This is a genomic window from Amycolatopsis coloradensis (assembly GCF_001953865.1).
Classification (GTDB): domain Bacteria; phylum Actinomycetota; class Actinomycetes; order Mycobacteriales; family Pseudonocardiaceae; genus Amycolatopsis; species Amycolatopsis coloradensis.
Genome location: NZ_MQUQ01000001.1, coordinates 339,177 through 394,889, shown reverse-complemented (window position 1 = coordinate 394,889; position 55,713 = coordinate 339,177). Strand labels below are relative to the sequence as shown.

At 68.4% G+C, this 55,713-nt stretch carries 38 protein-coding genes and 3 pseudogenes; 22 read left to right on the top strand and 19 right to left on the bottom strand.

Annotated elements, in window-relative coordinates; genetic code table 11:
- Positions 1-133: 133 nt before the first annotated feature.
- Positions 134-1,129 carry a helix-turn-helix transcriptional regulator gene (locus tag BS329_RS01845; protein ID WP_076155067.1) on the bottom strand — a complete coding sequence of 332 codons (996 nt, stop codon included), beginning with the start codon at positions 1,127-1,129 and terminating at the stop codon, positions 134-136.
- Between the two features lie 63 nt (positions 1,130-1,192).
- Between BS329_RS01845 and BS329_RS01840 the strand changes: the two genes are divergently transcribed.
- Entirely contained in the window at positions 1,193-1,987 is a 795-nt protein-coding gene (locus BS329_RS01840; protein ID WP_143252804.1) for a nuclear transport factor 2 family protein, read from the top strand.
- A 266-nt stretch (positions 1,988-2,253) separates the two neighbouring features.
- Here BS329_RS01840 and BS329_RS01835 read toward each other — a convergent pair whose 3' ends face one another.
- Both BS329_RS01835 and BS329_RS01830 read right to left on the bottom strand, forming a co-directional pair.
- On the bottom strand, positions 2,254-2,607 hold the full coding sequence (locus BS329_RS01835; protein ID WP_076155063.1) for a hypothetical protein: 354 nt from the start codon (positions 2,605-2,607) through the stop codon (positions 2,254-2,256).
- Between the two features lie 517 nt (positions 2,608-3,124).
- Positions 3,125-3,537, bottom strand: a pseudogene (locus BS329_RS01830) (transposase); the annotation flags it as partial.
- A 180-nt stretch (positions 3,538-3,717) separates the two neighbouring features.
- On the opposite strand from BS329_RS01830, the gene BS329_RS42320 reads away from it, so the two are divergent.
- A complete protein-coding gene (locus BS329_RS42320; RefSeq protein WP_143252803.1) occupies positions 3,718-4,065 on the top strand; it encodes a hypothetical protein in 348 nt (115 codons plus the stop codon).
- A gap of 952 nt (positions 4,066-5,017) precedes the next feature.
- On the opposite strand, the gene BS329_RS01825 is transcribed toward BS329_RS42320, so the two are convergent.
- The 7 genes and pseudogenes from BS329_RS01825 to BS329_RS41720 all read right to left on the bottom strand — a co-directional run bounded on the left by BS329_RS01825 (position 5,018) and on the right by BS329_RS41720 (position 11,941).
- A complete protein-coding gene (locus tag BS329_RS01825; RefSeq protein WP_076155060.1) occupies positions 5,018-5,527 on the bottom strand; it encodes a hypothetical protein in 510 nt (169 codons plus the stop codon).
- A 105-nt stretch (positions 5,528-5,632) separates the two neighbouring features.
- Positions 5,633-5,788 (bottom strand): hypothetical protein, encoded by a 156-nt coding sequence (locus tag BS329_RS43755; protein ID WP_167479979.1) that lies wholly within the window; start codon positions 5,786-5,788, stop codon positions 5,633-5,635.
- Between the two features lie 1,223 nt (positions 5,789-7,011).
- A pseudogene (locus tag BS329_RS44325) lies at positions 7,012-7,134 on the bottom strand (IS5/IS1182 family transposase); the annotation flags it as partial.
- Between the two features lie 255 nt (positions 7,135-7,389).
- Complete coding sequence (locus tag BS329_RS01810) at positions 7,390-8,760, bottom strand: flavin monoamine oxidase family protein (RefSeq protein WP_143252801.1); 1,371 nt, start codon at positions 8,758-8,760, stop codon at positions 7,390-7,392.
- Positions 8,761-8,914: 154 nt separating this feature from the next.
- Positions 8,915-9,619, bottom strand: coding sequence for a phosphatidylserine decarboxylase (locus BS329_RS01805; RefSeq protein WP_208619127.1), 705 nt, complete (start codon positions 9,617-9,619; stop codon positions 8,915-8,917).
- Positions 9,619-9,831 carry a hypothetical protein gene (locus BS329_RS42310; protein WP_143252800.1) on the bottom strand — a complete coding sequence of 71 codons (213 nt, stop codon included), beginning with the start codon at positions 9,829-9,831 and terminating at the stop codon, positions 9,619-9,621. The genes BS329_RS01805 and BS329_RS42310 overlap by 1 nt, the downstream gene beginning before the upstream one ends.
- Complete coding sequence (locus BS329_RS41720; protein WP_158075744.1) at positions 9,824-11,941, bottom strand: SDR family oxidoreductase; 2,118 nt, start codon at positions 11,939-11,941, stop codon at positions 9,824-9,826. Before BS329_RS41720 ends, BS329_RS42310 begins: the two co-directional genes overlap by 8 nt.
- A gap of 157 nt (positions 11,942-12,098) precedes the next feature.
- On the opposite strand from BS329_RS41720, the pseudogene BS329_RS45465 reads away from it, so the two are divergent.
- The 7 genes and pseudogenes from BS329_RS45465 (at position 12,099) to BS329_RS01755 (ending at position 18,541) form a co-directional block, all read left to right on the top strand.
- Positions 12,099-13,253, top strand: a pseudogene (locus BS329_RS45465) (IS3 family transposase).
- 571 nt (positions 13,254-13,824) lie between these two features.
- Positions 13,825-14,358 (top strand): EF-hand domain-containing protein, encoded by a 534-nt coding sequence (locus BS329_RS01780; protein ID WP_076155053.1) that lies wholly within the window; start codon positions 13,825-13,827, stop codon positions 14,356-14,358.
- Between the two features lie 30 nt (positions 14,359-14,388).
- The gene (locus BS329_RS01775; protein WP_076155051.1) at positions 14,389-15,480 is read left to right on the top strand and encodes an isocitrate/isopropylmalate family dehydrogenase; all 1,092 of its coding nucleotides are present in this window, start codon (positions 14,389-14,391) and stop codon (positions 15,478-15,480) included.
- Positions 15,477-16,109, top strand: coding sequence for a cysteine hydrolase family protein (locus tag BS329_RS01770; RefSeq protein WP_244196993.1), 633 nt, complete (start codon positions 15,477-15,479; stop codon positions 16,107-16,109). Before BS329_RS01775 ends, BS329_RS01770 begins: the two co-directional genes overlap by 4 nt.
- Positions 16,076-17,008 (top strand): class I SAM-dependent methyltransferase, encoded by a 933-nt coding sequence (locus tag BS329_RS01765; protein ID WP_244196992.1) that lies wholly within the window; start codon positions 16,076-16,078, stop codon positions 17,006-17,008. The genes BS329_RS01770 and BS329_RS01765 overlap by 34 nt, the downstream gene beginning before the upstream one ends.
- Positions 17,009-17,298: 290 nt before the next feature.
- Complete coding sequence (locus BS329_RS01760; RefSeq protein WP_076155049.1) at positions 17,299-17,799, top strand: tetratricopeptide repeat protein; 501 nt, start codon at positions 17,299-17,301, stop codon at positions 17,797-17,799.
- Positions 17,800-17,983: 184 nt separating this feature from the next.
- The gene (locus BS329_RS01755; RefSeq protein WP_076155047.1) at positions 17,984-18,541 is read left to right on the top strand and encodes a hypothetical protein; all 558 of its coding nucleotides are present in this window, start codon (positions 17,984-17,986) and stop codon (positions 18,539-18,541) included.
- A 654-nt stretch (positions 18,542-19,195) separates the two neighbouring features.
- Here BS329_RS01755 and BS329_RS01750 read toward each other — a convergent pair.
- A complete protein-coding gene (locus BS329_RS01750; RefSeq protein WP_076155045.1) occupies positions 19,196-20,554 on the bottom strand; it encodes an NsdA family TPR-like regulatory protein in 1,359 nt (452 codons plus the stop codon).
- Positions 20,555-20,741: 187 nt separating this feature from the next.
- Here BS329_RS01750 and BS329_RS44075 point away from each other — a divergent pair, with 187 nt between their 5' ends.
- Positions 20,742-20,987, top strand: coding sequence for a hypothetical protein (locus BS329_RS44075; RefSeq protein ID WP_143252796.1), 246 nt, complete (start codon positions 20,742-20,744; stop codon positions 20,985-20,987).
- Positions 20,988-21,322: 335 nt separating this feature from the next.
- Here the strand turns inward: BS329_RS44075 and BS329_RS01745 are convergent, their stop codons facing one another.
- Positions 21,323-22,912, bottom strand: a complete 1,590-nt coding sequence (locus BS329_RS01745; protein WP_076155044.1) for a GMC oxidoreductase — start codon at positions 22,910-22,912, stop codon at positions 21,323-21,325.
- A 283-nt stretch (positions 22,913-23,195) separates the two neighbouring features.
- Here BS329_RS01745 and BS329_RS01740 point away from each other — a divergent pair, with 283 nt between their 5' ends.
- The 4 genes from BS329_RS01740 (at position 23,196) to BS329_RS01725 (ending at position 35,796) form a co-directional block, all read left to right on the top strand.
- Entirely contained in the window at positions 23,196-24,821 is a 1,626-nt protein-coding gene (locus BS329_RS01740; protein WP_244196991.1) for a PfaD family polyunsaturated fatty acid/polyketide biosynthesis protein, read from the top strand.
- 26 nt (positions 24,822-24,847) lie between these two features.
- Positions 24,848-30,775, top strand: coding sequence for a type I polyketide synthase (locus BS329_RS45105; protein WP_076155042.1), 5,928 nt, complete (start codon positions 24,848-24,850; stop codon positions 30,773-30,775).
- A 5-nt stretch (positions 30,776-30,780) separates the two neighbouring features.
- The gene (locus BS329_RS01730) at positions 30,781-35,205 is read left to right on the top strand and encodes an acyltransferase domain-containing protein (RefSeq protein ID WP_076155040.1); all 4,425 of its coding nucleotides are present in this window, start codon (positions 30,781-30,783) and stop codon (positions 35,203-35,205) included.
- A 234-nt stretch (positions 35,206-35,439) separates the two neighbouring features.
- The gene (locus BS329_RS01725) at positions 35,440-35,796 is read left to right on the top strand and encodes a response regulator transcription factor (RefSeq protein WP_076155039.1); all 357 of its coding nucleotides are present in this window, start codon (positions 35,440-35,442) and stop codon (positions 35,794-35,796) included.
- A gap of 11 nt (positions 35,797-35,807) precedes the next feature.
- Here the strand turns inward: BS329_RS01725 and BS329_RS01720 are convergent, their stop codons facing one another.
- From BS329_RS01720 to BS329_RS01710, 3 genes are read right to left on the bottom strand one after another with little or no spacing between them, the layout of a single operon-like run.
- Entirely contained in the window at positions 35,808-37,295 is a 1,488-nt protein-coding gene (locus BS329_RS01720) for an ABC1 kinase family protein (protein ID WP_158075741.1), read from the bottom strand.
- On the bottom strand, positions 37,288-37,656 hold the full coding sequence (locus tag BS329_RS01715; protein WP_076155037.1) for a hypothetical protein: 369 nt from the start codon (positions 37,654-37,656) through the stop codon (positions 37,288-37,290). The genes BS329_RS01720 and BS329_RS01715 overlap by 8 nt, the downstream gene beginning before the upstream one ends.
- Before the next feature lie 37 nt (positions 37,657-37,693).
- Complete coding sequence (locus BS329_RS01710; RefSeq protein ID WP_076155036.1) at positions 37,694-37,975, bottom strand: hypothetical protein; 282 nt, start codon at positions 37,973-37,975, stop codon at positions 37,694-37,696.
- A gap of 350 nt (positions 37,976-38,325) precedes the next feature.
- On the opposite strand from BS329_RS01710, the gene BS329_RS01705 reads away from it, so the two are divergent.
- The 5 genes from BS329_RS01705 to BS329_RS01685 all read left to right on the top strand — a co-directional run bounded on the left by BS329_RS01705 (position 38,326) and on the right by BS329_RS01685 (position 48,546).
- On the top strand, positions 38,326-39,870 hold the full coding sequence (locus BS329_RS01705) for a wax ester/triacylglycerol synthase domain-containing protein (RefSeq protein WP_076155034.1): 1,545 nt from the start codon (positions 38,326-38,328) through the stop codon (positions 39,868-39,870).
- 34 nt (positions 39,871-39,904) lie between these two features.
- On the top strand, positions 39,905-40,405 hold the full coding sequence (locus BS329_RS01700) for a LuxR C-terminal-related transcriptional regulator (protein ID WP_167479976.1): 501 nt from the start codon (positions 39,905-39,907) through the stop codon (positions 40,403-40,405).
- 112 nt (positions 40,406-40,517) lie between these two features.
- Positions 40,518-41,927 (top strand): acyltransferase domain-containing protein, encoded by a 1,410-nt coding sequence (locus BS329_RS01695; protein WP_076155031.1) that lies wholly within the window; start codon positions 40,518-40,520, stop codon positions 41,925-41,927.
- A 26-nt stretch (positions 41,928-41,953) separates the two neighbouring features.
- The gene (locus tag BS329_RS01690; protein ID WP_076155030.1) at positions 41,954-47,740 is read left to right on the top strand and encodes an SDR family oxidoreductase; all 5,787 of its coding nucleotides are present in this window, start codon (positions 41,954-41,956) and stop codon (positions 47,738-47,740) included.
- Positions 47,741-47,769: 29 nt separating this feature from the next.
- Positions 47,770-48,546 (top strand): SDR family NAD(P)-dependent oxidoreductase, encoded by a 777-nt coding sequence (locus tag BS329_RS01685; protein WP_076155028.1) that lies wholly within the window; start codon positions 47,770-47,772, stop codon positions 48,544-48,546.
- A gap of 59 nt (positions 48,547-48,605) precedes the next feature.
- On the opposite strand, the gene BS329_RS01680 is transcribed toward BS329_RS01685, so the two are convergent.
- The 3 genes from BS329_RS01680 to BS329_RS01670 are packed head-to-tail and all read right to left on the bottom strand — an operon-like array spanning position 48,606 to position 52,260.
- A complete protein-coding gene (locus tag BS329_RS01680; RefSeq protein WP_076155027.1) occupies positions 48,606-49,964 on the bottom strand; it encodes an acetyl-CoA carboxylase biotin carboxylase subunit in 1,359 nt (452 codons plus the stop codon).
- Entirely contained in the window at positions 49,951-50,466 is a 516-nt protein-coding gene (locus BS329_RS01675; RefSeq protein WP_143252793.1) for an acetyl-CoA carboxylase biotin carboxyl carrier protein, read from the bottom strand. The genes BS329_RS01680 and BS329_RS01675 overlap by 14 nt, the downstream gene beginning before the upstream one ends.
- 12 nt (positions 50,467-50,478) lie before the next feature.
- Complete coding sequence (locus tag BS329_RS01670; RefSeq protein WP_084749299.1) at positions 50,479-52,260, bottom strand: acetyl-CoA carboxylase carboxyltransferase subunit alpha/beta; 1,782 nt, start codon at positions 52,258-52,260, stop codon at positions 50,479-50,481.
- A gap of 515 nt (positions 52,261-52,775) precedes the next feature.
- On the opposite strand from BS329_RS01670, the gene BS329_RS01665 reads away from it, so the two are divergent.
- Both BS329_RS01665 and BS329_RS44070 read left to right on the top strand, forming a co-directional pair.
- Positions 52,776-53,309, top strand: a complete 534-nt coding sequence (locus BS329_RS01665) for a DUF6230 family protein (protein ID WP_208619125.1) — start codon at positions 52,776-52,778, stop codon at positions 53,307-53,309.
- A gap of 25 nt (positions 53,310-53,334) precedes the next feature.
- Positions 53,335-54,237, top strand: a complete 903-nt coding sequence (locus BS329_RS44070; RefSeq protein ID WP_208619124.1) for a DUF6114 domain-containing protein — start codon at positions 53,335-53,337, stop codon at positions 54,235-54,237.
- 167 nt (positions 54,238-54,404) lie between these two features.
- Here BS329_RS44070 and BS329_RS01655 read toward each other — a convergent pair whose 3' ends face one another.
- Positions 54,405-54,761, bottom strand: coding sequence for a hypothetical protein (locus BS329_RS01655; protein ID WP_143252791.1), 357 nt, complete (start codon positions 54,759-54,761; stop codon positions 54,405-54,407).
- A 312-nt stretch (positions 54,762-55,073) separates the two neighbouring features.
- Here BS329_RS01655 and BS329_RS01650 point away from each other — a divergent pair, with 312 nt between their 5' ends.
- On the top strand, positions 55,074-55,517 hold the full coding sequence (locus BS329_RS01650) for a hypothetical protein (protein WP_076155019.1): 444 nt from the start codon (positions 55,074-55,076) through the stop codon (positions 55,515-55,517).
- Positions 55,518-55,713: the final 196 nt, after the last annotated feature.

Below are 55,713 nucleotides of genomic sequence, written 5' to 3'. Positions count from 1 at the left end.
AAACGCCGACAACGAGCCCTGGGCAAACTCACCCCGGTCGAGTTTGAGACCATCTACACCGCCGCGTCAGCGGCCTGAAACACCACATCCCCGGTGTCAACCAAACTCGGGGCAGTCCCTCGATGGCGCGGCGTCAGGGCTGGTGGGGGCTCGTGCCCAGGGTGTAGACGTGATTCATTGCCCGGAGGGTATGGATGATGTGGGCGCGCAGGTTTTCGGGTGCGAGGACTTCGGCATCGGCGCCGAGTTTGAGCAGTTCGGGCAGAGCTGCTTCGACCGACTCGGTGGGGATGGTGATCTGGGTCCAGCCTTGCAGGTCCGGTTCCGTCGCGGTCTGCCGGGCGGCGTGGACCACGGCCGGTTCCAGCAGGTGGGGCAGCAGGTCAAGGCCGTGGGGGGAGACCCGCAGCGTCGCCTGGTGCTGGTGCCGGCGCTGGTCGAAGTGCTCGAGATAGCCACGCCAGTAGCTGGCGAGGGTGAAGTCTTCCACGCGGGCAAAGGATTCAGGGAGTGCGTGCGCGTCGAGGATGCGGGAGATCCGGTAGGTGCGGAACTGGCCCTGGTGGCTGGCCACGAGGTACCAGTGACCGGCTTTGAGGACGAGACCATACGGTTGGGTGATCCGGGTGATCTCGTGCGGTTTCGCCCAGCGCAGGTAGCGGATCTGCAGGGCGTGCTGGTTCCACACGGCGTCGGCGACCACAGCCAGGTGGGGGGTGCGGTCGTCCTCGTGGAACCACGAGGGCGCGTCGAGGTGGAACCGGTCGGCGACGCGGTCGGCGCGGTCACGCAACTCCTCGGGCAGCGCGGCGGCGAGTTTGAGCCGCGCGCCGGTCACCGCGGTCGTGAGGCCTAGCTGGGCGGCCGCCGCGGGCAATCCGGTCAGAAACAACGTCTGGGCTTCGGTGGCGGTCAGACCGGTCAACCGGGTTCGGTAGCCCTCCAGTAAGCGGTAACCACCCTCGTTGCCGGGTTCGCCGTAGATCGGTACGCCTGCCGCGTTCAGCGCTTCCACGTCCCGATAGATGGTCCGTATAGAAACCTCCAGGGTGTCGGCCAGCTGCTGGGCGGTCATCCGGTCCCGTGTCTGCAGCAGCAACAGCAGGGACACCAGGCGGCTGGCGCGCATGACTCGAATTGTGCCCCGCCCCACTGACAGAAGATGTCAGGGAGGCTGGTTAGCGTTTCGGCCATGACCAGCACCACTGACATCGAGCCGTTCGTCAACCGCTACGCCGCCATGTGGAACGAGCCCGACCCTGCTCGGCGCAGTGCGGCCATCGCCGCGCTGTGGGGCGAGGACGGGGTCGAGTTCATCGGTTCCGCCGGCTACCGGGGGCGTGACGCTATCCAGACCCGCGTCGCCGAGGCGCACGAGCAGTTCGTCGCGACCGGCGGATTCCGTTTCGTGGCGGCCCACGACGCCGTACATCACCACGATGCCGTCACCTTCACCGTGCACATGGTTCCCGCCGCCGGCGGTGAACCCGTGTGGGCCGGTGTCGTGTTCGCCCTGCTCGGGGAGGACGGGCGGATCCAGCGCGACTACCAGTTCACCGGCGCCGAGGCAGCCACCCGCGCCGTCGTGACTGGGTTCCTTGCCCGCCTGGCCGAGGGAAAGCCGGAGCAGATCGCCGAGTTGTTCGCCGAGACGGTCGACTGGCAGTTGGACTGGCCGGCCGAAGGACACCCAGCCGTGCCATGGATCAAGCCCCGCTCGACTCGCGCCGAGGTGGCCGACCACTTCCGTGCGCTCAACACATTCCACGTGCCCGACAAGCGTGGCGGAGGTGTGCCCAGGATCCTCGTTGACGGCCCAGACGTCGTGGTGCTCGGCGAGATCCGCCAGACCGTGAAGGCCACCGGCAAAGCCTACATCGCCCGCTGCGCGCTGCACCTCACCATCGACAACGGCCTGATCGCCCGCTACCACGTCTACGAGGACAGTCTCACCGTGGCACAGGCACTCTCCGGCAACGACCTGTAAACCACCGCCATCGCCGGGGCCCGTACCCGGCGATGGCCGAACGCCCGATATGAGCCCATTGAAAGAGCTCATTCACCGTTAAACATCCGCTCATGCCGCTGATCGATCGTTGGCGGTTCGAGCGGAGAGGTTCGGTCGCCGGATGCTCGGGGCCGAAGACCCGCTCGCGGAGGGCTCATGCGCTGGCTTGGGTTTCGTTGTCTCCGCAGGCAGTCGCGTGATCTGTGTCTCCGGGTGGAGAGCCCTCGGCGATCCCGGCGACGACATCACCGGCGGCCACCGCCCCATCGTCGAATTGACGCCTCCGGCATCTTCGCTCCGCTCGAGTCGACGTGCAAGAACAGTGAGATAAGGGCGTTCGCGGGTGTGGAGATCTCTGCGGTCTTGCCGGACGAGGTGATCAAGAAAGCGACCATGGCGTGGCTATGGCAGATGTCGTTGTCAGTCGCTGGTTCAGTGCCCCTGCTGGGAATGAGGCGCTGCAGGCGCGTGTTCGCGCTGACCTTCGCGCGAAGACTGTCCCGGTGATGCGGGGTCTCGCGCAATTCGTCCTGTACTTGCCGACCACAGACGATGATGCCGTCGCGCGACGCGCAGGTCTCAACGTCGGCGTGATCCACGAACTGGGCCAGGGGCGAGGGTCGGTGACACCAACATGGCCGATGATTGCCAAGATCATTGCCAGGTTCGGTCCCAATGAGCATCTTGACTTCTGGCGTCGCCGTTGGGATGCGTCGTTGAGCGAGGCGATGGCCGACGAAGAAATTCGGAAGGACTCTCCCGGGCCACAGCTGTGCCTTCGGCCTGGTCCGGCCGCTGAGAGGCCGGTGCATGCCCGACTGCGCACCACCTCCGACCGTGCCGATCGCGGTCGGGTACCCACTCGCGGCGGCCGGGCCGCTAACCACGGCCCGTCCGAGGTCGCGACCGCGGCACCACTTTTTTGCTCGGCGGCCACGGTCGATTTCGGCTCGGCGGCGACGCAGCGTCTCGCTCGGCGGTATCGGTCAACGCCGCGGGCCCGCTGGGGCGTCAGTGCATGGATTTCACCCGAATCAGCGCTCTTCAACTGCGGCTGCTGCACTGCGGAGTCCATGGCCACCTTTCGCAGCACGAGATCGCGCAGCCGTACTCGGTCAGCACGGCACAGATCGGCTCGACCCCGAACCGGTCTTTATGTTCCGTGATGAACGTTACGAGTGTGGCAGTCGAGGGTCGAGCTCCCTCGCGAAGAAAGCCGACGCGGCTTTCAAAATCTCATTGGCCCGACGTAATTCCGCGACCTCCCGGCGCAGCCGCTTCAACTCCTCGGACTCTTCGCTCGTCGCTCCCGGCCGGGCCCCGGCGTCGACCTCGACCTGTCGCACCCACTTGCGCAACGTCTCACTCGACACGTTCACCTTCGCTGCGACCGAGCAGATCGCCTCCCACTGCGACGAATACTGCTCTACCTGCTCCAACACCAACGCGACAGCGCGTTCCCGCACCTCAGCGGATACCTGGGCCTCCGGGTCATGATCCACATCCTCACTCACACGAGGAGCCTCCATCAAACCCGGGGCGGTTCAGAGACGTCGTTGTGCAGCACGTTGGCGGTTCGGGTGACGGGCGGGCGTTCATAGACCATGAGTCCCACGGGGGCGGGCAAGTCCTCGGGGTGAAGGCGGTAGTCGGCCACAAGAACAACTACCATGTTCGGCACTAGTGACCAGGCGGTGTGGGAGAGCACGATGACTGACAGCGAAGACCGTTTCGACGGGCGAATCGCTGAAGTATTTCGGGACGGTCGACTCGAAGGATATCTTCAAGTTGTCGTCCCAGAAATGAAAAAGCCGCCTTGGTATAGGCGGGGACCCGTTATTCAGCATGTCGAAGTCCTCTTTGCTCGCCCCGATAAATCCGAGCCGAACGGCTGGCGCTATGAAGATCGAGTCGACACTGGACCCGACGCCGCAGCAGGGGAAGAACTGAATTCAGGAGAGCTGGAGTGGTATGGCGAAGATTTTGACCTGATCGAGTTAGGTGGCGAGAAAGCAGAGCGGATCCAGCGAGATATATTCGGGGATCGAAAAGCCTGACTGTCGTCAGAACATGGATCCATATGATGCCACCCGGCGATTCGTGGTGGCGACCTAGTGCAACGTTCGAGGATTTCGTGCGTTCTGACGGTCGGTTCGATCCTGCTTAATCCGGAATGTCCAGAAGAGTACAGGTTGTAGGTGTGTCTTGTCGGCGTGTCGCCGCCGAAGGATTCACCAGCTTGGTACTTCTTGCGTACGGCTTTGCGCTCCCTGCCTTGGCTGGGAGCGCAAAGCCGTCACCGGCGCTGACAAGGGTTTAGTTGCGGTGTGGAACGGCCGAGTAAAGCCCGCGTGCCCATGGTCCAGCGCGGGGATGACACCGCCGAACTTATGCAAAGCTCATCTCGCTGCCACTCGGGGGCGACCTTCTGTACCTTCCGCGCGGACATGAGCAAATATGACCCGGCAACCAGGTGCTCCGCATGACGTGATCACCCGAGCGGCTCGCGTTCGCGCTACTTGATCACTCGCCGCTCCAGCGGATCGCCATCTATCGCTGCCAGATATGCTTCGGTCGTGCAGTCAGCGCCGTGCGGCATCGGCCATCCCGCCACCGAATCAGGCCACGGCCGAGCCAATGACCATGGCCACGTCGGAGCGAATCGATATGGCCGAACGAGACTGGGCACGGGCCGCGCCGGAGCCAGGCACATACCGCTGAGCCGAACCGAGCACGAGCCGCAGTCCTGCGGAATCAGCTCAATGAGGTTGACCCCGCGCATCCAGCCGAAGGTGTCAGAGAACAGGCGACTAGACTAGGGCTGTCGACGCCGAAGTCCGGCCACGGCTTTGGGTCCGGAGAGTACGCCGGTCTGGTCGCCGCGTTCGTCGACGCGCTTAGCTTCAAGGCCGACACTCTGGTCGGCGCACGTTCCGCCGCGGCCTTGGCCGACTTCACCGGCATCGACATTAGCACCGCCTTCAGTGGAGCCGATGGGCATAAAGCTGGTCAGGCGTTCGTTGCCCGGTGATCGAGGTATTCGATGCTGCATCCGTCCAGTCGTCGCTCGGCGTCCGACGCGTGGGCCGAGCAGAGCGAGCCCGTCACTCCGTCGCGATCGGTGGCGATCGCCGCGGCTGGTTCCGCGCAGGGGGTGTGCAGCCGGTCGTAGTCCCAGGAGTTGTCACAGCCTGTGGCGGTACACCAAGCCCGGTCTCCGAGCGAGTGGAGGGTGACGCCGTGGACAGGGCAGATGCCCCAGGGGACGTCGCATAGATGGGGATCGCGGGCCACTCGGACGCGGGTCAGGTACGCGGCGGTCCTGGCGATCTCGGTGGTGTAGTCGGCCAGATCGTGGGTGGCTTTGTTCATCGGCCGCGCGAGCCGTTGCAAGTGCCCGTCGTCCGCGGCCTCCAGTCGAGCGGCCATTTCCGCGGTCCGCTCGGCGAGAGCGTCGGCCTCGGCGGCCAGGGTCCGTAGTTCGGCCGGGACGGGTTCCGGTGTCGTCGGCTCAGGCATCGTGGTCCTCGCAGGTGCGGTGGAGAAGGAAGTGTTCGGAGGAAGAAGGTGGCCCCGGTCCGGGTGAAACGCGGACCGGGGCCGTCGGTTCGCACGGCGAGTGGCTCAGAACCAGTGGGCGCGGCCGCCCACCTTGCGTCCCGTGCTGCCGAGAATCGCGAGAACCACGCCCACGACGGCGAGAACGGCACCGATGGTGGTCAGCACGGGAATGCCGACGACCAGGCCGATCACGAGAATGATGACTCCGAGCACGATCATGGTGATTCAACCTCCTGGAGCGGCCGAAACGAATCTTCAGCCACGATGGGAACTGGGCTGGTAGTGCCCGCGCCGGCGTCTCGTCAAACGCCGCCGACCGGTTTTTTTCTTCTGTACCGGGAAACTGGGGACATGTAGTCGTGACCGACGCGCGCCGAATCTCATGGTTGAGGTCCGCAGTTCGTGGGTAGGTCCCGTGAGTCGCCGTGAATTATCGCCGGAGGAAACGTAGTGGTGTTCCGCAGGAAAGTAACCATGCCCGTTGGTGATCTCGAGCGGGCGGAGGCAGTTCTGGTTGCTCGAGGTGTCAGCCGTGAGCGGGCTGGTGGCGAACTGAGGGAGATGGCGCGTCGTCGGCACATCTCGCTGTCACGCTGCGCGGCTTTGGTGGCGTCGACCGGCTAAGTACCGCGGTCGACGTGACCTCGCCCCAGGAGCAAGGGCTACCCAGTCGGGCTATATCGCGACCCTTCTCACGGTCGGCGACCGTGAGGCTGGTCCTGTCGTCGTGGTGGAGTATCACGCGGAAGGCTGCCGCGGCCGGGTATTCGTGCGGACTCATCCGACGCTCGCCTTGACGGACACCTTCCTGCGGACGTGACTGTCCGCTCATGCCGATGAGCGGACTGATCGGCTCAAGTGTGGTTACAGCTAACCATCGAAGTCTGCTCAGAACGCTACCGAGTGGGTTGATATTTCGCGGTTCGGGTCAGTGCCGGTTCCTGCGCTCTGCGCGCGGAGGCAAGATTGGAATACTGGGTCGGTGGATCACCACCCCGACGTGTCGCCGGACAGCGGTAGGGGTTGGCGGTGACGACGCCCAGGCCGGCGATCAGTATGGCGGATATGGGGCGCGCCAGCGGCTCTCGTACAAGCACCTGAACCTGCAAGTCACCCTCGACGAGCGCGTCCGACAGGTCATGATCTACCAGCCGCGCCGGGTCGTCGACGCCCTGGACCACATGTTCGGGAAACCAGCGCTGGACGGTTTCGGCGACGCATCGATCTAGCCGAGTAACTGGTCGACCTCGAACTTCGGGCTCTTGGAGCCAGACACGGATGCGGATTCTGCTGGTTGGCAAGACCTGAGTTGTACCTCTGCGAGGGCCGTCGGCGTAGCCGGGGGTCGTTTCGGGCAGGTTGACGGTAGTCGCGTAGGCCACGGTTGGTAGGGGCATCGCGCGCCGCCTCGCCGTCCAGACGGTATTCGGGGCGCCGACGAGGTCGGCAAGGACCTGCATATTCACCGAACACCGATAGTTCTTGCTGGAGGCGGACCTGCTGCGGTCGTGGGTGGGCACCAGCGTGCCGTCCACGATCAGCACCGTGTCCGGGCTGTGTCTCCGCGGGGATCAGGTCACCGGCCGTGTCATGACAACCGTGTAAGCGGTGCGGGGTTCCAGCGGAACGTTGAGCAGAACGCGCACCTCGTCGGGGTCTGTCAACGTACGTTTTACAGTCCCGGTAATGGGCCGCGGCGACGAGCTGCTGCTGGCTCGAGTACCGATATCCTGGGGTATCTGTGTTCGGCTTTCGCTTACACTCAGCATGGCTGTGTCGGTGATCTGCGAGCAGCCTTCTGCGTGTCCACGAACGTCCTGTCATGCCGCGTTGAGGATTGCTTTAAGCTCCGCAGCGACCTTCTCGCCCGATTCGGCCGCACCGTCGATGTAGCCCGCCCAGCGGGTCGCGGTCTCGGTGCCGGCGAAGTGGATCGGCCCGACCGGCTCGCGTAGCGCGGTCCCGTACCTGGTCAGCATCTCTGGCTGAGCGAACCCGCCGTAACACCCGCCACTGAACTCCTCGGCACACCAATCCATTTCGAGGTAATCGACAGCGTCGTAGGCCTTTGGCCCGAAGTAGCCGGCCAGGTCATCGAAGACCAGCTGGCGACGCGTGTCGGCTGACATCGCCGCGGTCGCTTTGGCGTGTTTACCTTCCAAAAGTCCAAGGAGCACGGCGGGCGAGCCCGTATGTGGGGTGTTGTCATACACCGAACTCAGTGCACGGACGTCGCTGTTTGCCTGGCCGGACAGTCCGGTCTCGCGCCAGAATGGCGTCTCGTAGATCACGTTGACCTTCAGGACGGACCCCATCGGCATGCTCGCGATGAGTGCATTGCGCGCGGGCGGCATAGGAGGTGTCATGGCGATGCTTCCGGCGAGTGCCGGCGGAACGGTGAGCACAACCCGACCTGCTGTGAACCTGCGACCATCCCGGGTCGTGACCACAACCCGTTCGCCGGACCAGTCGATTGCGGCGACCGCAGCGTTGAGCGTGACCGCGTCGCCGAGGCGTTCGGCGAGCCGGATGCTGATCAGCTGCGCACCGCCGACGACACGGGCATGCTGGGCTCCTTCGCGCGTGGTGATGAGTGCGTCCAGGCCACCCGCCGATCCGAGATAGAATATAGCCCATAACGCCGACATATCCTCCGGTTCGGCACAGAAGACGGTCTCGGTCACAATTCGGAAGAACTCTCTACCGCTCTTGGTTTTAACGTTGCGGGCGATCCAGTCGGCGAACGTCTGCCGGTCGTACATGCCAGCGTTCCGGCTCTTCCACGGCGCGTCGGTGACCACCTTCTTGGCCGCACGATCCAGCTTCAGTTGGGCGAGTCCGATGTTGATCAGTGTGCACGCGCCCAGCCATGGGATGCGTCCCTCGTACCGGCGCAGGCGGCCGTTGAAGTCGGCGATGTGTTCGCCGCTGTCGTAGGTCGGATACAGCTCGAGACCGAGTTCCGCGATAAGGCCGAGAGCGCGATGCTGAGTCGGACCGATCCATTGGCCGCCCATCTCGATCGCCTGTCCGCCGGAGTTCGGTATCTCGCGATCAACGGTGCGGCCGCCGACCCGATCGCGGCCCTCGAGGACCGCCACGTGATATCCGGATTCGCGCAATCGCATCGCCGTAACCAACCCCGCTACACCGGCGCCAACGACGATCACCTCCACCGAGTGCTGTGCCACGGCCGGTTCCTGCCTTCTGGTTCGCGAAGTCGTCAAGATCTCGCTTGGTCACGATGAACAGCGGCCAGGGCTGCTCCGCGAACGTGCGGCAAACGGGCGCCGGGCGCTTTTCGGTTCCGAGCACAAGAATACCGGGCGCAATGGACTGCGACCTTCACTGTCCGGTGTGGATGGTCGCGAGTACTGTCTCGCCCGCGAACACGTACTGTCCAGGTTGGACGAGAATCGTGTCGACGAGGACGTCGGGAAGGAATACGTCGCATTGGGAGCCGAACCGGATCAAACCGTACTGCTGCCCGCGCCGTACCGTGTCACCGGCGTCGACTTGGGCGACGATGCGGTTGATCCAGAGGTCGGCGATCTGCGTCACCAGTACCAGCGAGCCGCCGGTATGCCGGATGCCGATCGTCAGCCGCTCGTTGCTCAGCAAGTATCGGCACCCCTGGTCATAGGGTTGACGACGGAACAGCAGGTTCGCCGCCATCCGCGCCATCGACCGGTTGAACGGGTCCGCGGAACGATGCCACCGGTACACCACCTCGCCGCCGAGCGGCGCACGGTTGCGGTGCACGGAACGCTCCGTCATGTACGTGCCGATGAGGTAGCCGCTCTGCTCGACGCCCAGACCGACATGCTCCCTCAAAGGGATCCGTGTATTACCCTTGACCGCGATCGGCACTTGCCCTTGTTCGACCCGCTTGACGTAGGTGACGAAGCCGTCCGCCGCGGCCACCGCCTGCTCCTCGCCCGGCGGGATCTCGCGGGGTGGGTCGCGCAGGAAGTAGGCAAACCGCCAGTACAGAAACGTGCCGACCAGCCCGCAGGCCAGCACCGCCGGTGCCACGACTGCTCTTGGCATCATCGACCCCTGTCGTCCACGATTTCAGCGAGCCGAACGAAGCGCTCGAACAGTTCAGTACGGAACAGTTTGTCGATGAGGAACGCTACGGCGCCGACCGACCAGCACAGCGCGTAGAACACCAGCCCGAGTACAAAATTGCCGAAATCGCGGACGAGCGTCCCGATCATGTACATCCGGCCGCTGTCGAGGAAACGCGGCTCGCTAGACATGCGGTGCGCCCGCCTCTGTGCGCACATCCCGGAATTCGACGTTGCCCAGGTACATCTGCATGAGTCGGCGGTTGTCACACCAGGACGAATCGTGGTCAGCCGGCAGCACGTCCGGTGGCGCGTTGGTGACCCGGATCAGCTCGTCGATGTTCTCCGCCAGTACGGTGCGGACTCGGTCCGGGTGCACCAGCCTGGTCGCCTCCGCCTTGAACTCGGTCCAGTCAGCGGTCCGCAGGCCGAGCAGGTCGGCGAGCAGCTGGTTGTCGTACGGCGTCGGGTTGCGCGGCAGTAACCGCGGCAGTGGCGAGTGCCGTATCGCGTTCGTGGTCAGCAAGTCCGCGAGCACGTCGACCGGGATGTAACCCATGCCCGGGCCGTCCCAAATCACGCCGATGCTGCGGGCGATTTCGATGATGCGCCACCAGCTGTAATACCGCCCGGGATCGAGCCCGACGGTGGTCGACCCCAGGACATAAGGTGCCTCACAGAGCGTGACCGAAAACGCGCCGTCCCGCGCAAGCCAGCCCAGCAACCGGCTGTTGACCCATTTCATCTGCACGTACCCCGAATACCACCACGAGTCGGGGCGCAGGAAGTCGGCCGGACGCCGGTAGAAGTACGACCCGACGCTGCCCAGATAGGTTACGTGCTTGCGCCTGGCCTCGCCGGCGAACTGCAGAACGCGCAGCAGGCCCTTCACCCAGGCATCGCGTAAATCAAGGTAGCCAACCGTGTAGTCCGTGGAGCTGGCGCACGTGAAGACCAGGTCCACCTTCTCCGCGAGCACCTCATACCGTCGCGGCGGCAAGCCGAAACAAGTCTTGGTCGGATCCGCGTCCAACGCCTCGATCTTGCCGCGGTCGAAATCGGCCACCCGGTACTGGTCCAGCGTCTGCGCCAGGCGCTGCTCCGGTGTGTGTTCCGCAGTCGCGCGTACGATGACGAACACCGTCCGGATGCCGGGCTCCCGCGATAACCGCGCTACCAGATGCGCGCCAACGAACCCGTTGCCACCCAGCACAAGCGCGACCTCGCTACCTGCTGCGGGCAGCCCGGCCATCCGTTCCCGTGCCTCCGACGCCACCACAGGACGTAGCGCCGTGGCGTCCCCCCTGCTGAGAGCATCGACATCGGCGAACTTCCCGTTGAACAACAAGGACGGGCAATCAACACTCAACACGGAGTTCTCGGTTTCCTTCGGGGTTTTGACCGCCCCTCGCGATTGCACGGAGAACCCGAGTCTCCCCAAACCGGCGGCCTCGGCTGCCTCAAGATTGTCGACCGCCCCCGCCAAGGCCTGAGCTCCCTGGCCAGCTTTGCGCATGACAGCAAGGGCGGAGCGTGCCAATTCGGCGTAAGTCTCCACAGTTGCCTGATCTGTCTCGTGTTCTCCACTTGCGATCGCTGTCGCTGTTTCCTGAGTCGTCTGCCGAAGAGTGTCGATGGCCAGCAGAGTACTTTCGCGCAGCACCTCGGCTTTCACGCCCTGATCGAGTACGTAGGTCGCCGACTCGACGTAGGCACTGAGCGCCGCGGTGAAGAAGCCACCGGCCAGTCCGACATTCAGCACGCTAGCGGCCGCCACCTGATCGGAGATGTGACGCGACGCCCCGGCCAGACTCAAAAGCATTTGCTCATGCCTCGACCAAGCGGCCGACGAGCCTGAAAAGACAATCATCGCCTCGGACGAGCCGATGTCCCGGGGAAAGCAGCCGATAACTCCGTCCAGATACTCGACACGTCGCTGTACCGCCCAGCGTTCCAGCTCCTCGGCTTCCTCGGGCCCGCCGCTGGCGAGGTTGACTAGCACGGTCTCCTGCCAACCGGTGACGGGCTCGAGCACCGTGCGCGTGACACCGTAGGTCGACATACAGGCCAGCACCAGACTTGATGACCGTACCGCGTCACCGACAGACCGCGCTGGGCTGATGTTGTCGCCGGCAAGCGCTTCCGCCCGCGCGGGAGTACGATTCCAGACCATTACCGAATAACCGCTGGCGGCAAGGGCCCGCGCGAGAGCGGTGCCCATCGCTCCGCAGCCAATGACCGCGGCGTCGTGACTAGCGGATGCACCGTCGGGTTCGGTCACTGCAATCTCCAGCATCGTCATGGGGTATGTGCAGAATTCCAGCCGCCTCAACTCATGCTTACACAACGTTATCGTCGTAAATGGCCGAAACACACCGCCAACCGGATTGGCGTTGTCCTCAGATGACGGACTCGGGTTTTGTGGAGTCGAGGGCTTGTCGTCTGGAAGGCTGTCGATCATGCCGAAGGCTTATCCCGCTGAGTTCCGGGCTCGGGCGGTCGCTCTGGTCCGGGCTGGCAAGTCGATCCGGGAGACCGCACGTGAGCTTGAGATCAGCGAGTCCTGCCTGCACAACTGGGTTAAGCAGGACCGCATTGACCACGGTGAACGTCCCGGGCTGAGCAGCGCAGCGCACGCGGACCTGGCGGCCGCGAAGCGCCGGATCCGGCAGCTGGAGACCGAGCTGGAGGTCCTGCGCGAGGCCTCGAAGATCTACGAGGAGCTGAACGGCGACCCACAAGGGCGTTCCCGGTAGTCGCCCGGCTCGCGGAGCGAGGACTACTGGTCAAGCTGGCCTGCCGGCTGCTGGAGGTGAGTCATCCCGGGTTCTACGAGTGGTGATCGAGGCCGACGCCGCCGGCGGCGTTGCGCCGGGAGTGGCTGACCGGGGTGATCATCGAGATCCATGCCCGCTCCCGCGGCACCTACGGCGCTCCAGGGGTGCACGCCGAACTTCGGCTGGGGATGGGCATCATGGTCAGCCGTAAGATGGTCGCGAAACTCATGCGGGCGGCCGGGCTGGCCGGGATTCCGCGACGGCAGACCCGCGGGAACCCCAAGATCGAGGGTCCGCAGCGAGGACTTGGTCAATCGGAATTTCCTGCGCACCCAACCCAATGTGCTGTGGGTGTGCGACATCACCGAGCATCCCACCTGGGAAGGGAAGCTCTACTGCTGCGCGGTGCTGGACGCGTTCAGCCGCAAGATTGTGGGCTGGTCTATCGAAAGCAGTCAGAACACCGCCCCCTCGTGAACGCCCTGGAGATGGCACTCAGCAACCGGAATCCTGATCCTGGCACCGTCTTTCACTCCCGACCACGGCGTGCAATTCACGTCCTGGACCTTCACCAACCGAGTCAAGGTCGCCGGGCTGATGCCTTCGCTCGGAACCGTCGGCGACGGATACGACAACGCGATGATGGAGTCGTTCCGGTCGAAGATGCAGACCGAACTTCTCGACCGAAGAAAATGGAAAACCCGGACCGAACTGGCCAACGAGATCTTCCAGTACCTCGTCGGTTCGAGCCAGACCCGGCCCACAAGATCAATATCGCTGCCGACCTGCGGGGATGTTGATCCTTCGGTGGCAATTTCGCCTCGGCGTCAATCGTGACTGGACTCCGTTCAAGTCCGCGTAGGCCGAGCACTAGTCGTTTGTCCAGGCTTGATTCGACGCCTTTCGCGAGGTTGAACAGTCGAAGCGGGCGCGACTGGGAACACGTTGGTGGCCTGATACCAGGGCCGTGTCGTCACGGACCGTCAGCACCGCCGCCGGACCAGGTTCCTGCGGGGCGTGTCCGAGATCGTGGGCAGGCTGGGAGGGCGTGCTTCGACGGGACTTCGGCGAACTTCCCGTGGACTACCTCTTGTCGACGACGTTTCAGGAGCAGAGGAACGGTGTCACGTTCGGTCGCGATCCGGGACTCGTTGAGGGGTCGGTGCGGGCCGCGGGATGGATGCCGTGACACGTCACGGAAGACAGAGAGTAGTTCCGCGACGTGTCTTCACGACGACGATCCGTGGGCAACGGGCATTCAGGCGGTTTGCGAGTACTCGGCTACTTTCATGCTTTACGGTGCCTTCGTGCCCGTTGTCTTTACTTCGGTATCACCGCTGGCATAGTCGAGAACGAAATTTCGTCTCCTCCGTGCCTGGTGCCGATCCGAGTGAAAGATGGTCTCTTGATGCAAAAGGATGCCCTCGACCGCGTCGCCCTCATCTTCACCTTGTTCGACCACAACGGAAACGGGCATCTTGAAGCCGAAGACTTCGAGATCATGGCGGCCGACGTCGTGAAAGCGGCCCCTGACTCCGACGAGACGGCCAAAGACGCGATGCGGACGGCCTTCCAGCGATATTGGGAGACCCTGGTCGACGAACTAGATTCCGACCGCGACGGCGAGATCACGTTCGACGAGTACACCGCCGTGGTGCTGTCACCGGAACGGTTCGACGCGACCATCAGCGACTTCGCCGAGTCGCTCGCCGCGCTGGGCGACCCGGACGGGGACGGTCTCATCGAACGACCCGTCTTTGTGGCTCTCATGACGGCGATCGGCTTCGAACGGGCCAACATCGACGCCCTTTTCGACGCCTTCGGCCCATCGGCTTCGGACCAGATCACCGTGTCCACCTGGGTCAAGGGAATCAAGGACTACTACAGCCCCACGAAAACCGGCATCGCCGGCGACCATCTGGTCAGCGGCGCCACGGTCTGAGCCCGGCATCCGAGCAGGAGAGGAAGCACGGTGGACCCCACCATTGGCCTCGCCGTCGGACGAGGCACCGGGCCGGAACTCGCGAACGTCTTCGAACGCGTCCTGACCACTCTCGCGAGAACCTCCTCGGCGACCATCCGCATCGCGCGTTCGCCCAGGTTTTATCACTCGTACTTCTCCCTCAAGGCCGAAACGGACGAGATCGAGAAGATTTCCGAGCTGACCCGGCAAGACGCCGACCACTATGAGCGGTTCTGCCGGACGCAAGCCCGGCTGGGTACCACCGCCGTCTTCCGCACGGCGATCAACGCCCAGTCGCTGTATCTGGTCCGTGAACGTCTGCAGGCGGTGAAGTTCGACCTCATCGCCGACCAGGACTCGTCGCTTCTTCTGGTTCGTGACGAAGCACAAGGCTTCTACACCGGGGAAAACAGCCATACCCCCGGGCTCGTCGACCGCAGGATGAAGTTCAGCAAGGACGTCACCGAAAAGGTCATCGCCGCCGCGCTGGAGCGGGCGCGCCGGCAGTGGCCCGGCGAGCAGGTGGAACGCGTTGTCATGGCCTACAAGTTCCACCTCCTCGACGGTGTTCTCGGCGACTGGGTGACGGAGATCGCCGCGCGACACGGAGTGGAGATCGACCTGGCCCAGCCCGATACCGTCAACCGCAACCTCATCGAACTCGGCCTGCCTTCGCGTTCCGTCGTCATCGGGAGCAACGAATGGGCCGACATCATGCACGTCGTCCTGCTGGACCGGCTGGGCTCCGAACGCCAGGAGAACCGCTACACCGAGAACGTGTTCCTGCATCCCCACGTCGCCGGGCTGACCGAGTACCAGACCGTCCACGGTTCCGCCGACGACCTGGCGGGCCTGGACATCGTCAACCCGGTGGCGACCATCCGGGCCGCGGCGGCGATCGCGGAACGGCACGCCGGCTGCGCCGACGCGATCCGGACCACGGAAACCGCGCTCGACACCGTCGGAAGCCGCGGCATCACCACCCCGGATCTCGGTGGGCGCCATTCCACCACGGAAGTGGTGGACGCGGTGGTGGAGCTGCTGAGCTTTTCCGGCGACGACGACAGGCCCGTCGGCTCGGTGCTGGCAGTGGACGCTTGACCGGCACCGCACTGATCGTCATGGACCTGCAGAACGACTTCTGCATCGGCCCGGCCGTCGCGTCGAGGTACGCGGGCAGGCAGTCCTTGGTGGACATGGCGGTGATGGGTACCGCACGGGCGTTGGACGTGGCGAGGACTCTCGGTGTGGAGGTGATCTTCGTTCGTTTCCACGGGGACATCGAGTATCAGGGCCTGAGCTGGCGGGACCGGGACTTGAACCTCGGGAAGCGCCCCAAATGCCGCGCGGGCACTTGGGGCGCCGAATTTCACGGGGTTTCACCCGTCCCCGGTGAACGTGTTTTCACCAAACAGGCCCGCTTCGACGCCTTCCTCACCGATGGCTTCGAAGAACACCTCATCCGCGGCGGAGTGGGCCATTTGGTGTTCGCGGGTCTCTATACCGACGTCTGCGTGGACTCCACGGCGCGGACGGCTTTCCAGCAAGGCTTCCACGTGACCGTCCTGACCGACTGCACGACCAGTCTCCACCTGCCGGACGACACGATCCGGCGTTTCATGCACACCGTCTACGGCGCCCGCCTGCGCATCCTCGATGATCCGGAAACCTGGTCCCCGCCTGGGAGGCGAGAAGATTGGCCGACACGAAGCAGGACAGCGGCGCCATAGAACGCGGTGTCGGCCGTACCGCGCTCATGGTCGCCGCCGCCCGTGCGATCGAAACCCACCGGCCGGACTCGCTCGCCCGGGACGACTACGCGGAACACTTCGTACGCGCCGCCTCTAGCTGTGGCAACTGGCCACTGCGACCGGACCAGGTGGCCGGCGGGGACGCCGATCCGCTCTGGGGCAGGCTCGGTCGGTATTTCGGTCTGCGCACCAGGGTCCTGGACGACTTCGTCATCCGGTCGGCGCGGGCCGGAGGACGTCAAGTCGTGCTCCTCGGAGCGGGCCTGGACTCACGCGCCTTCCGGCTCGACTGGCCCCCTGGCTGTGTGGTGTTCGAACTCGACCGGGAGCCGGTGCTCGATTTCAAGCAGGAAGTCCTCCACAAGCTGGGAGCTGAACCGAAAACACGGCGCGTGCCGATCGCGGGTGACGTGCGCGACGAGTGGGCGACGAGCCTGATCACGGCCGGGTTCGATCCCGCGATACGGTCCATCTGGCTTGCCGAAGGCCTGATGTTGTACTTGCCGAGCACCGCCGAACAGCAGATCGTCCGCACTGTGGACGAGCTGAGCGTCTCCGGCAGCGCCATGGCTTTCGAAGTCAAACTCGGCCCAGAGCGTCCCGAAGTCCGTGCGAACGCCGTGTACTCCTCGGCGAAACACTGGATCGGGGTCGACCTGCTCGGCCTGTTCGACCGGGAACCACGTCCCGAATCCGCAGGACATCTCGAGAGCCGAGGGTGGTCTCTTGAGGTCAAGACCCCTTTCGACTTCACTCGCGAGTTCGGACGCGGTCCGCAGCCGGAGCCAGACGACGCACTGGCAAGCAACAGGTGGATCTTCGCGAGCAAGCCGATCCGCGAGTTGGACACGGTCACGAGTAAGGCGCGAACCGGGTGAGTGATACCGAGCCCATGAGACAGCTCGACCACGATGGCCGTCGAATCGGCGTTCGCCGAAGCTCGAAATCCGGCAAGTCGAACAATACTTCGGGATATCCGCATCGACGTGCCCAGGCGAGAAGGGGACCATTCCGTCCCATCCATGGTCTGAACTGTTCGCGGGCATCGCAGGCCGCGGCGAAGGACCGCACTCGCCCTGTTGGCCGCTCGTTCGGGTGCGGTGAAGTGGCTACGCTCGACGGGACAGGCACTCGGACGGCGCCGATCGGCTTACGGATGAGGTGACTCATGACGGATGATCACTCGGGCAGTGGCATGCCGGGCCCGGATCAGCTCAAGGCGTCGCGGGTCCGGGCTGATGCCCGTGACCGTGACGCGGCCGGGCGACTGGCTGAGGTGCTGGCCGGACAAGGTGATCAGCAAGGCGCGCTGGCGGTGTGGGCCCGCACTTACGGTGACTGCTCGCCCACGACCAAGCGGTTGGCTGAACTACTGGCCGAACGAGGCGACGTGGCCGGTGCGGTGTCGGCGTGGCGGTTCTCGGACGCGATGCGGCAGAACCCGGAGGGCAGCCATGCGTCGTGGTTGAAAACGCTGCCTGACGAGGACCGGCTGGAGTGTGAAGACGACCCCGAGGACTGGGCATTCATGGAGGCGGAACAGGTGGCCCGGTTACTGGCTGACCGGGGCGACGCGACCGCGCTCGCGGAGTTGCGGGCTCGTGCCTGTGCCGGCGACTCGGCCGCGGCGAGCACGTGGTTGACGATCACACCTCGAGACACCCACTGACGCGATCACGACGAACGCGGACTTCCGTGAGCGCGACTCGCGCATCGCGTGATCCGGTCCTGTCGGCGCCGCGCGGCTGCGACGAGCAGTTCCCGCGATCAAGGACTTCATCGCCGCCGTCCCGCCTCGGCAACCCCACGCCTAACCCAGGTTTCGGCGGGCACGAGGCGGGCAACCGTAGACCATGCGGGTGATAATTCAGCCGTCGTACCGCACGAAAGAGGCGCGGCGGCATTGGGCACAGACGCTGGATCGGCGGGTGCCCTTCCGGCGCCAGCGGTATGCCGAGGTGCTGAGCCCCGCGGAACGCGCCGAACTGGACGCCGAGCACCCGGACGGGCAAGCTCACTTCTGGGGCGCGACCGCACAGCACGACAGGAAAATGGACACGCTCGAAGCGGAGGATTTCGTACTTCTCACCGGGCAGAAGCATGTGCGTGGGATCGGGGCGGTCGGTTGCTTCCTGCGCAACGACGAACTCGCCCGTCGACTGTGGTCCCCGGATCCGGCCCGCTGTTTGTGGCGCAATGTCTACACCTTCCGCACCTTCTGTCCGGTCACGATCCCCTACGAGCGGGTGTGGGCGCTGCCGGGATTCACGACCGGCGACAACTTCATGGGTTTGCGTTTCCTGAACATGGAGAAAAGCGTGACCATAGTCGCCGGGCTTGGCATCACCGAGCTACTCGCAAGTGAGCACGGCCAGGCGTCCCCAGCACCCGACCTCGCCGCCGGGACCTAGCGTAGCGGCTAATGACCGAGTTACTTTTCCGGTCATTAGACCAGTGGACCGACGAACCGGGTGGAAGCCGGCCTACTTTCGCTCGCCCCCGGCGCGACCGCGAAGCCGCCACTCTTCGGCAGCCACGACCGTCACAGCCCGCTCGTCAAGCGCCAATCAGGCTTGGTACCTCACCGCCCGACGAGCCCTGTGTAGAGGTCATCCGGCCACTCGGGTGTCAAGAGCAAGCACTCGCGGGCCCGGCTCCAATCTTGTGCCTGCAAGGGCGAAACGCTCTTTGACGGACGGTACTTGCCGCGCCAGCGCGCAATGGCGTCAGCCTCGGCTGTTCGGCGGCCGACCCGAGCTACCACGGCGTCGCCCTCGCAGAAAGAGGTGTGCCGGTGTGTGCAGGTGCCACCACCACCTGGCTGTCCACCACCACCGGATAGCGGTATTCATCAGCCTGTCCATAGCGCTCCTTGTCAGGTCACACATCACTGATGTTCCGCAGGCCGGCCTCGTTCGTGTCGTCCTGACTCGGCTGCCGAGCACTTCTGGCCCGCGATGGGGCCAGCCCGCGAACATGTCGAACACCGCCGCGCCGAGACGTTGGTCAGACTGCGGCGGCAGCTGAGCAGATTCGGTCTGGCACAACGCACCCGGCTCCCGGGATCAGCGGTGTGCGTCGATCAGTCGTTCCGCCCGTTTCAACGTTTGCCGCACGACGATGTTGCCGCGATGGGGATGCAGTCGTCGCTTGATCGCGTGCAGCGCGGAGTGCACGCGTCCGGAGCGGACCCACGAGCACTCGTCCAGGAACCACTGCCAAGTCGCACACGCCCGTTCGGCATCACCCTGGCGTAGCTGCAATGTGGCCAACTGATGCGTGGTCAGCAGGCGCGCACGTCGCTCGCCGTCCGGCCGGTGTCTCAGCGATTCCCGGAGTGCGTGCTCGGCGTGCCCGTGGTCGTGGAGCAAAATCAGCGCCAGGCCCACAAGGTGCTCGATGTCGGCCCGGTCGGTGGATCCCTTCGGCTCCTGCGGGTCGTCAGCCCCGTCGAGGTACTTCTCGGCCCCTGACAATCGACTCAACGCGGTCTTGCGGTCGTCCAGGGCGGCGTGTGAGACGGCGGCCTGGCCCAGGAGCGCCGCGCGTGTGCCGGGACGCTGGACCGTGCCGATCCGATCCACGGCGGCGTCCGCCAGTCGCGCCGCGCGGCGGTTGTGGCCGAGAAAGCATGCCTGCGTACTCATACCTCGGAGAACCAGGGCATGGCCGGCGCTGTCGCCCGCCTCGTCGGCCAAGCGAAGCGCTATCCGGTAGTAGCACTGAGCCAGATGGTGCTGGAGATCGTCGAAACACATGAAGCCGACCAGATCAGTGAGCCCGGCCAAGCTGCTGACCAGCTGGCCGCCGTTACGTTCGGCTGTGGCCGAGCGCGCCAATCCCATGATGTCGGTCTCCAGGTAAGCGACGAGCGCCAAGCGCGCGTGGCCGCCACCGAACGCCCGGTCGGCGGCGGCGAAGGCCGAAGTCATCGCAGTAACCGCCGCCAGAAGTCCGGACTGGTGGTCACCGTCGAGGACCGAACGAAGATGAGGTTTTTCCGGGCGTCCATACCGCCGGGGCGCCGATGCCCAGTCGACCCGGAACGGCTGCTCGCGCAAGGCGGTCCGCCGACGTGATTCCAAGTCCGATCGCAGCAGTCGGTGCAGCGCGGTAAAACCGGATTCTCGTGTCGCGAAGACGGGATCGACCTCATTCGCGGTGGTGTCCGCCATGCCCGTGTCAGTCGCGGAGACCGGACGGCCGAGCCGGCGGGACAGTGCTTCGGCGGCGAACGAAGGTACCGGCGGGCGCGGACGTGTGCCGGACAGCCAATGCGAGACGCTGGTGCGGTCGTAGTGCAGGGTGATGCCGGCCTCCGCGGCCACGCGATTCACTGCGAAGGCGAAGTTGTGATTGGTCCACCGCGCTTCCGTCAGCAGGCCGCGGAGTAGGTCGTTGTATGTGCGCTTTCGCGGTGTCACGGCTCTCCTGGTCGGATGCAGGTCACCGGCGCGGCAGCGACACCGCCGCGTCCGGTGAGGTGATCGGGGCAGGTGGGCGGGATCGCTCGGTTTCCCGCTCGTGACTTCGGTTTCAGTCAACTTGCAGTGCTGGACGCTTGGCCATCGGACGGTGGGGTGAGCCCGGTTGTGACGGATCGGCGTCAGGGTGAGTGACATCAGCCGGCGGAGAGGCACCCAACGTGCCGATCACCTTCGTGCCGTGCACCGGATGGGCGGGTTGAATCGCAGTCGTCAGCACGCCTGGTTCCGGGTCCGCACAGCGTGTGCGGCTCATATGGCGCTTGTTCTGCTCCTTTTGGCGGCGGTGAATTCGATCGCGACGATTTTCACCGAGTTCAACGTCAACTTGTTCGACGCGTCTGTCGAAGCCGGAGCCACGGCATCGACTTGATGACGAAGCGGGCTACGGAACCGAATTCCAAAATAGCCCCAGTTCGGTGCCACGATTTCATCAGATGGCGTTTCCCGGCCGCGAATTCCGTTGCCCTGGAGTCTGATGGGGCGTTTCAAGGCACGATTGTCCCGGCGGCTGGCACAACCGATCGGCGTGTCACTTCAAGACTTCGTGAAGTCGAGTCGACCGTGATGTGCCTGACTGATCGGTTATCCATCGGCGATGGCGTCGAGTTCCGGTCGAAAGAATCGGGGCCACTCAATGGTTCTTGGTCGTCCCGCGGATCAGGCGCGCGGTCGGACCGTCGGCTGCTCGCCGATCCGTGCTCGTCCTCAGATGGTGGTGCCGATGTCGTGGGTGGTGATGTGGTCGAGGCAGCGCTCGGCGAGGGCGGTGATGGTCCAGGACGGATTGCAGCAGGCGGTGGAGCCGGGAATGAGGGCACTGTCGGTGACGTAGAGACCGGGGTTGTCGTGAACGCGGCCGTGGGGGTCGCAGACGGGACCGATGACGGCGCCGCCGAGGGGATGGAAGGTGGTGGGGTCGGCGGCGTTGCCAGGGGCGAACACTCCGCCGCTGGTGAGGGTCATGCGGAGGGTGGCGGCGGCGAGGGCGGCTTCGACGTTGAGGTCGGCGGTGGGTGGCCAGATCAGCTGGGCGTTGTCGGTGATCGGGTCGTAGACGAACTTGCCGTGTCCCTCCGGGATGCCCATGCCCACGACGTAGGCCGAGAACGTCTCGGTCTCGAACGAAGCGGGCGTGTGGAACAGGGTGACCGGTCCGGTGGCGGCGTCCCAATCCAGCATCGCGACGGGGGACGGCCCGCCTTGGCGGGGGAGGGTGGGGCGAAGCGGGTTGGTGCGCAGGTAGAGGCGGTCGCCGTTGTTGCCCCAGTGATGGCCGACGTCGGGTGGGAGGTCCGGTAGGGCTCCCGTGCCGCGGGCGCGGACCAGGAGTCTCGAGGTGTTGGCGGAGCCGGCGTTGAGGAACAGGGCATCGGTTTCGACTGTGACGTTCTCCCGGACCGCGCCATCGGTGTCGATGTGCCGACAGTGCAGGACGTAGCGGCGGCCGGTGCCGGTGGTGATGTCGCTGACCACGTGGAGGGGGGCGATGGTGACCAGCCCGGTGGCCAGGGCCTGGGAGAGGTAGGTCTTGTCGGTGGAGTGGCGGGCACCGTTGTTGACACCGTAAAGCACGTCGCCGTGTGCCGACCACGGCGGAAGCTCGCCGCGCAGTTCGGCGCGCACCACGTCCCAGTCCATCGGTTGGCCCACCCTGACCGGCTGCCCCCCGGCGAGGGCGGCGTCGGCCAGGAACTGCCTGCTGGAGGTGTACCGGGTGTGGTTGAGCACGTCGTCCGGGATCGGCGAGTAGCCCAGCATCGCGGCGACCCGCGGGTAGTACACCGCCGCCATCTCGTCGTAGTCCACGCTCGAGGGCATCACCCTGGTGAACAACTCCTCCGACGGCTGCAACGAGATACCCTCGTAGTGCAGGGAACCGCCGCCGACACCGGCGCCGCACAGCACGCTGAGGCCGAGCCCGCGGACCCGCTCGACCAGACCGGTGTAGGGCTGGAACACCGCCGGCGGCGACGTGGGCATCACCGGCGTCGGCTCCAGCCAGCTCACCCTGCGGTCGGGGTGGAAGAACCGCGGGAACGTGTTGTCGTGGGGCTGACTGTTCCACCACCGGCCGCGCTCCAGCACCAACGTCCGTATCCCGGCCCGCGCCAGGCGCAACGCCGCCACCGAACCACCGAAGCCACTGCCCACCACCACCGCCCGGTACGTTTCTTCCCGCGACGGCACGGCGGCCGGCGCGGCCGAGGCCGTGGACACGGGCAGCACGGCCGCCGTGGCCGCAGCACCGACACCGGCCAGCAGAGTACGCCGGGACAGGCCACTCGCCTCGTTCATACCGATTCCTTTCACCCGCCTTGTCGTGTACTCAACATCACGGGCGTGCCGTGGTGGCGGCAATGGTGCGCTCGGCCCCGGCCACACGATCCGGATCATGTGGTGGCGACGCTCCCACCACGCCCCTTCGCTCCGGCGTGCGGCCGTCCACGCGCGTCGCGGTGATTCATCACGCTTCCGGGCCAGCACGATGAGGCGGCTTATGCGTTCCATCGCGGGGAAGCAGACTCGGTCAGGTGGCTCCGCACCGATGTGCGGTGGGGACGCGGAAGGGGGATGGTGGATGTCAGCCGGTTCCGGAATGCGTTCCCAGGTGTGGAGCGAACAGCTCCGAGACGCGGTGTCGGAACGGGTGGTCTTCGACGCGACAGGACTGGCCGCGGCGGCGGCACGTGTCCGTGAGCCGACCCATGTGATGACGGCCGGCGGTCACTCCGGGGTGGCGTTCGGTCCGGTGACCGGTGCGGTGGCGACACCCTTCGGGGATGCCCGCCATCTCGGCACGCTGCCACCGCTCTACCCCGAGTGGTTGGGCGACCTCTCGTTCTGCCGCGACCACGGGACACGCTTTCCCTACGTGGTAGGGGAGATGGCCAACGGCATCGCCACGGTCGGCATGGTGGTCGCCGCGGCGCGGAGCGGCCTGCTCGCCTTCTTCGGGGCGGCAGGCCTGCCTGTGTCCACAGTGGACAGCGCCGTGAGCGAGCTGGCCTCCGCTCTGTCCGGACGGGACAACTGGGGGGTGAACCTCATCCACTCGCCCAGCGAGCCGTCGGTGGAGCGCCACTTGGCCGATCTGTTGCTGCGCCGGGGTGTCCGCCGGATCTCCGTGTCCGCGTTCACTGAGCCCACCGCTGCCGTCGTGCGCTGTGCGGCCACCGGGCTCCGGCGTGGGCCGCATGGTGTGCGCCGTTCCGTTCACCTGTTCGCGAAGGTTTCGCATCCGGGGGTCGCCGAGCGTTTCCTGTCCCCCGCTCCGGCGAATCTGTTGCGGGCGCTGGTCGACGAGGGCGCCTTGACGCCGGAGGAGGCACAGCTCGCCGCCGAGGTCCCCTTGGCCGAGGACATCACGGTGGAGGGGGACAGCGGCGGGCACACGGACAACCGGCCCCTCACGGCTCTGCTGCCCGCGGTCATGTCAGTGCGCGACGAAGTGGTGCGGCGCCACGGCTACCGCGGTTCCCTTCGCGTCGGGGCGGCCGGCGGGCTGGGCACACCGGCCGCCGTGGCGGCGGCGTTCTCGCTGGGTGCCTCGTACGTGTTGACCGGCTCGGTCAATCAGTCCGCGGTGGAGTCCGGCTTGTCCGACGAAGCCAAGGCGATGCTGGCCCAAGCGGACATCGCGGACGTCGCGATGGCGCCGTCCGCCGACCTGTTCGAGTTCGGCGGCAAAGTCCAGGTTCTGCGGCGCGGCACGCTGTACGCCTCACGAGCGGCGAAGCTCTACGAGGTCTACCTCGACCACCCTTCGCTGGAAGCGATACCCGAGTCGTTGCGCGTGAAGCTGGAACGCGACGTCCTGCACGCCACGTTCGCCGAGGTGTGGGCGGAGACCCTCCGGTTCTGGAAGGCAACCGATCCCGATGAGGTCCTCCGTGCCGAGACCGAACCCAAACACCGCATGGCCCTGGTGTTCCGCTGGTACCTGGGCAAGGCCAGCCGGTGGGCCATCGCGGGCGATTCCGGCCGCCGCACCGATTACCAGGTCTGGTGCGGTCCGGCGATGGGTGCGTTCAACCGGTGGACCGCCGGCAGCCACCTCGCCGAGCCCGCCAACCGGTCGGTCGCGCAGATCGCGTTGAACCTGCTCGAAGGAGCCGCCTCGGTGACGAGGGCGCAGCAACTGCGCGGCCACGGTGTCCCCGTTCCCCCTACCGCGTTCATCCCCGCCCCGCGCCGCTTGGCCTGACATACCCGGAGTCGCACGTGGACACGATGACCGATCCGTCCAACCCGCGCCAGGTCCCGATCGCCGTCGTCGGAGTCAGTGCGCTGCTGCCCGGCTGCGACACCATCGAGGACTTCTGGCGGGCGGTCCTCACCGGACGGGACCTGATCACCGAGATTCCTCCGACGCATTGGCTGGCGGAGGACTACTACGACCCCGATCCGTCCGCTGTGGACAAGACCTACAGCCGACGTGGCGCCTTCCTGGGGCCGACCGATTTCGACACCCTGTCGTTCGGGATCCCGCCCAAGGCGCTGGCCGCCACCGACACCACCCAGCTTCTCACGCTGGTCGCGGTCGAGAAGGTGCTCGCCGACGCGTTCGGCGGCCGGACACCGCCCGACGGGGAGAACGTCGGTGTCGTGCTCGGCACGGCCGCGGTGGAACTGCTGTACACCATGGCCGCGCGGATGCAGCGTCCCGTGTGGCTCAAGGCGCTGCGCGAGTCGAACGTCGCCGAACCCGAGGCGCAGCGGATCTGCGACCGCATCGCCGCTCACTATCCCGAGTGGCAGGAGGAGACCTTCCCGGGGCTGCTCGACAACGTCGTCGCCGGCCGCGTCGCCAACCGGTTCGACTTCCACGGCACCAACTTCACCACCGACGCCGCCTGCGCGAGCTCGTTGGCCGCCCTGTCGGCGGCCGTGGACCAGTTGTCGCTCGGCCGGGCCGACGTGATGATCACCGGTGGGTCGGACACCGCCAACGACATCCTCATGTACATGTGCTTCTCCAAGACACCCGCCATGTCGCCGTCGGGCGATTGCCGTCCGTTCTCCGACCGCGCCGACGGCACCGTTCTGGGAGAGGGCCTGGTGGTGTACGCGCTCAAGCGCCTCGCCGACGCCGAACGCGACGGCGACCGCGTCTACGGCGTGATCAAAGGGCTGGGCAGCTCGTCGGACGGACGGGGCTCCGCCGTCTACACCCCCGTGCCGCAGGGGCAGGCCCGTGCCCTGCGCCGGGCGTACCGGGCGGCCGGGTATGGCCCGGAGACCGTGGAGCTGATCGAGGCCCACGGCACGGGCACCAAGGCGGGGGACGCCGCCGAGGCCGCCGGGCTGCTCGAGGTCTTCGGCTCCGGTGATGGCAGGCCCCGGTGCGCGGTCGGCTCCGTCAAGTCTCAGCTGGGGCACCTGAAGTCGGCGGCGGGTGCGGTCGGCCTGCTCAAGGCACTGTTGGCGGTGAACCACGGCGTGCTCCCCGCGACCGCGAAGGTGGACCGGCCCAACCCGGACCTCCACTGGGACGAGAGCGCCCTCTACCTCAACACCACGCCCCGTCCGTGGGTTCGCGACGGTTCTCACCCGCGTCGTGCCGCGGTGTCGAGCTTCGGGTTCGGCGGCAGCAACTTCCACGTGACGGTCGAGGAATACCGGCCGGGGGATGGCTCGACCGCACGCCGGGCGCCCCGTTTCCGCGCCTTGCCCGCCGAACTGGTCCCGCTCAGCGCGTCTTCTCCGGCAGAGTTGCTCGAGCGGCTGGACGGGCTCGCCGAGGGCGGCCCGTTGACGGCGACGGCTCGCACGGCACAACGCGCCTTCCGGTGCGAAGACGCCCACCGTGTCGCCTTCGTGGCGGGCGACCGGGACGAGTTACTGCGCGAAGTGGACCGGGTGCGGCGACAGGTCGAGGCACGGCCGGAGGAACCGTTCTCCACCCCGGCCGGCTCCCACTACGCGGCCGGGGAGGCCGAGTCCGGCGGGCTGTGCCTGCTGTTTCCCGGCCAGGGCAGCCAGTACCCCGGTATGGGCGGGGACGTGGCGATGCATCTGCCGAAGGCACTGGCGGCGTGGGATCTGGCCGCTTCGGTCGCCATGGGCGAGCACGCCCTGCACGAGGTGGCGCATCCGGTGCCCGTCTTCACCGACGCCGAGCGCGAAGCCCAGCGGGAAACGCTGACCAGCACGGAATGGGCCCAACCCGCCCTCGCCGTGCACAGCCTGGCGCTGCTGGAGGTGCTGCGGTCGCTGGGCATCCGCCCGGACTTCACCGGCGGGCACAGCCTCGGCGAGCTGGTCGCCCTGCATGCCGCCGACGTCATGGACGCGCCGACTCTGGTGCGCCTCGCGCGTGAGCGCGGCGAGCTGATGGTGAAGGTGAACGCCGAGCCGGGGACGATGCTCGCGGTCAGCGCTCCGGCGGCACGGATCCGGGAACTGCTCCGGACCCTCGGTGACGACGGGCTGTGGGTGGCGAACCACAACGGTCCGGACCAGGTGGTCGTCTCGGGCCGGGTCGGCGAGGTCGAGCGTCTGGAGCGCCTCCTGGACGGCGAAGGCATCCGATCGCGACGCCTGGCCGTGTCACACGCCTTCCACAGTCCGCTGGTCGCCGCGGCCGGCGAGCCGCTGCTCGACTTCCTCTCTTCCGTGCCGGTGCACCGTCCGAGCGTGCCGGTGCTGGGCAATCAGGACGCGGCCCCGTATCCGGACGACCCGGACGACATCCGGCGCAGGCTGGCAGACCAGCTCAGCGCGCCGGTCCGGTTCCTCGAGCAGGTCGAGGCCCTGTACCGCAACGGTGCCCGCACCTTCGTCGAGGTGGGGGCGGGTTCGGTGTTGACCGGCCTGGTGAACGCCGTGCTCGGTGACCGGCCCCACCGGGCGATCAGCACCGACTCCCGTCGCGGCAACGGGGTCGCGAGCCTGTTCGACGCGCTGGGACAACTGGCCGTCGCCGGGGTGCGGATGGACTTCGCCGCGTTGTGGGAGTCCTACGATCGTCGTGAGCCGGAACCGAAGCCGGCGGTGGGCCGGGCGACCGTGCCCATCTTGGGCGCCAACTATGGCAAGCACTACCCACCGGAGGGCGGTGCTGTGGCACTCCCGGCGCCGGTGCCCGCGCGACCCGCGTCCCCGACCAACGGCGCGGGCACCCGGCCTCCCGTTCCCGCGGCACCGAGCCGGCCCGCGCCGGACCCGGCCTGGCTCGCCGCGATGACGGACACCCAGCGGGAGACGGCCGCGGCGCACACCGCGTACCAGAAGGCCATGGGAGACAGCCACACCGCGTTCCTGAAGCTGGCCGAGGTTTCGCTCGCCGGCATGGCGGCGGTGGTCGGCGACGGCACGGTACCGACAGCGGACACCTCCCGTGCACCCGAGGCTCCGCCCGCACCCGCGCCCCCGCCGGAGGCGGTTCTTCCCGCCGCACCCGTGCAGTTGCCCGAAGCCCCGGTGAACTTGCCGCCGCCGCCCGGGACCACACCGGGCACCGTGCCCACACCCCTGCCCGCTCCGCTCGCCGAGCCGGAACAGGATCTGGAATCCGTGCTGCTGGCCGTAGTGGCGGACAAGACGGGTTACCCGGTCGAGATGCTCAACGGGGAGATGGACCTGGAGGCCGACCTCGGCATCGACTCCATCAAGCGGGTGGAAGTGCTTTCCGCACTGCGACAGCAGGTCGACGGATTGCCGGAAGTGAACGCGGCGCGGCTCGGCGCCCTGCGTTCGCTACGCGAGATCACCGACGTGTTCGGCGAGGTGATGGCGGGAGGAGAAGCAGTCGCCATGACGGCACCCGCACCGGGGCCGTCGGTAAAGCTCGACGCGCCGCCGGGCGAGACGTCGAACGGGGCCGGCCGAGCCGCGTCCCCGCCGGAGCGACCCCATCGTCTTCCCCTCACCCGGCTGGTCAGGCGCGCGGTTCCCGCGCCGCTGCCGGGTCTGCGCGCGACCGGTCTGTCCGCGGGCCCGGTCACCATCACCGCGGACGGGGGCGGTGTCGCCGAAGCTCTGGCCGCCGAACTCGTCGGACGGGGGATACCAGCGGAGGTGCTCACCGACATTCCCGCCGACACCCCGTCCCTCGTGCACCTCGGGGGACTGCGGCACGTGGGATCGGCGGGCGACGCGCTCGTGGTCGAGCGTGAGGTGTTCCGCGACCTGCGCCGGGTGTCTCCGCGCTTCCAACGCGAAGGTGGCCTGCTGGTCACCGTGCAGGACACGGGTGGCGATTTCGGGGCGAGCGGCAGGCAGCCGGAACGCGCGTGGCTGGGCGGTGTCGCGGCGGCCGCGCGCACCGCCGCCACCGAGTGGCCGGACGCCATGGTGAAGGCCCTCGACTGCGAACGCGGCGACCGTGGCCCCCAGGAGATCGCCCGCGTCCTGGCGGCGGAACTGCTGGAAGGTGGACCGGCATCGGACATCGGGTTGCGGGCCGACGGCTCGCGCACGGCACTCGTCCGGTGCCCCGCCGCACCCGCCGAGGGGGACGACCGGATCGGTCCCGGAACCGTCCTGGTCGTCAGCGGCGGAGCCCGTGGTATCACCGCACAGGCCTTGCGCGGGCTGGCCGAGCACGCCCGCCCCAGGCTCGTGCTGCTGGGGCGCACCCCGCTCGCGGACGAGCCGATCGAACTGCGCGACTGTCCCGACGAGCAGTCCCTCGTCCGCGTGCTGGTCGAACGCGAACGCGAGCGCGCCGGAGAAGTCCTCACGCCGGTGGAGGCGGGCGCCCGGGCCCGGGACGTCTTGGCGGGCCGTGAGCTGCGGCGTGCCTTGGCTGAGCTGCGTGCCGCCGGCAGCGAGGTCCGCTACCTCGAAGTCGACGTGCGCGACGCGGCGGCCGTGGCCGCCGCGCTCACGTCCGTGCGAACCGAGTGGGGCCCGGTCAGTGGGATCGTCCACGCGGCCGGCGTGCTGGCCGACCAAGCACTCGCCGACAAGACCGACGAGCACTTCGACCGCGTTTTCGGCACCAAGGTCGACGGCCTGCGGTCACTGCTGGACGCCACTGCCACCGACCCGCTCGACCTGATCTGCGTCTTTTCGTCGGTGGCCGCCGAGTTCGGCAACGTCGGCCAGATCGACTACGCGATGGGCAATGAGGTGCTCACTCAGGTCGCGCTGGCCGAACAGGCCGGACGTCCCGGTTGCCGGGTCCGGTCGATCGCGTGGGGACCGTGGCGGGGCGGGATGGTGACCCGGGCGCTGGCCGAGCGATTCGACGAGCGCGGCGTGCCGCTGGTCGACCCCGGCGCGGGGGCCGCGGCCTTCGTCACCGAAGTGACCGGCGCCCATCCGGACGTCCACGTCGTCATCGCCGTGGAGGGCACGAGGACCCTGCACGGCGGAGAACACCACCTGCGGGCCGACGTGGTCGTCAGCGAGGCCACTCACGGCTACCTGGCCGACCACAGCGTGGCAGGCACACCGGTGCTTCCCGTGGCCTTGACGCTCGAATGGTTCCTGTCGCTGGCCGCGGTGTGGCGCCCCGGGGGTCCGGTCACGGTGGGCGACGTGCGGGTGCTGCGTAAAGCCGTGCTGCCCGACCTGGCCCGGGGCGGGCACCGGTTCACCGTCCGGGGCCGCGAGCGGGTGATCGCGGGGGAGGTCGTGCTGGAGGTGGAGCTGCTCGGCGAGTCCGGCGCGGCGCACTACCACGCGACCGTCTCCGCGAGCGCGGGAGCACCACGGATCTGGTCACCGCCGTCGAGCGGTGAACCGTTCGACGATGCCCCGCTCTACGACGGCGTCGTGCTGTTCCACGGCCCGCGGTTCCAGGTCCTGGACGGTCCGCCCGTGCTCACGGCCGACGGCGCGACCGGCGTCGTGCTCGGCCTGCGGGCGGTCGGCTGGCCGGACGGCCCGTGGCACACCGACCCGGCCGCGGTGGACGGAGCGCTCCAACTGGCGGGGCTGTGGGCCGCCGAGCGGCTGGGTGGCGCGTGGCTGCCGATGTCAGTGGGGCGGTTACTGCTCGGGCGGGAGGGACCGGTGTCCGTTCCGGTGCGGTGCCTCGTCCGCGTCGGGGACACCGAGCGGGATGTCGTCACCTGCGACGTCAAGCTCGTGGACCAGGCGGGTGAGCTGGTGGTGGAGCTGGCGGACGTGGTGTTCGTGCGACGGCCCGACGTGCCGGTCGACGAGCAGGCGGGGGAGAGGGCTGCCCGGTGGGCTCTGAACAGGTAGCGGTCGTGGCGGTGACCGTCCGGACCCCGGACGGTCGAACGGTGGACGACCTGCGCCACTGCCTGCTCGACGGTGTTGCGTGGCAGCCCGGTCCGGGGAACGGGACGGACCTGGTGCCGGATGTCGCTCGGGAGGCCGCGCGAGCCGCCGGCTCGTCCTGGGCGGGAGACATCACCGAGGATCTGCACGAGGCGGTCCGGGCGGTGGCCGAACGCCGCCTCGACACCGCCGTGGTCGCGTCCGCGGCGACCGGCTGCGCGGTCGCGGTGGTGCTCAAACGGCACACCGCCGCGCGGCGGGACGGGAACCGGTCGTTGGCGCTGGTCGAGGACGGCAGTGCCGACCCGGCCGTCGCAAGGCCGCGACTCGACGGGTCGTCGCAGTCCGGCGGAGACCTGCTGCGCGTGGCGTGCGCCGTGCTGGCGATCGCCCATCGCGCCATGCCGAGGCCGAACGCGCCCGCCCGGTTGCTGATCGGCACGCGGGACACCGAGGTGGCCACCTCGGCCGGACCGGTGCGGCTGCGGCTCGCCGACGTGGTGCCGTGGGTGGTGGGGGCGCCGGTGTCGTGGCGCGTCTACTCCGGTGCCGACCGTGGCGAAGTGCTCGAAGCCGTGAGAACCGGACGACAGGGGGACGGCGGACCCGCGAGGCTGGTCGTGTGGTCGGCCGGTGGGGAGCCGCCGCTCGGTGCCGAGTCCGCCGCCGAACAGTGGCTGCGGAGCGGCGGTCCGCGCCCCGATGGGGTGGCGTACCGGGACCGGCCGTTACCGGGGCAGGTCGCCTTTCTCTTCGGCAACGGCGCGGCGTCCTATCCCGGCATGGGCACGCAGCTGCTGCTGGCGTTCCCGGACTTGGTGGCAGGCCTCGAACAGCGCTACGGACCGATCGATGACCTCCTCGGCGTCACCGACGGCTCCGCGTTGCCGAGGGCGTTGCGGCAGATCTGGGGTTCGGGAGTACTGGCGGGGGTGCACCACGGGGTGGTGGCGGACCTGCTCGGTCTCCGGCCGGACGCCGTGGTCGGCTACTCCTCGGGTGAAATGACCGCACTGGTCGCCACCGGTGCGTGGCGCGACCCGGACGAGGTGGTCCGGCGGGTTCGGGACTCCTGGCTCTACACCGACGGGGTGGTCGGCCGGTTCGACGTGTGGCGCCAGGCGCGCCGTCGCGACGGCGCGGCCGGTGGCGAGTGGTCGTGCCGGCTGGTCGGCGCCCCGGCCGACAGGGTGAGACGGGCGATCGAGGGGGAAGCAACCGCGTACCTGATGCTCGTCAACTCGCCGGAGTCGTGCGTAGTGGGCGGCGATCCGGCCGCGTGCGCCCGCGTGGTGCGCCGGCTCGGCGGCCCCTCGTGGGAGGTCGACTACCCGATCGTCGCGCACGTGCCGGAGCTGGCCGAGGTGCGGGACCAGCTGTGGCGGCTGTACCACCACCCCACGGTCGACGTCGGGACCACGAGGTACTACTCGTGCGCCACCACCGGCTGGTACTCGCCGACACCGGACGCCGTGGCGGGTGCGCTCGCCGCCCAGCTGGTCGGGACGGCCGATTTCGCCGGAACCGTGCGGCGTGCGTGGGAAGACGGGGTCCGGGTGTTCGTGGAACTCGGCCCCAAGGGGTTGTGCGCCAACTGGGTGCGTCAGGTGCTCGGTGCACGAGAGCACCTGGCCGTCGCACTCGACGTGCCGGGGGCTGGGGGCGTCCGCCAGCTGCTGCGGGCCGTGGCCGAGATGGCGGCGGCGGGCGTGCGGATGGACGTGCCGGCGCTACTGGAGCGGCTCGTGCGGCCCCCGCTGCACCCCGTACGGCCCGTGCCGCTGGTCGCCCACCATCGGCGGGTGGCCCGGCTGCACCGGGAGTTCGTCGAGCGGGAGGCGGTGGTGCACAACAGGTTTCTCGACCTGCGCGCCGAGATGGCCGCCCTGCTGCGCGGTGCAGGCACCACCGTGGGGACCGCCTCGCCCGCGACCGTTTTGGCTGCCACCGCTTCACCCGCCACTGCCTCGCCTGCCACCCCGCCTGTCACCGGCCCGGCTCCGTTGTTCGGGCGTGCCGAGCTGGAGCGCCATGCCGAAGGCCGGGTCGCGGAGGTCTTCGGGCCACGGTTCGCCGGGTTTCGGGGCTCCCGCTGGCGAACCCGGCTGCCCAAGCCGCCGGTGCTGCTCGTGGACCGGGTCGTCGCACTGGACGCGGAGCCCGCGTCCATGACGGGCGGGGTGATCCGCACGCAGACCGATGTCCGTGAAGGTGACTGGTACCTCGACCCCACCGGACGCGTGGCGCCTGCCCTGCTCGCGGAGTTCGGCCAGGGCAACATCCTGCTGTTGAGCTGGCTCGGCGTGGATCTACGCACCAGCAAGGAGCAGGTCTACCGAATGCTCGACTGCGAGGTCACCCACCACGGCAGTCCGCCGGGTGCCGGCGACACGGTGGACTTCGAGACCACCGTCGAGGGGGTCGCCGAACACGGCGGGGTGCTGCTGGCGTCGTTCCGCGCCGACTGCCACGTGAACGGCGCGCCCCGCTTGACCGTGCGTCACGCCCGCGCGGGCTTCTTCGACCAGGACGAACTCGACGGTGGAACAGGGATCACGTGGCGGCCGGAGGGCGAACCCCCGCCGCAGGGACCGCTGGACCTACCTCTGCGTCGCGCCACGCGGTCGGCTTTCGGCCCGACCCAGGTGCGAGCGTTGCTCGAAGGCAGGCTGGCCGACTGCTTCGGCGACGAGTGGGGGCAGACCCGGTCGCAGGTGCGCACCCCCCGCATCGCGGGCGGCCGGCTGCGGGCACTGGACGAGGTCACCGCGCTCGACTGGACCGGTGGGCCGTGGGGGCGCGGTCATCTGCGCGCGGAGAGCGCCATCGCGCCCGACGAGTGGTATTTCGCGGCTCACTTCGAAAACGACCCGTGCATGCCGGGGTCACTGATGCTCCAGGGCTGCCACCAGGCAATGGCGTTCTACCTCAGCGCCACCGGATGCACCGTCGAGCGGGACGGGTGGCGCTTCGAGCCGGTGCCCGACCGTCCCGTCCGGCTGACCTGCCGGGCTCAAGCGACTCCCCGCAACCGGCGGATCGTCTACGAGGTGTTCGTCAGGGAGCTGTCGACCGGGACTCGGCCGACGTTGGTCGCCGACGTGCTGTGCTCGGTCGACGGGGTGGGAGCCCTGCACGCACGGGAGCTGGCGGTGCGCCTCGTGCCGGACTGGCCGCTGGACCAGTGGCGTTCGGGTCCGGCGGTACCGCGCGGGACCGCACCCGCGCTGCCGTCCGCCGAACTGGGCGGGCTGGGTGGTCACCGGGAACCGCGGATGGTCGCGGAAGCCGACGGATTCCGCTTCGACTACGCCTCGTTGCTGGCGTGCGCGTGGGGGCGGCCCAGCGAGGCATTCGGTCCGGCCGCGGCCTCGCTGGACGACGCGAAGGATATTTCGCCACGCTGCCCCGGGCCGCCGTACCACTTCATGAGCCGGATCGCGGAGGTGACCGGCCCGATGGGCGGCCTGCGCGCGGGCACGGTGGCCGAGGTCGAGTACGACGTTCCGGAGCGGGCGTGGTTCTTCGAGCACGACGATCGCCCGGTGATGCCGTTCGCCGTGCTGCTGGAGGCGGCCCTGCAACCGTGCGGCTGGCTCGCCGCGTACAGCCACGGATTCGACCAGGACCGCAAATTCCGCAACCTGGACGGCGCCGTGACGGTGCTGGCGGAGGTCGGGCCGGGCGCGGGGGTCCTGCGCACCCGCGCCCTGCTGCGGGAGTCCGCCACCAGCGGGGGCACCACGATCCAGCGATTCGTCGTCGAGTGCCGCCTCGGGGACACCCCGGTGCTGACCCTTTCGACCACCTTCGGATTCTTCCCGCCCGAGGCGTTCGCCGGGCAGGGCGGCCTGCTCGCCGACCCGGCGCACCGCGCGGCTTTGACGGAGCCGTCGGAGTGGCGCGAGCAGCCGGGCGGCGAGCGGCGCCCGGGTACCGGCCTGCCGTCGGGCGCCATGCTGCGGGTGCTCGACCGGATCACCGGGTACTGGCCTGACGGTGGACGGGCGGGACTGGGGCGGGTGCGGGGGGAGAAGGAGGTCGACGGAAGCGAGTGGTTCTTCCGCGCGCACTTCTTCCAGGATCCGGTGCAGCCGGGTTCCCTCGGCCTGGAGGCGATGTGCCTGCTCCTGCGGTGGTACGCCGGTCAAGAGGGGCTCGGCCGTGGAGTGGCAGGCGCGCACTTCGAGCCGGTGGCGCTCGGACGGCCGGTCACGTGGAAGTACCGCGGGCAGGTGTTGCCGACGAATCGGAGGGTGATCGTCACCGCGGACGTCCTCGAGGTGGTCGAGGAGGAGCACGGGCACCTGGTCGTCGCCTCGGCGGAACTGTGGGTCGACGGGAAGTGGATCTACCAGGCGGATTTCGGTCTCCGCGTGGTGGCGGATTGAAAATGGGCCGTGGCGCGGCACGGCGTCGGCCGCGTCCGCAATGGGAATTTTCCCCGGCGTTAATTGAAGGCATCCTCGAGCGGATGGGCTGGGCCGAATGCACCCTTCGAATGCGCATTCAGACGGTGGGGCAAGCCGCCTGAATGGCCGCTATTGTCTCTCGTGAATGATCGCTACTTTTAGCACTGTCATGGCAGCACGCCTACTTGTCAGCGAAGTGCAGAGGAGTCGTCGGTGTGCCGAGGGACATCCGAGGGTCAAACCGGCGAAGACCTTGCGCTGGAAGAGTTGATCCGACTCGCGCGCACGCACCAGGACATCGCGCATACGTTTTTGAGCCGGGCGGAGAAGATTTGTCGCGAGTCCTCTGCCATCGGTCCGGTCGAAGGCAGTTCCTATTCGCGATGGAATTTCACGGGACGCGAGGACGAAGTTGCGAAACTCCTCGTCGAGGGGCTCTCCAACCGCAGAATAGCCCGCGCGTTGGGTATCTCGGAACGCACGGTGAAGAACCACTTGCACGCCATCTTCTACAAGCTCCGGGTGAGTGACCGCACCCAGGCGGTGATCAGGCTGATGCGCCGCACCTGACAAGCGGGCCGTCACCGCTTCAGCCGCTGCCACAGCCAGGCCCCGCCCACCCCCGTCAGCGTGCCGTAGAAGATCTTGCTCGCCGTCAGTTCCTGGTTCGAGGCGCTCTTCGAGTCCACCGGGATCTGCAGGTCACGATTGGACACGTCCCGCAGGATCCCGCGCGCGTGGTTGTAGCTGCCGTTCGCTGCCAACAGCAGCTCCACGACGCCGCGAGCCAGATGGGACTCCGAGAAGGTCTCGCAGACCAGGTCGAGCACGATGTCGGCCAGCTCCGCTTGCAGCACTTCGGCGGCCGACAGCTCGGGCGCCAGGCAGCGAATCGACCCCTCCATGTTGGCGAAGGACTTGCCCAGCATGGGGATCACCGGGCCGATCTTGATGCCCCGGTTGGTCGAGTGGCGCAGAACCCTGGTCAGCGTCATGCCGAAGTTGAGCTCCTCCAGCGACGCCGTCGCGGCCTTGGGTACCAGGCCGGCGACGTCGCCGGTGAACCCGCCGATGTCCGCCCACTGCGTCGGTTTGCCCATCTCCACCCAGGCCCTCGCCGCACCGTCCCCGTCGTTCTGCACGATGTTGATCAGCGTGAGGGCGAGTTTGAGGCTCATCGGGCGGTCCAGCCTGCCGACCATGCCCCAGTCGATCAGGGACGCGCCCCGTCCTGGCTCGACGAAGATGTTGCCGGGGTGGGGATCGGCGTGGAAGAGGCGGCCGACGAAGTAGCTGCGGTACATGAACGCCAGCAGGTCGTGAGCGATGGCCACGCGCTCGTCCTCGGCCAGTTCCCCGCGGGCGATCTCACGGATGGACCGCCCTCCGGCGAGGTCCTGCACCAGCACCCGAGGCGTCACCATCAGGACCTCGGGCACGGTGAGGAGGTCGAATTCCTCCGCCTGCGCGCGGCCCAGCTCCATGTGCCCGGCCTCGGTGGTGAAGTCCAGTTCGTTGTCCACCGATTCGAAGATCAGGTCCACCATGGCGTCGACGTCGACCACGGCGTTGAACTTCGGCCGGATGGCGGCCAGCAGCTTGCCGGCGGTGCGCAGCACCGCCATGTCCGTGTGAACGATCGAGCGGATACCGGGGCGCTGGACCTTCAGCGCCCCGGTCCTGCCGTCGGCCAGCCGCACCCGGTACACCTGGGCCAGCGACGCCGACCCGAGCGGGTGTTCGGTGTCGATGTGGCGGAAGGCGCGCCGCCACCCGGAGCCCAGCTCCGCCTCCAGGACCGGCTCGAACTCCGAGAACGGTGCGGCAGGCACCCGGTCGTGCAGCTTGCCGAGCTCGTCGATGGTGGCCGCGGAGACGAAGTCCGGCCGGGTGGACAGCATCTGCCCGACCTTGATGTACAACGGCCCCAGCCGCTCGAACGCGGCCCGGATCGCCTGTGCCCGTTCGCGACGGCGATGTTCGGGTTCACCCCCGCTCGAACTCGCCACCTCGCGTACGGCCAGGCGGGCGAGCGTGGCCGCGAGCAGGCGCACCCTGTGCTCAGCCACGGCCGTCCGTCCCGGTCGGCCCCTCCACGGGGTGCAGTGGCACCACGGTGTCATCGGGCCGCGCGACCGGGGCCGGCCTCGCCGGTGGTCGTGGGGCCAGCAGCGCGAGCAGCCCCGGAGTGGGCAAGCCGGCGTGCTGCCCGGTCAAGGCGTCATCGAACATCTGGACCAGTACCTCCACGGTGCAGTCGGCGCCGTTGCGGCGGTGTGCGCGGAAGCGGCGACCCGCTTTGACCTCGTCCAGCAACTCGACGAGGTCGACCACACGGTTCGTCTCGATGTCGAAGAGCGTGCCGTCCGGTTCGCGTAGCAGCGCCCGCCGCTTCCGTGTCCGGGCGCCGGCGGCCCGATCCCGAGTCATGACGGCCCTGGTGTGCGTGCCGCCCGGCGCCGGCTCGTCACCTGCTCTTCGACGGCTGGCTGTGGGTGGAGTCGGCGGAGCTCAGCTTCCGTACCGTCTTGGACAGTTCTTCCAACTGTTCGCGCAGGTCCGCGAGGTCTTCGGAGGTGTCCTTCTCCTCGTCCGGGCGCAGCACACGGCGGGCGGTCCGGCGGTTGTCGTCGTCGACCTCACGGCCGCGGTCGAGCACGTCGTCCACGAACTCCTTGGTGTCGTCGACGATGTTGCCCACGTAGTCGAACAATCCGGTGCGCTTCCGGCTGGTCTTGCTCGTCGTCATGGTCGCTCTCCTCGCGTGATGGTGTCCGGGCCGATTCGGTGAGGTCCGGTTTTTCGACGGACTCGTCCGTGCACGCCGGGCGACGTGGGACCGTCCGGGCCTCTATCGGCACCGGTCGAAAGGCTTCAAGCAGCCACGCCCAGTCTCCGGGCAAGGGGAGAGCGGGCCAATGGTCTTCTCGAACTAGTACCAATGTCACGGGTGAACGGTCTCCCTTTTCAACACGTTCAACAATATGCGTGGGAATGACCGTTGTGCGGCCATTTCTTCCGAGTAGCGTGAGCTGTCAGCGGAATCGACCGAAATGGGCGGCGGCGCCGTCGAGTCGAATCCGATGTGGAGTTTCGTCAATGTCCATTCTCGACGGCGAAAGCGGGTACAACATGAACTCAAGTCCGTTCCGGCACCTCTCGAACTCGGTGTCCTGGGGTGCGGTGCGGGAGATGAACGCGGTGGAGACCATGTTCTGGCGGGTCGACAGCAGCGCGGGGGTCGAGGCCAATCTGGTCGGTCTTCTGCTGCTGGACCGTGCTCCCGACTGGGAGCGTCTCGTGGACCGGCACCAGTGGGTCGTCAGGGCCGCGCCGCTGCTGCGCAAGCGGCTCGTGGAACCGCCTCTGCACTGGGGAAGGCCTTTCTGGGCCGATGATCCGGCGTTCGACGTGACCCACCACCTGCGCCGGGTCCGGCTGCCTTCACCCGGTTCGCGCAGACAATTGCTCGACTTCGCCCAAACGCTGAGCATGTCGCCCTTCAGTCCCGCGCGACCACTGTGGGAAGCCGTTCTGGTCGAGGGGGTCGACGGGCACGGCGCGGCGTATCTGCTCAAGCTCCACCACAGCCTCACGGACGGGACGGGTGCGTCCCAACTGGTGTACCTGCTTGTCGACGCCGAGGCCGAACCGGCCGAGGAGAAACTGCTGCCGCCGATGCCGCCGAACCGGCGAGCGGACAATCGCACCCTGCTCGTCGCCGGACGATTCGCGAGGATGCTGGGTCGGCTGCGTCCGCCGCGGGTTTCGGGGAAGATCCGGCACCGTGCCGCGCCCGCGGTGAGCGTCTTGAGCAGTGCCCAGCGCAACGGCGCCGCCCCACGGAGCAGGCGTCTGCCGGATGTGGCGGCGTTGCTCGGGATGGCGAAGTCGTTCGCCCACGCCACCGTGCTCCCGTCGGCACCACCGGCACCCTTGCTGGCAGGACGCAGCCGTTACGCCCACTTCGAGATGGTGGACGTGCCGTTCGCCGCGCTGAGGGCTGCCGGCAAAGCCTGCGGCGGTACTTTCAACGACGCCTACCTCGCCGGGTTGGCGGGTGCGTTCGACCGCTACCACCGGCGCTTCGGCCTGGCACTCGACATCCTGCCCGCCCTGCTGCCGATCAGCGTGCGCCGTCCCGGCGCGGTCGCGGGCGGAAACCACCTGGCCAGTACCCGCCTGGTGCTCCCGGTCGGTGGTCGCACGCCTGCCGAGCGAGTGGGGCTGATCCACGACGCCGTCACCGCCGTGCGGGAGGGGCCCACCCTGCACGCGCTCAGCCTCATTTCCCGCCCGATCACCCCGCTGCCGCCGTCGGTGGTGGGCCGGATCACCAAGGAGATGTTCCGCGACAACGACCTGCTGGCCAGCAACTTCGCGGGTATCCCGCAGCCGGTGTACCTGGCGGGGGCCAAGGTGGTCGCGATCCAGCCGTACGCGCCGCTGCTCCGCGGTGCGGTGAGCGTCGCGCTGGTCTCCTATGTGGACCAGGCGCAGATGGGCGTCAACCTGGACACGGGTGCGATCACCGAACCCGGGGTTTTCGTTCGCTGCCTGCGCGAAAGCTTCGACGAGGTCATCGGGCTCGCCTCCCGCCAGGAGCAGGCGCGCGGCGAACCCACGGCACAACGCGGTCGCTGAACACCCTTCCGCCGACCACATCGAGGAGACCTCAGTGACGACAACCGGTGCACACGTGCTCACCATGCCGACGAGAGGCCAAGGACGGAACCAGGACGACGACACCACCGAACTGGTCGAACACGCCCTCCTCTGCGTCCGGCAAGCCGTTGACTCGTTGGCGCTGGCCACCCGGTTGCTGTCCGATCGGGGCGGTTCCGGCGCCGATACCGGCGGACCGCGGGCGCCGGCGGAGCCGTCCCGCGGTGACAGATCCGGCGACCTGCGGCTGAGCAACCAGGAGAATCGGGTGCTCACGCTGGTGACGGCGGGATTGTCCAACCGGAAGATCGCGGAGCTGCTCGACATCTCCGACAAGACCGCCAAGAACTACGTGCACACCGTTCTGCTCAAACTCGGCGCCGCCACCAGGACGGAGGCCGCGTTCACCGCTCTGTGCGAGCGCCTCGTCGACCCGGAGGAGTGCCGTCGTGCCAGGACGCTCGCTTCGGGCGCGGCGACTCCTCCACACCTGCTCGTCCCACCGACGCACTGATCGCCAGCAGAACCCGGAATGCCGTCGGCATCGGAACAGGGCGCATTGCCACCGACTGCCCCGGTGCCCGGAACCTCACCCGGAAGCGCCCCGAATCTCCCAGAGGACATCGATGACAGCACGCAACGCCTTTCTCTTTCCCGGTCAGGGCAGCTATCTGCCCGGGGTGTTCCGCGACCTGGTCGACCGTCACCCGCTGGTCGACGCGACCCTGGCCACCATCGACGACGTAGCGGCCGAGCTGGGCCGCGAGCCGGTCTCACCGATGCTCCTCGACGCGAACTCGCCGACGTTGCACGATCTCGTGGACCATGACCCGCCCGCCCTGCACCTGGCGATCTTCGCCGCTTCCGTGACCGCCTTCCGGCTGGTGGTCGAGGACTGCGGCGTGCGTCCGGACATCCTGCTGGGACACAGTTTCGGCGAACTGGTGGCGCTGACCGCCGCCGGGGCCCTCTCCCTGGAGGATGGCGCGCGCCTGGTGGGCAGGCGGGACGAGTCGCTGCGGCGGTCCAGCGCGCCACCCGGTGGCCTCGTGGCCTTGAACTGCGGCGCGCGCCGCGCACAGCACTTGCTGGACGCGTTGGACGAGTGGAACCTGGCGGTCGCCGCGGACAACAGCCCCGACCAGGTCGCCGTATCCGGACCGGACACCGACCTCCAGCGGCTGGAGGAGGTCGCCGAAGTGCTTGGCATCACCGCGACACGCCTGCGCATCCCTTATCCGTTCCACAACCGTCTCATGGCGGGCGCGGCGGAGGACTTCGGCGCACGGGTGGCCGACGTGCCCAAGCGGGCACCGCGGCTGCGCGTCCACTCGTCGCTGCTGGGCCGGTACGTCGAGGACATCGCGGACGTGGAGCGGGTGATCAGCGGTCACCTGGTCCTGCGTGTGCGGTTCCTCGACGCGGTGCGTGCGGTCCACGCGGACGGTGCACGGCGGTTCGTGGAAGCCGGCCCGAAGGGCGTCCTGGCCGACCTTGTGGCAGGCATCGTCCCCGGCGTGACGACCGCGGCGCCGTTCCGCAAGCGCACGGACACCCGGTCGCTGCGGTCCGATGTGGAGGAACTGGCGTCGCAACAGGACAACGGCAGGCCGTCGACCCGTCCGGCGGACGCGCCCGTCGCACCGGTGCGGGTGTCGCGGCGAACCACCGCGCGGGATGACGTCGCACCCACTCCGCCGCGGATTCCCGCGTCCCGCCAACGCCCGGAACCCCGGACTCCCACCGCGGTGAACGGCGACGGCGACCGCGAGGCCGTGCTCGAGGTGGTGCGGGAGCTGTACGCCGATTTGCTGGGGTACCCCCCAGACGCCCTCGAATCGGATGCCGACCTGGAAGGGGACCTCGGCATCGACTCGATCAAACAGACCGAGGCGTTCGCGCGGGCCTCGGAGCGCTTCGACCTGCCCGTCGCGGAATCGAAGGTGCGCCTGACCAATTACACGACCCTCGACGCCATCGTCGACCTCCTTCTGGAGCTGCGTGAGGGACGGCGGCCAGTGGGAGCGCGCACGTGAGCCGGTCACCTGGAAAGGCGAAGACGATGCCGAACGAGTTCGCGGGCAAGGTGGTTCTCGTCACCGGCGGCGGCAAGGGGGTGGGACGGGCGATCGCGCGAGAGTTCGCCTCGCTCGGCGCTCACGTCGTCGTCAACTACTTCCACTCCGAGCAGGCCGCTCGGCGAGTCGCGGCGGAGATCGCCGAAGCGGGCGGGTCGAGCGAGCTGATCCGGGCCAGTGTCGCCAAGGCAGCCGATGTCACGGCGATGTTCGAGACCGTGCGCGAGCGCTCCGGCCGATTGGACGTGCTGGTGAACAACGCGGCGCGCGGCGTGCTGGCGGCCGCCGACTCCCTCACTGACGCGGAGTGGCTGAAGGTCTTCGACGTCAACGTGCACGGTGCGCGACGGTGCGCGCGGGCCGCCCTGCCGCTGCTGGCCGAGACCGGCGGGTCGGTGGTCAACGTGTCGTCCATCGGGGCGGGGATGGTGGTGGACAACTATGCCGCGATCGGGGTCGGAAAGGCGGCACTGGAAGCGCTGAGCCGCTATCTCGCCGTCGAGTTCGCGGCATCCGGCGTGCGGGTGAACGTCGCGTCGGCCGGTCTGCTGGACAACCCGACCGCAGAACTGTTCCCGGGCAACGCCGCCCTGCGCGAGACCTCCGTCGCGAGTGCCCCCCTGGGCCGGCTGGGGACGGAAGAGGAACTGGCCCGTCTGGTCACCGCGCTGGCTTCCCCGCGCATGTCCTGGGTCACCGGGCAGAGTGTGCTGGCCGACGGTGGATTGTCCCTGGGGCACGCCATGTTGCGGCCGAACTCCCCGGCGGGTGCGGCGTCCGACCCGCCGGTCACCTCGGCCCCCGACCCGGAACCGGCACCGCCGGCGGAAGTGCCACGAGCGCGTACCGCCGAGAGGCCCGCGAGTTCCCGGCCGGAGCCCGGAACGGCTGCGCACACGCCTTCTCCGGTGGCAGCGCCCGCCGATGCGCCGCGGATGCGGCTCCCCGCCCGTCCGGCACCGCGCGCCGCGGACCCGGGCGACGACGCGAACGTGGTGGCGGTGGTCGGCATGGGCCTGGTCCTGCCCGGCGCGAACGGCCCCGAGGAGTTCTGGGAACTGCTGCGTGGCGGTGAGCCGGTGTTCGACGAGCCGGGGGAGCGCTTCCGCCGGGATGCCTTCCTGTCGGACGAGCCGGGCGCGGAAGACCGCGCGTACACCTTCCGCGGCGGTTACCTGCACGAGCCGCGCCTGCACAAAGAGGCCAAGGCGCGGTCCTGCGCCCAGGACGTTTCGGCGCAGTGGCTGCGGCACAGCATCGCCCAGGCGTACGAGAACGTCACCCGGCGGCCCGAAGACCGCGTCGAGTGCTTCGTCGGCACCACGGTGGAGGGCAATCAGCACCTGGAGGAGTCGCTGCTGGTCCAGCTCTCCGCGCGGCGTCTGCCCGCCCACTGGCCGGACCCGCGAGCCGACCGTGACGCGTTGCCCGGACGCCTGCGCGCGCTGCTGCGCCGGCATTACCCGTTCGCCACCGGTCACGGGCCCGGCCACCTGCCCGACCGCGTCGTCGATGCCGCGATCGCCGAACTGCTGCCGCCGGGTTCGCCGTACACCGCAGTGGACACCGCCTGTTCGTCCAGCCTCTACGCCGTGGACCTCGGCACGAAGATCCTGATGGCCGAAGGGTGCGACGTCGCCGTGTGCGCGGGCGTGTTCACCAACACCCCGCGGTTCTCGATCATGTTCAGCGCACTGCGTGGGCTGAGCGGCAGCGGTGGCGTGCACGCGTTCGACCGGGCCGCGGACGGCACCCTGTTCTCCGACGGCGCCGGTGCCGTCGTGCTGAAGACCTTGCGCCGGGCGCGCGAGGACGGCGACGAGGTGCTGGCCTTGCTCGGCGGGCTCGGCGCGGCGTCGGACGGCCGGGGCAAGGCCGTCTACGCCCCCAACCGCAGCGGACAGGAACGGGCGGTCCGCCGCGCCAGGCAGGTCAACGACCTGGCCGCCGAGGACGTCGACTGGATCGTCGCCCACGGCACCGGCACGTCGGTGGGGGATCGGGTGGAGCTGGACACCCTGGAGGCTCTCGCACCACCGGCCGGTTACCCGTGCACGTCGAACAAGTCCCTCGTCGGGCACACGGGGTGGCCCGCCGGCGTGGTGTCGCTGATCCACGCCGTCCTCGGGCTGCGCCATGGGCTGATCCCGGCGCAGCGTCCGCCGACCGACCTGCCGGAGGATCTGCGGGACAAACGGGTGCGCGTCCCCGCCGCGGACGTGCCGCTGCCCCGGCGGGACGACCGGGCGCGAACCGTGGGGGTGTCCGCGTTCGGGTTCGGCGGCACCGACGCCCACCTGCTCGTGCAAGACGTGCCGCCGGCCGGTCACCCGCTGCCCCGCTCGGTTCCGTGCCCGGACCTCGACGACGTGGTGCTGGTCGGGTGGAGCGCCCACCTGCCCGGTGACCCCTCGCCGGAACAGGTGCGCGCGAGGTTGGCCGCCGGTGAGCCACCGGCGTCGCTCGCCGCGTTCCCGACGCCGTACCCCGCGCCGTCGGCCCGTGAGCTGCGGATGGCCCCGCGCACGGTGCGAACGGTCGACCACACCCAGCTCATGGCCCTCGCCGTCGCCGCGCGGTTCGCCGAGGAACACGGGGCGCTCTGGGAAGGGGTGGAGGAGCGCACCGGCGTGCTGGCCGCCCACACCGGTCCGGTCACCACCGCGATAGTCACTGCGTTGCGCTGCTACGCCGACGATCTGGGAAATCTCCGCGCGCGTCCCGAGGACGGGGTACCCGCGGCCGCTCTGGAGTCGGCCCTGCGCGACTGCCTGGACGAGGTTCGCCGGGAGTGCGAGGTCACCAACGAGGACACCCTCCCCGGGATCGGGCCCAACATCATCCCGGCGCGGTTGGCCAACCGCCTGGACCTGCACGGCCCCGCGCTCACGCTCGACACGGGCGCCTCGTCGGCACTCACCGCCGTGCGGACCGCCTCCCACTACCTGACCGCCGGTGAGATCGACCTGGCACTGGTGCTGGCGATGAACGGCAACAGCACGCCCGAGTTGGCGGCGCTGCTGGACGAGCCGGCGGACCGCTTGGCCGAGGGCGCCTTCCTGCTGGCGCTGGCGAAGAGATCCGACGCCGAGGCGAAAGGCTGGCCGGTGCTGTGCGCGCTGACCACCGACCCCCGGCCCGACCGGCGCTCCGTGCCCGACGGCCCGGCCCGCGCCCGCACCTACCTCGCCGCGGACGGAGCCATCGACCTGCTCGCCGCACTGGCTGGCCAGCCGGAGCGGCCGGTGACGGTCACCGGTGCCTTCCCCGGCCCCGCCGTCACCGTCCACCCGGCCATCGAGACCGGTGACGCTTCGCGACGCGCGAATCACGTCGTGCCCGTACCGCCGCGGGATACCGTCACCACGAGACACGTCCCCAGGCTGGAACCGCTGCCGCCGCTGCCGGACGCCGGTGGCGCCATACCGGCGGGCTGCCTGGTACTGACCGACGAGGTGAGCGCACCGGCCGTCACGGCTCCGGCCGGCGCGGCGTCCGCGACCGTCGTCGTGGTGCGCCCCGGTGACGATCCCGAGGCTGTGGTGGAGCCGGTGCTCGGAACCTCCGACCGGCGGTACCGGCACCTGCGTGTCTACGCGTCTTGTCAGGACGAGCCCGGTCCGGCGGTTCTCCCTCTCGCCCTGCACGAGGCCTTGTTCCTCGCGGCACAACGCTGCGCCGACGACCTGGAGGAGGGATCGCTCGGCGTACTCCTGGCCGACCCGATGCGGCAGGGTGTGCCAGGGGCGGTCACCGGGATGTTCACCGGCTTCGTCAAGAGCCTGAGCTGGGAACTGCCCGGATGCGCGTGCCGCGTGCTGATCTGCGACGAACCGGTCGAGGTGAGCTGGCGGGAGCTGGAAGCAGAGCTGGGCCACGGTCGCGGATTGCCGCTGACCTTCCGGCGGTCAGGTACCCGGTACCGGCAGCGACTGCGGCCGGTACCACCGAGGACGGGACCGCTCCCGCTGCGGCCCGGTGACGTCGTGGTGGCCACCGGGGGCGCGCGTGGCATCACCGCCGCCACGGTGGAAGGCCTGCTCGACCACGTGCCGGTGAAAGTGTGGCTGCTCGGGTCGTCGTCCCTGCCGGACGTCCCGGCGGACTTGCTGGCCGCCGGGGAGGAGGAGCTGCCGCGCCACCGCGCCCGGTTCATCGCCGAGGGCAGGAACTCCGGGGACGGTGCCTCGGTCGCCGAGCTCAACCGCGGGTTTGAGCGGCTACTGCGCGCCAGGGAGAGTCTGCTGACACTGCAACGCCTGCGGCGGCGTTGCGGACAGGACTCGGTGCGCTACCTGACTTGTGACGTGACCGATCCCGCCGCGGTGCGGGAGGCCGTCGGCACGGTGCTGGCGCAGGACGGCCGGGTCGACTTGCTGATCAACGGGGCCGGCGTCCACCACCCCGGCGACCTGGCCCGCAAGACCTTGCGGGAATTCCGCCGCGTCAGGGACGTCAAGCTCGACGGATACCGGAACCTCAAGGACGCGTTCACCGCTTCGCCGCCGCGCCTGTGGTGCAACTTCGGCTCGGTCACCGGGTTGGTCGGTCTGCCCGGCGAGGTCGAGTACTCCTCGGGCAACGACTTCCTCGCCGCCGCCGCACGCCACGAGCGAGTGGTGGGGCAACGCGACGAATACACCATCGCTTGGACGGTGTGGGACGAGGTCGGCCTCGGTGGCAACGCGGTCACCCAGTCTCTGCTGACACGAGTCCAGCGGCTCAGCTCGATGAGCAAGGCCGAGGGCGTCGCGCACTTCGTCACCGAGCTGGCCCAGCCCGGTCCCCGCGACTCCGTGGTCTCGTTCATCGGGGCCAGTGAGCGCGAATCGTTCGAACGGCAATTCCCCGGTTACCTCGCCACCCCGCCGTCCGCCGCGCCGACGAGCGGGTTCCTCGGCGTGGCGGACAGCCACGACGAGCGGTCGGCCACCTGGCGGCTGGTGCTCGACGAACACCGGGCCGGCTACCTCAGCGAACACCTCGTCGACGGCAAACCGACCCTGCCCGGCACGATGCTGATGGGCGTCGCGGTCGAGGCGGCCCGGGCCCTCCTGCCCGGTGAGCCCATCCACGCGCTGCGCGACCTGTCCTTCTCCCAGTGGGTCCGGGCCACGGCCCGGACCGCGGAGTACCGGATCACCGCGGTGGTCAACCACGGCCGGTCGACGGCACGGCCCTCGGTGCTGGTGCGCGTCACTTCGGACGTCACCACACCCGGCGGGCGGGTGCTCCGGCGAGACCGCGAGCACTTCCGCGCGACGGTGCTGACCGGCCCGCCGAGGCGGGTGACGACCCCCGTACCGGGGGAGGACATCGACCAGCCGGTCGGGTCGCCCTACTACGACCCGCGGTCCCCGGTCTTGTTGTCCGGTGGCTTCCGCACCACCAGCGAGTGGCGAGCCGGGCGTTCCGGGGCATCGGCGCTGTGGCGGCCGGACCCCGGCTCGCTGCCGGAGGTGTGCGCGGTGCTGGCGTTGCCGACTCTGCTGCTGGACGGCCTGGCCCGCACCCGTCCGTTGTGCCCGGTGGCCGAGGGCGTGCAGGAGCTGGAGGTGCCCCGCTACGTCCGCCGCGTCGAGTGGTTCACCGGCGACACCGACGTCGACCTGGCCGAGCGCCACCCGGCGGGCATCCGCCTGCACTGGGACGCCGCGACCGGCGTGTTCTCCGCCGTCGCGCCGGACGGGAATCCGCTCACCGTGATGGAGGGAGTCCAGACCGTCTCCAAAGGGCGGGTCGGGATCACCGGTGCCGCGGTGTCGGTCTGAACGCGTCACCCGAGCGAGGAGGAGGCAAAGTGGAACTGGACGGCAAGGTCGCCGTGGTCACCGGCGGCACCCGGGGAATCGGCAGGCGCATCGTGGAGCGGTACCTCGAAGAGGGGGCGTCTGTGGTTTTCAGCGGGCGTGACGAGGCCAAGGGGGCGCAGGCGCTCAAAGAACTCGAAGCGGGCGACCGGGCGGCGTTCGTCCAAGGCGACGTCACGCGCAGACAGGACGCCGAGCGCATGGTCGACGCCGGGGTCGAGCGCTACGGCCGGTTGGACGTGCTGGTCAACAACGCCGGTGGGATGCCGGGCTTCGCGGTGGTCGGTGAGACGGACGACGCCCTTTGGCACGACACCCTCGCGGTCAATCTGCACGCGGTCTTCTACGCCACCCGGCGTGCGCTGGCACATCTGGTGCCCCAGGGGTCCGGTCGGATCATCACCCTGTCCTCCATCGAGGGCAAGCAGGCCGATCCGGGGCTCGGGGCCTACGCCACGGCCAAGCACGCGGTGATCGGGCTGATGCGGGCGGTGGCACGTGAAGTCGGTCCGCTGGGTGTCACGGCCAACTGCATCTGCCCCGGCATCGTGCTGACCGACATGATCCGCGACCAGGGCCCGCTCGCCGCCCGGACTCTCGGCGTGACGTACGACCAGCTCCTCGGCGTGTTCACCGGCAAGGCCGCGACCGGTCGCGCGACGACCGTCGACGAGGTCGCCGCGGTCGCCGTCCTGCTCGCGGCCGAGGCGGGCGCCGGGATCACCGGCGCCGCGCTGCCGGTCGACGGCGGCGCGACCTGCTCCTGAACGCCAGTGTCGTGCCAGAGGAAGAACCGGGATCCCCTGGCACGACACTGCCGGCACGATCAGCGGACCACGGCCGCCGTGATCGTCTCGACCAGGTCCAAGCCGTAGTCGCCGGCCTGGAAGGCGGGATGCGCCAGCACCCGTTGCTGGACCCCGGTGTTGGTCGACACGCCCACGCAGTCGAACTCGGCCAGCGCCCGGCCCAACCGGCGCAGGCTCTCCGGCCGGTCGTCTCCTCGCACGATCACCTTCGCCAGCAGGGAGTCGTAGAACGGCGGGACCCGATAGCCGGGATGGGCATGGGTGTCCACCCGCACCCCCACACCGCCCGGCAGGACCAGGTCGGTGATCCGGCCCGTCGACGGCAGCCATCCCTTTTCCGGGTCCTCCGCGTTGATCCGCGCCTCGAACGCGTGACCTCGGATCACCACGCCGTCCTGGTCGAAGGCCAGCCGCTCTCCCGCGGCGACGCGCAGCATCCACTCGACCAGGTCGATGCCCGTGATCGCTTCGGTGACCGGGTGCTCCACCTGCAACCTGGGGTTGGCCTCGATGAAGAAGAACTCCTCCGGTCCGGTGACCAGGAATTCGAACGTGGCGACGCTCGTGAGGCCGATCGCCTCGGCGCCGCGCACGGCCGCGCGGTGCAGCTCGGTTCGCAACCGGCCCGGCAGGCCGGGCGCGGGCGCCTCCTCCAGAAGTTTCTGGTGGCGGCGCTGCACCGAACAGCAGCGGTCGCCAAGGTGGACGATGTCGCCGTGCTGATCGGCGAGCAGCTGCACCTCGATGTGGCGAGCTGACGGCACGTACCGCTCCAGGAAGAGCCGCCCGTCGGTGAACAGCCGATCCGCGTTGCGCGTCATCCGCGGGAACGCCCCGATCAGCTCGTCCGGCCCTGCCACCGGGTGCACGCCGGTGCCACCGCCGCCCGCCGCCGCCTTGAGTACGACCGGGTAGCCGATGCGCGCGGCCTGGTCCAGGGCGTCGTCGACGCCGCGCAGCGGACCGGCCGAGCCCGGCAGCACCGGTATGCCGGTGTCGGCGAACGCCTGGCGCGTGGCGATCTTGTCGCCCAACAGCGCCAGCTGTTCGGCGGACGGGCCGACGAAGACCACACCGGCGTCCGCGCACGCGCGTGCCAGCAGCGGGTCTTCGGACAGGAAGCCGTAGCCGGGGTGCACGGAGTCAGCGCCGGTCTTGGCGCAGCCGTACAGCACGGCGGGGATGTTGAGATAGCTGTGGGTGGCCTGCGCGGGACCGAGGCAGAAGCTGTCGTCAGCCAGCCGTACGGGCAGGCTGTCGGCGTCCTCGGCGGAATGCCCGACGACCGACCGCAGGCCGAGGTCGCGGCAAGCGCGGACGATGCGCAGCGCCACCTCACCCCGATTGGGGACGAAGACCGTCTCAAGACGCGTCATCGGACACTTCCCCGGCGGGTTCCAGCCGCAGCAGCGGTTGCCGGAACTCCACCACGTCGCCGTCGCGGACGCACACCTCGCGGATGATTCCCGCGTGACCCGCCCGCACGGGTGTGGTCATCTTCATGGCCTCGATCTGCGCGACCTGGTCGTCGGGACCGACGACGGCGCCCACCGTCGGCTCGGCCGAGCCGGTGTCGCCCCGGATGAGACGGACCACGCCCACCGCGGGCGCCAAGACCTCCACCAGCCCCGCTTCCCGCGCCGGTCCATCGCCTGGCGGCGACTCTCGCGGCGGGGTGGACGCCGGTTGCGTCTGCGGCTCGACCTCGATTTCGATCTCGACGTCCAGGGTGCGCACGAGCAGGTGGCGCACCGAGTTCTGGTTCGCCGCCGCCATGAGCTGCCGCACCACGTCGACCGGGACAACCGGGGAACCCGTCGGTGGCGCGGGGGCGTGGTTGCGCTTTTCGGAGGGCACCGGGGACACGTGCGTCGACACGTAACTACCGCCTCACTGTTCTGTTCGGACCGCGTCCGCGGAGGCTCCCCGGGAGCGCAGTCGGTGGTCTCGACGGGTCAACAGGGCCTCGGGCCGCAAGGTGCCGAACTCCGCCAGGCAAGTGCGCAGCGCCGCCTTGACCAGTCGCACCGCGGCCGCTGGGTCGGTCTGCGCGCCGCCGTCGGGTTCAGGGACCAGCTGGTCGACCAGTCCTGCCGCGTGCAGGTCCGTCGCGCGCAGTCGCAGCGCTTCCGCGGCCTCCGGGGCGCGGCTCGCGTCACCGTGGAGGATGGCGGCGCAGCCCTCGGGGCTGATGACGGAGAAGTAGGAGTTGTCCATGGCCAGTAGTGCGTCCCCGGCGGCCAGGGCGAGCGCGCCGCCGCTACCGCCCTCGCCGATGACGACCGACACCAGCGGAACAGGGACGCCGGAAGCGGTCAGCAGAGTCTCGGCGATGGCTCCGCTCTGGTTGCCTTCCTCGGCACGGCGGCCCGCGTAAGCGCCGGGTGTGTCCACGAAGGTGACCACGGGCAGGCCCAAGCGTCCGGCCAGCCGGAGCAGCCGGGTGGCCTTGCGGAAGCCGGAGGGGTGGGGCATTCCGAAGTTCCGCTCGCCTGCTCTGACCGGGTCGTGCTCCTTCGCGTGTCCGAGGACCACGAACCCGACCTCACCCCACCGTGCCAGCCCTCCGACCACCGCGGGGTCGTCACCGGTGTGCCGGTCGCCGTGCAGTTCCACGAAGTCGTCGAAGATCCCGGCTACGTGGTCGAACACGTTGGGCCTCGCCGGATGCCTCGCCAGCCGCACGGCGTCCCACGCGCTGCCTTGCCGGTCCGGCGTCGCGCCGGCGGGCGCTTCGGGGAGACCGGTGACTCCCGGTAGAGGCATCGAGCCCGGCACCGGCCGTCCGGTCAGGCAGGTGAGTACCCGGTCGAGCACCTCCGGCAACGACGGGCGCGGCACGACCAGGTCCACATGCCCGTGAGTGTGCAGGAACTCGGCGGTCTGGAAGTCGGCGGGCAGCCGCTCGCCCAGAGCCTGGGCGATCACGCGCGGACCGGCGAACCCGGATCTGGTGGCCGTCTCGGCGAGGATGACATCACCCAAGGAGGCGAAGGACGCGGCGACACCGCCGTAGACCGGGTCGGTGAGGACACTGACGTAAGGCACGTTCGCGTCGTTCAGCCGGCGGATGGCGTCGCACGCCCGGGTGACCTGGAGCAGGGAGTACATGCCCTCCTGCATCCGCGCGCCACCCGAGCAGGACACCGCCACCAAGGGCTCGCCCCGCTCCACGGCGAGGTCGGCAGCCGCCACGACCTTTTCCCCGACGACGACCCCCATGCTGCCGCCCAGGAAACCGAAATCCATCACCAAGAGCACCACCGGCTTGCCACCGACGCGCGCGGTGCCGATGACCACGGCCTCCGAGGCGTCCGTGGCGGTACGGGCCTTGCGCAGCCGTGCCTTGTACGGCACCGAGTCGGTGAACTCCAGCGGGTCAGTGGACCGCAGTCCCGCCAAGCGCTCGGTGAAGCTGTCCGCGTCGGCGAGCTGGGCGATGCGTTCGGCGGCGCTCAGCCGACGAGTCTTCTCACAGGCCGGGCAGACGCCGTGCGACCTGGCCCAGGTGGTGCGGTGGAGCACGCACTGACAGGACGAGCACCGCTGCCAGTCGCCGGCGGGCCAGTCGTAGAGTCGGTCAAGCACAGCGCGGTTGCTGTCCGGCCTCTCGGCCTGCTGCGGTTCGCCGGTGCCGTCGCCGTTCGTGTCGACCAGGTCGTGCGGGCCCATTCGTCGCTCCCCGGTGGTCATCAACTGGTGCGCCTTCACCGACGAGTCTGGAGCGGCAGGGGAAGGTCGGCCATGGTTCGTCGGTGCGGGGGATTACGATCCCGGCCGATCAGTCCGTCCACAGAGGACTCGGGCCGAGAACGATCACGCCATCACGACGAGTCGGTGTCTTCTGCGTCGCCACCTGAAGTCTGCTCCCGAATCCCCTGTGCCTGCAATGGGTCGCACGCACAGGGGATTCGGATTCCGGTGGTGCGGTCCATCCGCTCCGGACATTCGATACCCGCAAGCGGAGGACCCGCCGGTGGAGCGTGCCTTGTCCGCCGCCGGTGGTGGCCCGCGTGGGGCCGGTCGGGCTGTGAACATCGGGCAACACCCTTGTCCACCCGGAGGCCACGGGGTGAACCTCATGGTCAGGTCCACCGACGGAAGAGGACGACATGCCGCAGTCGCGGGTACGCGGGAGAACGCGCCGAAAGCTGTTCGCCGGTGTGTTGGTCGCGGGGTTGACGGGGATGGCGGTCCTGTTGGCCGGTCTGTCGCAGGGTGCACTGGCGGCATCGTTCGCCGTTTCGGGAACGAGCTTCAAGATCTCGGCGGATAGATTGCAGGGAACGGGATTCGTCCAGTTCGGCGGTGTGGACAGCGGGGGCGGCGCGGCTCACCCGGTGGCCACCAGCGCTTTCCGTACCGTCGTCCTCGACAACTTCTGTCAGTCCGTCTCACTGCGCTCACTCCCGCTGGTGGGGGACGTGACCCTGCGGATCGCCTCCACCGGCGAAGAGGGCATGGCCGCGACGAATATCGTGCTCGGCGTGGCGGAACTCAGCGGTGACCTCACCCTGGAGAACCCGCAGATCGGTGTGGACGCCGGGCAGGTGTCGAAAGGACCGGCGGGCGTGGTCGGCCAACCGGGTGGGTTCGCCCAGCAGGCGGACCGTGCCGCCATCGCCATGCCGCGGATGGCGGCCTGGAGTGCCGCCGCCTACACCCTGCGTTTGAAGAACTCCAAGCTGACCCTGCACACCGATGCCGGCGAATGCTACTGACGTCGATGACGCGGGGGAGGTGCTGATGGGTATGGCACAGGAGCGGGCACGTCAGGTCTTGCGCGACTTCGGGCACTGGCGCCGCAGCAGGCCGTTCACCGCGGGCATGTTCCTGGTGCTGTCCAGCGTCGCGATCATGACTCCGCCGTACGCCACTTTCCGTTGGGGAGACGTGCTTGTTTCGATCACGACGATCGGAGGGGTGTCGGCGCTGCTGATCGGCACGTTGCTCGCGATCTGCGGCCTGTCGCTGTGGTTTCGACCACAGTTCCGGTTCGCCGCGGCCTTGACGGCGATGCTCTTGTCGCTCGTGGCCCTCGGCGTGACCAATCTGGGCGGCTTCCTGGTCGGCACCCTGGCCGGAGTGATCGGCGCGGCGTTGGCACTGGCCTGGACCGACCAGCCACGGGCACCCCGCGGCAAGCGCCGATCGGTGCTCCGCTGCCTGGTGGTGATCGGCCTCGTCGCGGTCGCCATCGAGGTGCTGCCGGTGGCGGCGCGCGACGAGGTCACGCCCGCGCGGAGTTGGACACTCTCGGCGAGCACTCTCCGCCTCTACGGCGTCGTCTACCACGGTATCGAACGGATTCTGGTCGACGGCTCGCCGACCATGACGATGAAGTTCACTGTCAAGCGGATCGAGGCGACCGATCCGGTTCAGGTCGGCGAACTGGGCAACGGCCACAAGGTCGTCATTGCCGCACGGCGCGGCTTCTCCACGGCATCCAGCACGATCGAGCTGTTCGCACTGAGGGTGACCGGTGTCGTGAACCTGCTGGGCCTAGTGGGAATTCCGGTCGACTTCACTCCCGGCCACCCACCGCCCTTGGTGCCGCCGTCCGTGGTGCTGACCGAGGTGACCACGATCAACGCCCAGGTGCGTGGCGGAACGATCGTGATCCCGAATGCGCGACTGACGATCCGGTGAAAAGGCGGCGCCGGCGGTTCTTCAGCACGTGCAGGCTGGAAAGCCGGATCAATACCGGAAATGCCTTGATGCGGACGGGGAACGGTGGCGTGATTTCCGGCTATCGGATACATATTTTCTCCACGACGTTGTGTGCGACCCGCGCTGAAAATTGTCCCGTGACAGTGTCACGCCAAGAGGGTCTTGGCGTGGAGCAGGTGATCAGCGTGGAGCGGCCGGAGTGGGTGCCGGTGTTCACAGGTCTTTCGGTCAGGCGATTTCGGAGCTGGTGCGCATCGTGGCAGCCTTTCTGACTCCTCGCCACGACCGCCCAGGTCCGGGTCGACGCGTTCGATGCGCAGATGGGGATCACCGCCCATGCAGGTGGAGGTAAGATTTAAGTCGCCCCATTGGCGCTGTGGGTTGCTCTCGGTGAGGCAAGCCTTGCGGCCCTCGATCGTGTCGTTGCAGTTCGTGACGATCGCGGCTTCGAGCACGTCACGGCGCAGCGCGCCGAACACGAGTTCGTCGGAGGTCGTGCCCACAAGGGTCTCCTTCGTCTGTGAGGCACCGCCATGCGCGGCTACGACGAAACGGTCGATGTCCAGATGCGCCAGTCTCGTCGAACGCACCCTGCCGACCGGTTCGCCGGACTTCGGCCCGCCGCATCACCAGGACGCCGTACGATGCGTCGTCCAGAAGTTCTCTGCTCCACCCTGCTGGCCACGCGAACGGCACGACGTCCGTTCTCGGCATGAGCAGCGACCTACGCCAACCTCGCCATCGATGGTTTCGCCGCTCCAGTCTGTCGGCCAACATGGTGCTCGGCAGTAGTGCAACGTGGAAAGAGGTTTGGGGTGCCCGACATCATCCGCATTCTCATCGTCGCCGTTGCCAGTGGTGGTATCGCCGCTGGTATTGGCGTGATACTGCAGCGACGTCGGGCGAGACGTCTGCAACGCGTCGACCGGCTTGAGTGCAGCGTCCGGGTGGTGACCGGTACGCACGACGGGTTGAGCGGAAAGTGGTGGGCCGGTGAGGCCATGGTGTCGCCCGGTCGCGTCCATTTTGTTCCCGTCGTCGGCGGCGTGCGATTCCTGCGGCGAAAAGCGGTGGAGATCATTGTCGACAAGATCGAGGTGAATGAGCGTCGTAGCCCCACGGGCCGCGAGGTGCTCTCGGTTGATCCCGGCACGGACGTGGTCCGGCTCGTGACACCCACGGCGACGTTGGAGTGGGCCGTGCTCGAGCGTCAGATGAACTGGGCCCTCGACCGATTGTCGGCAACGGACCAGAAATGAGTGCAGGAGTTCCACAAGGCGGATCTCAAGCCCATTCCAGCCGCCGGGCCCCTTACGAGGCTACGGTTCCACGCCAGCGAAGCCATCACGAACGCAGGCCCAGATGGGTGGTCGACACCACCGGCCAGCACAGTGCCCGCTCGGGCGAGCACTCATGAAGACGAACGGGCCACTTGCCGCGATGGGCTGGACTTCC

Coding starts and splice junctions, on each gene's coding strand:
- BS329_RS01825 (WP_076155060.1), bottom strand. CDS start 5,527: ATGCCTGAGCCGACGACACCGGAACCCGTCCCGGCCGAACTACGGACC.
- BS329_RS01805 (WP_208619127.1), bottom strand. CDS start 9,619: ATGCCAAGAGCAGTCGTGGCACCGGCGGTGCTGGCCTGCGGGCTGGTC.
- BS329_RS01755 (WP_076155047.1), top strand. CDS start 17,984: ATGCGGGTGATAATTCAGCCGTCGTACCGCACGAAAGAGGCGCGGCGG.
- BS329_RS42310 (WP_143252800.1), bottom strand. CDS start 9,831: ATGTCTAGCGAGCCGCGTTTCCTCGACAGCGGCCGGATGTACATGATC.
- BS329_RS43755 (WP_167479979.1), bottom strand. CDS start 5,788: ATGATCGTGCTCGGAGTCATCATTCTCGTGATCGGCCTGGTCGTCGGC.
- BS329_RS01840 (WP_143252804.1), top strand. CDS start 1,193: ATGACCAGCACCACTGACATCGAGCCGTTCGTCAACCGCTACGCCGCC.
- BS329_RS01670 (WP_084749299.1), bottom strand. CDS start 52,260: ATGGGCCCGCACGACCTGGTCGACACGAACGGCGACGGCACCGGCGAA.
- BS329_RS01845 (WP_076155067.1), bottom strand. CDS start 1,129: ATGCGCGCCAGCCGCCTGGTGTCCCTGCTGTTGCTGCTGCAGACACGG.
- BS329_RS01715 (WP_076155037.1), bottom strand. CDS start 37,656: ATGACTCGGGATCGGGCCGCCGGCGCCCGGACACGGAAGCGGCGGGCG.
- BS329_RS41720 (WP_158075744.1), bottom strand. CDS start 11,941: ATGACGATGCTGGAGATTGCAGTGACCGAACCCGACGGTGCATCCGCT.
- BS329_RS01740 (WP_244196991.1), top strand. CDS start 23,196: ATGTCAGCCGGTTCCGGAATGCGTTCCCAGGTGTGGAGCGAACAGCTC.
- BS329_RS42320 (WP_143252803.1), top strand. CDS start 3,718: ATGACTGACAGCGAAGACCGTTTCGACGGGCGAATCGCTGAAGTATTT.
- BS329_RS01680 (WP_076155027.1), bottom strand. CDS start 49,964: ATGACGCGTCTTGAGACGGTCTTCGTCCCCAATCGGGGTGAGGTGGCG.
- BS329_RS01690 (WP_076155030.1), top strand. CDS start 41,954: ATGCCGAACGAGTTCGCGGGCAAGGTGGTTCTCGTCACCGGCGGCGGC.
- BS329_RS45105 (WP_076155042.1), top strand. CDS start 24,848: ATGACCGATCCGTCCAACCCGCGCCAGGTCCCGATCGCCGTCGTCGGA.
- BS329_RS01695 (WP_076155031.1), top strand. CDS start 40,518: ATGACAGCACGCAACGCCTTTCTCTTTCCCGGTCAGGGCAGCTATCTG.
- BS329_RS44070 (WP_208619124.1), top strand. CDS start 53,335: ATGGGTATGGCACAGGAGCGGGCACGTCAGGTCTTGCGCGACTTCGGG.
- BS329_RS01705 (WP_076155034.1), top strand. CDS start 38,326: ATGTCCATTCTCGACGGCGAAAGCGGGTACAACATGAACTCAAGTCCG.
- BS329_RS01745 (WP_076155044.1), bottom strand. CDS start 22,912: ATGAACGAGGCGAGTGGCCTGTCCCGGCGTACTCTGCTGGCCGGTGTC.
- BS329_RS01760 (WP_076155049.1), top strand. CDS start 17,299: ATGACGGATGATCACTCGGGCAGTGGCATGCCGGGCCCGGATCAGCTC.
- BS329_RS01665 (WP_208619125.1), top strand. CDS start 52,776: ATGGCGGTCCTGTTGGCCGGTCTGTCGCAGGGTGCACTGGCGGCATCG.
- BS329_RS01780 (WP_076155053.1), top strand. CDS start 13,825: ATGCAAAAGGATGCCCTCGACCGCGTCGCCCTCATCTTCACCTTGTTC.
- BS329_RS01710 (WP_076155036.1), bottom strand. CDS start 37,975: ATGACGACGAGCAAGACCAGCCGGAAGCGCACCGGATTGTTCGACTAC.